This is a genomic window from Steroidobacter cummioxidans, from assembly GCF_003104955.1.
Genome location: NZ_LSRW01000084.1, coordinates 1 through 56,887 on the forward strand (window position 1 = coordinate 1; position 56,887 = coordinate 56,887).

General features: G+C 62.5%; 55 protein-coding genes and 1 pseudogene. 25 read left to right on the top strand and 31 right to left on the bottom strand.

Annotated features, from left to right (window positions below; translation table 11 throughout):
- Window positions 1–319 precede the first annotated feature (319 nt).
- The gene (locus D0550_RS29220) at window positions 320–2,392 is read right to left on the bottom strand and encodes a thioredoxin domain-containing protein (protein ID WP_116812728.1); all 2,073 of its coding nucleotides are present in this window, start codon (window positions 2,390–2,392) and stop codon (window positions 320–322) included.
- Window positions 2,393–2,410: 18 nt separating this feature from the next.
- Here D0550_RS29220 and D0550_RS29225 point away from each other — a divergent pair, with 18 nt between their 5' ends.
- The 8 genes from D0550_RS29225 to D0550_RS29260 are packed head-to-tail and all read left to right on the top strand — an operon-like array spanning window position 2,411 to window position 8,556.
- Entirely contained in the window at window positions 2,411–3,634 is a 1,224-nt protein-coding gene (locus D0550_RS29225) for a class I SAM-dependent rRNA methyltransferase (protein WP_116812729.1), read from the top strand.
- 49 nt (window positions 3,635–3,683) lie between these two features.
- Window positions 3,684–4,571 carry a prolipoprotein diacylglyceryl transferase gene (gene lgt / locus D0550_RS29230; RefSeq protein WP_116812730.1) on the top strand — a complete coding sequence of 296 codons (888 nt, stop codon included), beginning with the start codon at window positions 3,684–3,686 and terminating at the stop codon, window positions 4,569–4,571.
- Window positions 4,568–5,362, top strand: a complete 795-nt coding sequence (gene thyA / locus D0550_RS29235) for a thymidylate synthase (protein WP_116812731.1) — start codon at window positions 4,568–4,570, stop codon at window positions 5,360–5,362. Before lgt ends, thyA begins: the two co-directional genes overlap by 4 nt.
- Before the next feature lie 13 nt (window positions 5,363–5,375).
- Window positions 5,376–6,011, top strand: a complete 636-nt coding sequence (locus D0550_RS29240; protein WP_116812732.1) for an SET domain-containing protein — start codon at window positions 5,376–5,378, stop codon at window positions 6,009–6,011.
- Between the two features lie 9 nt (window positions 6,012–6,020).
- Entirely contained in the window at window positions 6,021–6,509 is a 489-nt protein-coding gene (gene folA, locus D0550_RS29245; RefSeq protein WP_116812733.1) for a type 3 dihydrofolate reductase, read from the top strand.
- The gene (locus D0550_RS29250; RefSeq protein WP_116812734.1) at window positions 6,506–6,877 is read left to right on the top strand and encodes a YkgJ family cysteine cluster protein; all 372 of its coding nucleotides are present in this window, start codon (window positions 6,506–6,508) and stop codon (window positions 6,875–6,877) included. The genes folA and D0550_RS29250 overlap by 4 nt, the downstream gene beginning before the upstream one ends.
- 14 nt (window positions 6,878–6,891) lie before the next feature.
- The gene (gene rluF, locus D0550_RS29255) at window positions 6,892–7,593 is read left to right on the top strand and encodes a 23S rRNA pseudouridine(2604) synthase RluF (protein WP_116812735.1); all 702 of its coding nucleotides are present in this window, start codon (window positions 6,892–6,894) and stop codon (window positions 7,591–7,593) included.
- A gap of 48 nt (window positions 7,594–7,641) precedes the next feature.
- Window positions 7,642–8,556 (top strand): GGDEF domain-containing protein, encoded by a 915-nt coding sequence (locus tag D0550_RS29260; protein WP_116812736.1) that lies wholly within the window; start codon window positions 7,642–7,644, stop codon window positions 8,554–8,556.
- Between the two features lie 125 nt (window positions 8,557–8,681).
- Here the strand turns inward: D0550_RS29260 and D0550_RS29265 are convergent, their stop codons facing one another.
- From D0550_RS29265 to D0550_RS37260, 11 genes and pseudogenes are all read right to left on the bottom strand, one after another.
- Window positions 8,682–9,242 carry an ORF6N domain-containing protein gene (locus D0550_RS29265; RefSeq protein ID WP_116812737.1) on the bottom strand — a complete coding sequence of 187 codons (561 nt, stop codon included), beginning with the start codon at window positions 9,240–9,242 and terminating at the stop codon, window positions 8,682–8,684.
- Window positions 9,243–9,432: 190 nt separating this feature from the next.
- Window positions 9,433–11,253: a glutamine--fructose-6-phosphate transaminase (isomerizing) gene (glmS, locus tag D0550_RS29270; RefSeq protein ID WP_116812738.1), complete on the bottom strand. Its 1,821-nt coding sequence runs from the start codon at window positions 11,251–11,253 to the stop codon at window positions 9,433–9,435.
- A 15-nt stretch (window positions 11,254–11,268) separates the two neighbouring features.
- Window positions 11,269–11,583, bottom strand: coding sequence for a hypothetical protein (locus D0550_RS29275; RefSeq protein ID WP_206606606.1), 315 nt, complete (start codon window positions 11,581–11,583; stop codon window positions 11,269–11,271).
- Window positions 11,584–11,641: 58 nt separating this feature from the next.
- Window positions 11,642–12,346, bottom strand: coding sequence for a class I SAM-dependent methyltransferase (locus tag D0550_RS29280; RefSeq protein WP_206606607.1), 705 nt, complete (start codon window positions 12,344–12,346; stop codon window positions 11,642–11,644).
- Window positions 12,343–12,738, bottom strand: a complete 396-nt coding sequence (locus tag D0550_RS35715) for a hypothetical protein (RefSeq protein WP_206606608.1) — start codon at window positions 12,736–12,738, stop codon at window positions 12,343–12,345. The genes D0550_RS29280 and D0550_RS35715 overlap by 4 nt, the downstream gene beginning before the upstream one ends.
- 185 nt (window positions 12,739–12,923) lie before the next feature.
- The gene (gene bcsZ / locus D0550_RS29285; RefSeq protein ID WP_116812740.1) at window positions 12,924–14,036 is read right to left on the bottom strand and encodes a cellulose synthase complex periplasmic endoglucanase BcsZ; all 1,113 of its coding nucleotides are present in this window, start codon (window positions 14,034–14,036) and stop codon (window positions 12,924–12,926) included.
- A gap of 175 nt (window positions 14,037–14,211) precedes the next feature.
- The gene (locus D0550_RS29290; RefSeq protein WP_116812741.1) at window positions 14,212–15,057 is read right to left on the bottom strand and encodes a PhzF family phenazine biosynthesis protein; all 846 of its coding nucleotides are present in this window, start codon (window positions 15,055–15,057) and stop codon (window positions 14,212–14,214) included.
- 96 nt (window positions 15,058–15,153) lie between these two features.
- A complete protein-coding gene (locus tag D0550_RS29295) occupies window positions 15,154–16,518 on the bottom strand; it encodes an FAD-dependent oxidoreductase (protein WP_116812742.1) in 1,365 nt (454 codons plus the stop codon).
- Entirely contained in the window at window positions 16,515–17,789 is a 1,275-nt protein-coding gene (kynU, locus tag D0550_RS29300) for a kynureninase (RefSeq protein WP_116812743.1), read from the bottom strand. Before kynU ends, D0550_RS29295 begins: the two co-directional genes overlap by 4 nt.
- Window positions 17,786–18,718, bottom strand: coding sequence for a cyclase family protein (locus tag D0550_RS35720; protein ID WP_414717354.1), 933 nt, complete (start codon window positions 18,716–18,718; stop codon window positions 17,786–17,788). Before D0550_RS35720 ends, kynU begins: the two co-directional genes overlap by 4 nt.
- Window positions 18,612–19,129 (bottom strand): annotated as a pseudogene (locus tag D0550_RS37260) (3-hydroxyanthranilate 3,4-dioxygenase). Before D0550_RS37260 ends, D0550_RS35720 begins: the two are co-directional and overlap by 107 nt.
- A 120-nt stretch (window positions 19,130–19,249) precedes the next feature.
- Between D0550_RS37260 and D0550_RS29315 the strand changes: the two are divergent.
- Complete coding sequence (locus D0550_RS29315; protein WP_153067411.1) at window positions 19,250–19,921, top strand: hypothetical protein; 672 nt, start codon at window positions 19,250–19,252, stop codon at window positions 19,919–19,921.
- A 19-nt stretch (window positions 19,922–19,940) separates the two neighbouring features.
- On the opposite strand, the gene D0550_RS29320 is transcribed toward D0550_RS29315, so the two are convergent.
- The 7 genes from D0550_RS29320 to D0550_RS29350 all read right to left on the bottom strand — a co-directional run bounded on the left by D0550_RS29320 (window position 19,941) and on the right by D0550_RS29350 (window position 27,277).
- Window positions 19,941–20,786: a symmetrical bis(5'-nucleosyl)-tetraphosphatase gene (locus tag D0550_RS29320; RefSeq protein ID WP_116812746.1), complete on the bottom strand. Its 846-nt coding sequence runs from the start codon at window positions 20,784–20,786 to the stop codon at window positions 19,941–19,943.
- 13 nt (window positions 20,787–20,799) lie between these two features.
- On the bottom strand, window positions 20,800–21,246 hold the full coding sequence (gene apaG, locus D0550_RS29325) for a Co2+/Mg2+ efflux protein ApaG (protein WP_116812747.1): 447 nt from the start codon (window positions 21,244–21,246) through the stop codon (window positions 20,800–20,802).
- An 82-nt stretch (window positions 21,247–21,328) separates the two neighbouring features.
- Complete coding sequence (locus D0550_RS29330; protein WP_116812748.1) at window positions 21,329–21,760, bottom strand: universal stress protein; 432 nt, start codon at window positions 21,758–21,760, stop codon at window positions 21,329–21,331.
- Between the two features lie 33 nt (window positions 21,761–21,793).
- Window positions 21,794–22,573 (bottom strand): 16S rRNA (adenine(1518)-N(6)/adenine(1519)-N(6))-dimethyltransferase RsmA, encoded by a 780-nt coding sequence (gene rsmA / locus D0550_RS29335; protein WP_116812749.1) that lies wholly within the window; start codon window positions 22,571–22,573, stop codon window positions 21,794–21,796.
- The gene (gene pdxA, locus D0550_RS29340) at window positions 22,530–23,564 is read right to left on the bottom strand and encodes a 4-hydroxythreonine-4-phosphate dehydrogenase PdxA (protein WP_116812750.1); all 1,035 of its coding nucleotides are present in this window, start codon (window positions 23,562–23,564) and stop codon (window positions 22,530–22,532) included. Before pdxA ends, rsmA begins: the two co-directional genes overlap by 44 nt.
- Entirely contained in the window at window positions 23,561–24,898 is a 1,338-nt protein-coding gene (locus D0550_RS29345; RefSeq protein WP_116812751.1) for a peptidylprolyl isomerase, read from the bottom strand. The genes pdxA and D0550_RS29345 overlap by 4 nt, the downstream gene beginning before the upstream one ends.
- Window positions 24,899–24,943: 45 nt before the next feature.
- Entirely contained in the window at window positions 24,944–27,277 is a 2,334-nt protein-coding gene (locus D0550_RS29350; protein ID WP_161966121.1) for an LPS-assembly protein LptD, read from the bottom strand.
- A 131-nt stretch (window positions 27,278–27,408) separates the two neighbouring features.
- Here D0550_RS29350 and D0550_RS29355 point away from each other — a divergent pair, with 131 nt between their 5' ends.
- Together D0550_RS29355 and murU are read left to right on the top strand one after the other, a co-directional pair.
- Complete coding sequence (locus D0550_RS29355; protein ID WP_206606610.1) at window positions 27,409–28,467, top strand: aminoglycoside phosphotransferase family protein; 1,059 nt, start codon at window positions 27,409–27,411, stop codon at window positions 28,465–28,467.
- Window positions 28,468–28,477: 10 nt separating this feature from the next.
- Window positions 28,478–29,155: an N-acetylmuramate alpha-1-phosphate uridylyltransferase MurU gene (gene murU, locus D0550_RS29360; protein WP_116812753.1), complete on the top strand. Its 678-nt coding sequence runs from the start codon at window positions 28,478–28,480 to the stop codon at window positions 29,153–29,155.
- Here the strand turns inward: murU and D0550_RS29365 are convergent.
- Window positions 29,152–29,832 carry a Fe2+-dependent dioxygenase gene (locus tag D0550_RS29365; RefSeq protein ID WP_116812754.1) on the bottom strand — a complete coding sequence of 227 codons (681 nt, stop codon included), beginning with the start codon at window positions 29,830–29,832 and terminating at the stop codon, window positions 29,152–29,154. The two genes, murU and D0550_RS29365, sit on opposite strands and share 4 nt — an antisense overlap.
- A gap of 23 nt (window positions 29,833–29,855) precedes the next feature.
- Window positions 29,856–32,156: a catecholate siderophore receptor Fiu gene (locus tag D0550_RS29370; RefSeq protein WP_116812755.1), complete on the bottom strand. Its 2,301-nt coding sequence runs from the start codon at window positions 32,154–32,156 to the stop codon at window positions 29,856–29,858.
- 212 nt (window positions 32,157–32,368) lie between these two features.
- Between D0550_RS29370 and D0550_RS29375 the strand changes: the two genes are divergently transcribed.
- From D0550_RS29375 to D0550_RS29415, 9 genes are all read left to right on the top strand, one after another.
- The gene (locus tag D0550_RS29375; RefSeq protein WP_116812756.1) at window positions 32,369–32,989 is read left to right on the top strand and encodes an energy transducer TonB; all 621 of its coding nucleotides are present in this window, start codon (window positions 32,369–32,371) and stop codon (window positions 32,987–32,989) included.
- Between the two features lie 501 nt (window positions 32,990–33,490).
- Window positions 33,491–34,138 carry an energy transducer TonB gene (locus tag D0550_RS29380; protein ID WP_116812757.1) on the top strand — a complete coding sequence of 216 codons (648 nt, stop codon included), beginning with the start codon at window positions 33,491–33,493 and terminating at the stop codon, window positions 34,136–34,138.
- A gap of 108 nt (window positions 34,139–34,246) precedes the next feature.
- Window positions 34,247–35,002: a MotA/TolQ/ExbB proton channel family protein gene (locus D0550_RS29385; RefSeq protein WP_116812758.1), complete on the top strand. Its 756-nt coding sequence runs from the start codon at window positions 34,247–34,249 to the stop codon at window positions 35,000–35,002.
- A gap of 66 nt (window positions 35,003–35,068) precedes the next feature.
- Window positions 35,069–35,512, top strand: a complete 444-nt coding sequence (locus D0550_RS29390) for an ExbD/TolR family protein (protein WP_241520960.1) — start codon at window positions 35,069–35,071, stop codon at window positions 35,510–35,512.
- 30 nt (window positions 35,513–35,542) lie between these two features.
- Window positions 35,543–35,971 (top strand): ExbD/TolR family protein, encoded by a 429-nt coding sequence (locus D0550_RS29395; protein ID WP_116812760.1) that lies wholly within the window; start codon window positions 35,543–35,545, stop codon window positions 35,969–35,971.
- Between the two features lie 292 nt (window positions 35,972–36,263).
- Complete coding sequence (locus tag D0550_RS29400) at window positions 36,264–37,517, top strand: tetratricopeptide repeat protein (protein WP_116812761.1); 1,254 nt, start codon at window positions 36,264–36,266, stop codon at window positions 37,515–37,517.
- A gap of 110 nt (window positions 37,518–37,627) precedes the next feature.
- Window positions 37,628–38,635, top strand: coding sequence for a lipoyl synthase (gene lipA / locus D0550_RS29405; RefSeq protein ID WP_116812783.1), 1,008 nt, complete (start codon window positions 37,628–37,630; stop codon window positions 38,633–38,635).
- Window positions 38,635–39,258: a lipoyl(octanoyl) transferase LipB gene (gene lipB / locus D0550_RS29410; RefSeq protein WP_116812762.1), complete on the top strand. Its 624-nt coding sequence runs from the start codon at window positions 38,635–38,637 to the stop codon at window positions 39,256–39,258. The genes lipA and lipB overlap by 1 nt, the downstream gene beginning before the upstream one ends.
- A 25-nt stretch (window positions 39,259–39,283) precedes the next feature.
- Window positions 39,284–40,267, top strand: a complete 984-nt coding sequence (locus tag D0550_RS29415; RefSeq protein ID WP_116812763.1) for an NADPH:quinone oxidoreductase family protein — start codon at window positions 39,284–39,286, stop codon at window positions 40,265–40,267.
- 9 nt (window positions 40,268–40,276) lie between these two features.
- Here the strand turns inward: D0550_RS29415 and D0550_RS29420 are convergent, their stop codons facing one another.
- From D0550_RS29420 to D0550_RS29465, 10 genes are all read right to left on the bottom strand, one after another.
- The gene (locus D0550_RS29420) at window positions 40,277–40,555 is read right to left on the bottom strand and encodes a YbeD family protein (protein WP_116812764.1); all 279 of its coding nucleotides are present in this window, start codon (window positions 40,553–40,555) and stop codon (window positions 40,277–40,279) included.
- Between the two features lie 45 nt (window positions 40,556–40,600).
- A complete protein-coding gene (locus D0550_RS29425) occupies window positions 40,601–41,488 on the bottom strand; it encodes a D-amino acid aminotransferase (RefSeq protein WP_116812765.1) in 888 nt (295 codons plus the stop codon).
- Between the two features lie 10 nt (window positions 41,489–41,498).
- The gene (locus tag D0550_RS29430) at window positions 41,499–42,734 is read right to left on the bottom strand and encodes a D-alanyl-D-alanine carboxypeptidase family protein (RefSeq protein ID WP_116812766.1); all 1,236 of its coding nucleotides are present in this window, start codon (window positions 42,732–42,734) and stop codon (window positions 41,499–41,501) included.
- A gap of 122 nt (window positions 42,735–42,856) precedes the next feature.
- A complete protein-coding gene (locus D0550_RS29435) occupies window positions 42,857–43,678 on the bottom strand; it encodes a septal ring lytic transglycosylase RlpA family protein (protein WP_116812767.1) in 822 nt (273 codons plus the stop codon).
- Window positions 43,675–44,652, bottom strand: a complete 978-nt coding sequence (mltB, locus tag D0550_RS29440) for a lytic murein transglycosylase B (RefSeq protein WP_206606611.1) — start codon at window positions 44,650–44,652, stop codon at window positions 43,675–43,677. Before mltB ends, D0550_RS29435 begins: the two co-directional genes overlap by 4 nt.
- Before the next feature lie 2 nt (window positions 44,653–44,654).
- The gene (rodA, locus tag D0550_RS29445; RefSeq protein WP_116812768.1) at window positions 44,655–45,797 is read right to left on the bottom strand and encodes a rod shape-determining protein RodA; all 1,143 of its coding nucleotides are present in this window, start codon (window positions 45,795–45,797) and stop codon (window positions 44,655–44,657) included.
- Window positions 45,794–47,752 (bottom strand): penicillin-binding protein 2, encoded by a 1,959-nt coding sequence (gene mrdA / locus D0550_RS29450; RefSeq protein ID WP_116812769.1) that lies wholly within the window; start codon window positions 47,750–47,752, stop codon window positions 45,794–45,796. Before mrdA ends, rodA begins: the two co-directional genes overlap by 4 nt.
- Before the next feature lie 43 nt (window positions 47,753–47,795).
- A complete protein-coding gene (gene mreD / locus D0550_RS29455; RefSeq protein ID WP_161966122.1) occupies window positions 47,796–48,275 on the bottom strand; it encodes a rod shape-determining protein MreD in 480 nt (159 codons plus the stop codon).
- 40 nt (window positions 48,276–48,315) lie between these two features.
- On the bottom strand, window positions 48,316–49,293 hold the full coding sequence (gene mreC / locus D0550_RS29460) for a rod shape-determining protein MreC (protein WP_116812771.1): 978 nt from the start codon (window positions 49,291–49,293) through the stop codon (window positions 48,316–48,318).
- Between the two features lie 43 nt (window positions 49,294–49,336).
- On the bottom strand, window positions 49,337–50,380 hold the full coding sequence (locus D0550_RS29465) for a rod shape-determining protein (protein ID WP_116812772.1): 1,044 nt from the start codon (window positions 50,378–50,380) through the stop codon (window positions 49,337–49,339).
- Window positions 50,381–50,617: 237 nt separating this feature from the next.
- Between D0550_RS29465 and gatC the strand changes: the two genes are divergently transcribed.
- The 5 genes from gatC to D0550_RS29490 all read left to right on the top strand — a co-directional run bounded on the left by gatC (window position 50,618) and on the right by D0550_RS29490 (window position 56,873).
- The gene (gatC, locus tag D0550_RS29470; RefSeq protein ID WP_116812773.1) at window positions 50,618–50,908 is read left to right on the top strand and encodes an Asp-tRNA(Asn)/Glu-tRNA(Gln) amidotransferase subunit GatC; all 291 of its coding nucleotides are present in this window, start codon (window positions 50,618–50,620) and stop codon (window positions 50,906–50,908) included.
- 20 nt (window positions 50,909–50,928) lie between these two features.
- On the top strand, window positions 50,929–52,383 hold the full coding sequence (gene gatA / locus D0550_RS29475) for an Asp-tRNA(Asn)/Glu-tRNA(Gln) amidotransferase subunit GatA (RefSeq protein WP_116812785.1): 1,455 nt from the start codon (window positions 50,929–50,931) through the stop codon (window positions 52,381–52,383).
- Window positions 52,383–53,834 carry an Asp-tRNA(Asn)/Glu-tRNA(Gln) amidotransferase subunit GatB gene (gatB, locus tag D0550_RS29480; protein WP_116812774.1) on the top strand — a complete coding sequence of 484 codons (1,452 nt, stop codon included), beginning with the start codon at window positions 52,383–52,385 and terminating at the stop codon, window positions 53,832–53,834. Before gatA ends, gatB begins: the two co-directional genes overlap by 1 nt.
- Window positions 53,835–53,898: 64 nt before the next feature.
- A complete protein-coding gene (gene hslO / locus D0550_RS29485) occupies window positions 53,899–54,873 on the top strand; it encodes an Hsp33 family molecular chaperone HslO (RefSeq protein WP_206606612.1) in 975 nt (324 codons plus the stop codon).
- Window positions 54,874–55,016: 143 nt separating this feature from the next.
- Entirely contained in the window at window positions 55,017–56,873 is a 1,857-nt protein-coding gene (locus D0550_RS29490) for a hypothetical protein (RefSeq protein WP_153067412.1), read from the top strand.
- Window positions 56,874–56,887: the final 14 nt, after the last annotated feature.

Here is a 56,887-nt window from a genome sequence, read left to right on the forward strand (position 1 = left end):
AAAGAAAAGAAATAACCCAGGGCCTGTGAACACGCATTTGGTGGGCTGCGACGAGCTATTGGGGTTCAGGGCTAGGCGGGACGACCGCCGTGTACTCTCTGTACACAAGGGAGGAGCAACGACGTCCTGAACCCCAATAGCTCGTCCCATCTAAGGATATTTATTCATTGAATGGGTTGCGCCTCCCAAGTCTGACGTAAAACATGGGCCTGCCGCTGCGTTACAAAGCTTGCCCCCGTAGGGGGGCTGCGCTTTGCGCCTTGCCGCAGGCGATTGCAGGCGCAACGCAGCCCATCAAATGCGTGTTCACAGGCCCTAGTTAGCCCCGGGTCAGCGCCACCAGCGAAGACAGCGAGCGCACCGGCGCCGAACACGTCATGCCGCGACACACATACGCTGCCGTTTCGGGCAGAGCTTTCTTATCTGCGATTGCGGGCGGCAGATTCGAGGCGTCCGCTGCAATAGCGAACACCAAGCGTCTGGGCGCATAGACCTTCGCGAGCTCATCGCGCCAGCTCTCGGCCTCGGTGCGGTCGCCGCGCACAATGACGATCTCGGGCGGTTCCAGATGTTCCTCGAGCGCGACCAGCAGGGCAGTGTGGGCGTGCGGATAGTGCTGCAAGGCGGGCCAGGCGGCGCGTAACGTTTTCGCAGCTGCATCGAGATAGCGCGTCTCGCCCAGCAAAAGACCCAGCCGGGTGAGTGCCTGTGCGGCAATGGCATTGCCTGCAGGCACAGCTTCATCACTGAACGAGCGCGAGCGGTGCATCAGCTGCTCGTGGTCGTCGGCCGTGAAATAGAAGCCACCGGACTCGCGATCCTCGAAATGCGTCAGCAGCGCTTCGGCCAGCGCAGTTGCGAAGGTCAGGTCCTCGCTGCGCCAGCGCGTTTGCAGCAGCTCCAAAACGCCGTCAAGCAGGAACGCGTAGTCGTCGAGATAAGCGGCGAAGCGAGCGCGACCATCCTTGTACGTCGCGAGCAAACGGCCGTCGCGCCAGCATTGCTGACGAATGAAATCGACAGCTCGCGCGGCGGCATCGGCCAGATCGGATCGACGCAACGCGCGGGCCGCGACAGCGAGGCCGCCGATCGCGAGACCGTTCCATGACGTGAGCACTTTCTCATCGCGCCCCGGCCAGACTCGGTGATTGCGCACGTCCAGCAGGGCGCGACGCGCACGCTGCAGGCGCTGAGTGACTGCGGCGGGCTCGATGCCCAACTCGGCGCCGATGTCCTCTTCGGCACGAAACACGTGCAGATGCCAGTCCTGGCCTTCGAAGTTCGCGGCGCGGTCGAGTCCGAAGTGTCGCGCGAAGACGGCATAGTCATCGGCATCGAGCAGGCGCGACACTTCCTCTGGCTGCCATACGTAAAACTTACCTTCGTGACCTTCGGAGTCGGCGTCGAGCGCCGACCAGTAACCGCCTTCGGGCGACTGCATGTCACGAATAATCCAGTCGGCCGTCTCGCTTGCGATACGACTGAACAGGGGCTCGCCTGTCGCCAGCGCGGCGTGCGCATAAACGCGCAGCAGCTGGCCGTTGTCGTACAGCATTTTTTCGAAGTGCGGGATCATCCAATACGCATCGACGCTGTAGCGGGCGAAGCCGCCGCCCAATTGATCGTAGATGCCGCCATCGGCCATGCGCTTGAGCGTCAGCGTGGCCATATAAAGCGAATGCAGATCGGGCTCTTCGGCGCCCGCCGTGGCACGCCACTGGCGTAACAGGAACTCGATGTTGGTTGGATGCGGAAATTTCGGCGCGCCGCCAAAGCCGCCAAATTCCGGATCGAATGCACCCGCAAGCTGCTCACGTGCAGCGTGTGCCGGCGCCAGTGTCAGAGGCGTGTCGCCCGACGCGGGCGGGGTGTGCAGCTGATCGAACGCTTGTTGTAGAGCGCTGCTTTGTTGGGCGATGTCGCCGCCGCGCTCGCGATAGAATGCGGCCACTCGTTGCAACAAATCGGTGAAGGCGGGCAGGCCGTGGCGCGCTTCCTTGGGGAAGTAAGTGCCGCCGAAGAAGGGGCGCTGATCCATGGGAGATAGAAACATCGTCAGCGGCCAGCCGCCGCCGCGCTGGGTCAGCATCTGCTGCGCGATCTGGTAGATGCGGTCGAGGTCGGGCCGCTCCTCGCGATCCACCTTGATGTTCACGAACAGCTCGTTCATCACCGCGGCGCTGGCCGGATCCTCGAAGGACTCGTGCGCCATGACGTGGCACCAATGGCAGGCGGAGTAACCGATCGACAGCAGGATCGGCTTGTTCTCGCGCCTGGCCAGCTCGAGCGCCTCGGCGCCCCAGGGGTGCCAGTCCACGGGATTGGCGGCGTGTTGCAGCAGGTAGGGGCTCGTCTCGTGTGCGAGACGGTTGCGATGTGATGATTCGTGCATAGAATGCGCCCACTTTAAATGAACACCGTCACCAACACACCGATCACTACGCCCGCCGAGCTGCCCGAGTTGCGCTTGAAGCGGGGTGAGGACCGTCGTCTAGCCGCTGGCCACCTGTGGGTGTTTTCCAACGAGGTGGACACCGCGCGCACGCCGCTGACGGCTTTTCAGCCGGGCGCGCTGTGCCGGGTCGTCTCCGATCGCGACAAATTCATGGGCTACGCCTATGTGAATCCGCACTCGCTGATCAGCGCGCGAATCCTGGGGCGCAGCGCCCAGCATGCGCCGGACAAGTCGTTGCTCGTGCATCGCCTGCAGGTGGCGCAGTCGTTGCGCCGTTCGCTCTACGACAAACCGTTTTATCGACTGGTGTACGGCGAATCCGATGCGTTGCCGGGCCTGGTGCTGGATAGATTCGGCGACGTGGTCGTCGGGCAGATCGCGACGGCGGGCATGGAGGCATTGCGTCCGCAGATCGAAGCGGCGGTGAAAAAGGTCATCAATCCTGCAGCGCTGGTGTGGAAGAACGATGCCGGCGTGCGCGATCTCGAAGGCCTGCCGCACTATGTCGAAACCGTGTTCGGCGAGGCGCCTGAGTCCGTGGTCGTCGAGGAGGGCGGGGTCGGCTTCCAGGTGCCGCTCAGCGGCGGCCAGAAAACCGGCTGGTTCTTCGATCAGGCGGCGAATCGGCTGGCCTTGCGCAAATACGTCGGTGGCGCGCGCGTACTCGATGTTTTCAGCTATCTGGGCGCCTGGGGATTGGGCGCACTCAAGGCGGGCGCGACCGAGGTCACCTGCGTGGATTCGTCGGCCTCGGCCCTGGATCAGTTGCAGGCGAGTGCCGCCGCCAACGGCCTGAAGCCATCGGCGATCAAGGGCGACGCGTTCGACGTGATGGAGCGGCTCCATGGCGAGGGCCGCCGGTTCGACGTGGTGGTGATCGATCCGCCGGCGTTCATCAAGCGCAAGAAAGATGTGCCCAAGGGTGAGGCCGCGTACAAGCGGCTCAATCAGCTCGCCATGCAGTTGCTGGACAAAGACGGCATCCTGGTGTCGTGCTCCTGCTCCTATCATCTGGAGCCGGACCACCTGGTGGGCGCGATTCAGCGGGGAGCGCGTCATCTCGGTCGCTTTGCCCAGCTGGTGGAAGTCGGTGGCCAGGCCCCCGATCATCCGATCCATCCGGCCATTCCGGAGACGCGCTACCTGAAGGCGTATTTCTGCCGGGTCGTGACCGACTAACAAGCTGTCGGGCGGGCCGAGTCAGGGCATTGGTATACTCGCACCGATCATGATTCCCTACCCCGCGATCGACCCGATCATCTTCTCGGTGGGCCCGCTGGCCGTGCGCTGGTACGGGCTCATGTATGTCATTGGCTTTGCGGCCGCGTGGTGGCTGGCCCGACGCCGGGCGGCGCGCGCCGACTCGACCTGGCAACCGGCCGATGTCGACGATTTGATCTTTTTCGCCGCCATCGGCGTGATTCTCGGCGGCCGGCTGGGTTGGATCCTGTTCTACGGCGGCGAACAGGTGGTGGCGGATCCGCTTACCATCATCCGCATCTGGGAAGGCGGCATGTCGTTCCATGGCGGCTTGATCGGCGTGATCCTGGCGGTGGTGGTGTTTGCCCGCCAGCGTCAGCGCCGCTTTGCAGACGTGCTCGACTTCCTCGCGCCCCTGCCCGGCATCGGCATCTTCGCCGGCCGCATCGGCAACTTCATCAATGGCGAGTTATGGGGCAAGCCCACCACCGTGCCCTGGGGCTTTACCGTCGATCCCGCGCCGCTCTATCCCGTCCAGGCGGCCGAGGCCTCGCGCTTGTGCCAGCGCTTCGGCCTCGATCCCTGCGTGCTGCATGTCCATGCATCGCAGCTCTACGAAGGTCTGCTCGAAGGGCTGCTATTGTTCGTCGTGCTGTGGCTGTTCACGCGCACGCCGCGTCCGCGGCTGGCACCTTCGGGCTTGTTCCTGATCGTGTACGGCGTGTGCCGTTTCGCTGTGGAGTTCGTGCGCGTGCCCGATGAGAATCGCGGCTACCTGCTGTTCAACTGGGTCACCATGGGTCAGATCCTGTCGCTACCGATGATCGTCTTCGGCGTCATCCTGATGGCGTGGGCGTATCGCAGCCAGCAGGCGAGCGGCAACTACGGCACCAAGCAGCTCGCGACCGCGTCATGATCCAGTACCTGCAGATGCTCCGGCACGTCCGGGAGCACGGTCTGCGCAAGACCGATCGCACCGGCACCGGCACGCTGTCGGTCTTCGGCTATCAGGCGCGCTTCGACCTGAGCCAGGGGTTTCCGCTGGTCACGACCAAGAAGCTGCATCTGAAGTCCATCATTTACGAGTTGCTGTGGTTCCTGAAGGGCGACACCAACGTCAAATACCTGCACGACCACGGCGTGTCGATCTGGGATGAGTGGGCCGATGAGAACGGCGAGCTCGGCCCGATCTACGGCAAGCAGTGGCGCTCGTGGCCGGGGCCGGACGGCAAGACCATCGACCAGATCAGCCGCACTGTCGACCTGATCCGTCGCAATCCCGATTCCCGTCGCATCATCGTCAACGCCTGGAACGTGGGCGAGCTGGAGCAGATGTCGCTCACGCCCTGCCACGCCTTGTTCCAGTTCTGGGTGGGTGACGGCAAGCTGTCGTGCCAGTTGTATCAACGCAGCGCCGATGTGTTCCTCGGTGTGCCGTTCAATATCGCCTCGTATGCGTTGCTGACGCACATGTTCGCGCAGCAGTGCGATCTGGAGCCGGGCGAATTCATCTGGACCGGCGGCGACACCCATCTGTATCTGAATCATCTGGAGCAGGCCGACGAGCAGTTGCGTCGCGAGCCGTTCCCGATGCCGAAGCTCGTCATCAAGCGCAAGCCGCCGTCGATTTTCGAGTACGAGTACGAAGATTTTCAGATCGTCGAATACCAGGCTCATCCTTCAATCAAAGCGCCCATCGCTGTCTGATCAAATTAGATTAATGGCCACGAAGAACCGTCGCACCGAGTCGCGCACTCGCGTCTCAGGCAAATCCACCCGCAGCTCGCAAAAGCAAAAGAAGTCGGTGCGCAAAGCGCGTCGGCCGTTGCCGAAGAAGCAGGCGGTGTCGCTGGCGAACTCGCCCCTGGTCGAAGCCCGCAATTCGACCATCCATGGTCGGGGCGTATATGCGATCGCTCCGATCAAGAAGGGCGCGCGCATCCTCGAGTATCTCGGCGAGCGCATCTCCCATGGCGAGGCGGACTCGCGTTATGAGGAGAAGGGCGAGGACGACGGCCATACCTTCCTGTTCATCGCCAGCAATCGCACCGTGATCGATGCGGGCGTGAACGGCAATGACGCGCGCTTCATCAATCACAGCTGCAATCCCAATTGCGAGACCGTGATCGAGAACAGCCGCGTGTTCATCGACGCGATTCGCAGCATCAAGCCGGGTGAAGAGCTGGGCTACGATTATCAGCTCACCTGGGAGAGCACCGACGATCCGGCCGAGCTGGCGCTGTACGCCTGCCGTTGCGGCGCGAAGAAATGCCGCGGCACCATGCTCGACAAGGAGCCGCTCGACAAGAAAAAGGTCGATAAGAAAAAGGCCAAGAAAAAAGCCAAGCAGCGCTGAGATCGACCGATGCTCTCGATCATCGTCGCGGTGGCCGACAACGGCGTCATCGGCAGCGGGAATCAGTTGCCGTGGCGGCTGCCCGACGATCTGAAGCGCTTCAAGGCGCTCAGTCTGGGCAAGCCGATCGTGATGGGACGCAAGACGTTCGATTCGATCGGCCGGCCGCTGCCGGGGCGCTTGAACGTCGTGATCTCTCGTCAGCCGGGCTTGGAAATTCCTGGCTGCACCGTGGTGACGTCGATCGAGGAAGCCATCGCGGCGGCGCAGCCGGCTCCGGAGATCGTGATCGTCGGCGGTGCCGATATCTACCGACAAGTTCTGCCACAGGTTCAGGTCATCCATCTCACACGCGTGCATGCCAGCGTCGACGGCGATGTGGTGTTTCCCAAGCTGGAGGATCGGCAGTGGCGCGAGGTCGCGAAGGAGTATCATCCCGCCGACGAGCGCCACGCCCACGCCTTCACTTTCAGCACGCTAGAGCGAGTCGTCCCATGACCAAGCTGCGTTACGACTGTGCCACCTGTCCCGGCTATTGTTGCAGTCACTCGCGCATTGCCGTGAGCGAGCACGATATCGCGCGCCTCGCCAAACACTCCGGCTTGTCGCACGCCGAGGCCAAACGGAAGTTCACCTACAACTACAAGACCAAGGAAGTGGACGAGCAGATCCTGCGGCATCAGAAAGATCACATCTACAAGACCATCTGTCGTTTCTTCGATACGGATGAGCGTCGCTGCACGGTGTATGAAGCGCGACCCAATGTCTGTCGCAAGTATCCGTACGGCAATCGTTGCGGCTATCACGAGTTCCTGAAATTCGAGCGCGAGCATCAGGGCGACGACGAGTTCATACCTTCGGCGTGATGTGTTGATTTGAAGTGCGGTTGAACAAGTACATCAGCGAGACGGGGCTGTGCTCGCGGCGCGAGGCTGACGTTCGCATCGAGGCGGGGCGGGTCACCATCAACGGCGTGGTTGCCACGCTCGGCACTCAGGTCAAGGAAGGCGATGTGGTCTGCGTCGACGGCCAGGCGGTCAGCGGCGAGCAGAAGCACGTCTATATCGCGCTCAACAAGCCGGTCGGCGTCATCTGCACGACCGACCGCGAGATTCCCGGAAACATCACCGACTTCGTCAACTATCGCGAGCGGATCTTTCCCATCGGCCGCCTGGACAAGGAGTCCGAGGGACTGATTCTGTTGACCAATAACGGTGACATCGTCAACGAGATCCTGCGGGTCGAGAACGCCCACGAAAAGGAATATGTCGTAACCGTCGACCGGCCGGTTACTGAGATCTTTCTCAATGGCATGGCGAGCGGGGTGCGGATCCTCGGCACGGTCACGCGGCCCTGCAAGATCACACGCGTCGCGCCGGCCACGTTCCGGATCGTCCTGACCCAGGGCTTGAACCGCCAGATCCGGCGCATGTGCTCGTTCTTCGGCTACAAAGTGTTGCGGCTACAACGCGTGCGGATCATCAATTTGACATTGGATGGGATCAAAGTGGGGCAATGGCGCGAGCTGAAGGACAGCGAAGTGCGCGGTCTGCTCCCTCATAAGCCTGGATTCAACTTTTAAACGCCGCCGGTCGGCTCGCCCGCCGGTTCATCTGGACGTTTCCTCTCGGTGCACAGTATCTTGCGCGCCGTGGACCACGATTACGACGTACAAACCCGGGTCACGGGGCTCGATGAGCTGCGCGTCAGGCGGCCCGGTGAGGCGTGCCTGGTGGTCATTCATGCGCCCGTGCAGGCCGATCTGGGCCGGCGTTATGTCCTGGACAAGTCCGAGACCAGCGTCGGGCGCGGACGGGACAATGATATTGTCCTACCGAGCGACTGCGTCTCCCGCCGGCATGCCCGTCTCGAACAGCGGGGCGGCAATCTGTTCGTCGTCGACCTGGTGTCCACCAACGGCACTTTCATCAATGATGACGTTCATAGCGTCCGCGAGCGCCAGCTGGAGCGGGGCGATCGCCTGAAGATCGGCGACACCATTTTCAAATATCTGTCCGGCTCGGATATCGAGCTGCAGTATCACGAGATCATCCATCGCATGGCCGTGACCGACGGCCTGACCGATCTGGCCAATCGCAAGCGGCTGGACTCGCTGTTGGAAGAGGAGATCCCCCGCGCCCGCCGCCATGGCCGCGAGCTGTCGGTGCTCATGCTCGACATCGATCATTTCAAGAGCATCAACGATACGCACGGTCATCTCACTGGCGACTCGGTGCTGCGCGGCCTTGCCGGCATCCTGCAGCGACGGCTGCGCCCCTCCGATCGGCTGGGTCGCTACGGCGGCGAGGAGTTCTGCATCATCCTGCCCGAGACATCGCTTCACAACGCCGCCAAGATCGGCGAAGAGCTGCGTTCGCTGATCGAAGCTCACGCGTTTGTTGCCGAGGACAAGAACATCCGCGTCACGATTTCCGTCGGTGCCGGCTCGCTGCAAGAGGGCATGTCGCTCGTCGACTTATATAGAACCGCGGACGAGATGCTCTACAAGGCGAAGCGGAGTGGAAGAAACAAGGTCTGTCACTGAGGTGTCTCGTTTTTTGATGTTGCATTTTGCAACATCAAAACTCGCCGGCTCATGTATCGTGGCGCGCGTCGCTCTCGCAACTCTCGTTTACATCGCTGCATGCGGACGCGGCGGTGAGACATTTGTCAGCTCCAGTCGGCGGTGAACTTGATGCCGCGGCGCTTGGGCTCTGGCGGCTTCATCAGCTGGCGAATGGCTTTGAGCATCTCGGAGATCACCTCGTCTTGCTTGGCGAACTTGCGCGCTATGTGCCCGTCCAGTTCATTGAGCCGTCTGGCTAGCTCCTTGTTTGAGGTCAATAGATCGCGCAGGTGTACAAAAGCGCGCACGACATAGATGCTCATCTCTACTGCTCGTTCGCTGCTCAGAACGGTGGCCGCCATGATGGCGCCGTGCTCCGTAAAAGCCAGCGGTGGCTTGCGTCGGCCGCCACGGCCAGGCTTTGATGTTGCATTTTGCAACATCAAAGCGGCGTGTTCCTCGGCGCTGAGCTGAAACATGAAATCTCCGGGAAAGCGTCTGAGGTTGCGGCGTACCTGCTGGTTCAAACGCGCCGTCGTCACGCCATAAAGTGCGGCCAATTCGACGTCGAGTAGGACGCGCTGGCGGCGCAGAATGATGATCGATCGTGCGATGTGTTCGACCGGCGCTGGCGCGGCGGCCCTCGGCTTCCTCGTGCCCTGCATCTCGATTGTTCCTGTGGCTGCGGCGGATGTGTGCAGCAGCCTGTAGTCCGACGCTCGCCAGGGCGTGTCGATTAATTGTGGTTTTCGCCAGAAATCAGCTCACTTCCTGGGGAATCGATGAGGTAGAAGGTGCTGCGTTCCGCGCTGCGGCGGTGACTTCCATGGGTCACAAATGGTGACCGGAGCGTCGTCACTCCACCGTTACGGACTTCGCCAGATTCCGCGGCTGGTCGATATTCCGATCTTTGGCCAGTGCGACGTGATAGGCGAGCAGCTGCAAGGGAATGTTCAACAGCAGCGGGTCGAGCTCGGGCTCGGATTTCGGCACCTCGATGCTGCCATTGACTGCGACGGGCAAAGCATCGCCGCGGTGGGTGATGGCGTAGATCGGGCCGCTGCGGGCCCGGATTTCTTCGAGGGTGGATGCGTTTTTCGCGAACAAATCGTCCCGCGGCATGATGACCACGGTCGGTGTTTCCGGGCTGATGAGCGCGAGCGGCCCGTGCTTCAGCTCGGAGGCGGGATAGGCTTCGGCATGGATGTAGCTGATCTCTTTCAGCTTCAGCGCGCCTTCCATTGCGACGGGATAGCCGGAGGCGCGGCCGACGAAATACGCGCTCTCGTGCGCGGCCAGTTCCTTCGCCAATTTTGCGATATGCGGTTCCATCGCAAGGATCTCCTCGACCTGGGACGGCAGCGCTTCCAGCGCCTTGAGCAGTCGCGAGCCGTGGGCGGTCGACATGTCGCGAATGCGGCCGAGATGAATGGCGAGCAGCGCAAACGCGACGGCGGTGGAGGTAAAAGTCTTGGTCGAAACGACCGCGATCTCGGGGCCGGAGTGCAAATAGATACCGCGGCCGCATTCGCGCGCGATCGTGCTGCCGACGACATTGACGATACCCAGCACCCGGCCGCCTTTGCGTTTCACTTCCTGGACCGCGGCAAGCGTGTCGAACGTTTCTCCGGACTGGCTGACGGCGATGTACAGCGTGTCCTGTTCGATTACCGGATTGCGATAACGAAACTCGGAGGCGGGCTCCGCATGCGCGGGCACGCGAGCCAGTTGTTCGATCAGATGCGCGCCGAAGCAGCCGGCGATGTACGCCGAGCCGCAACCCAGAATTTTCACGCGGCGGATTTCCAGCAGCTCTCGCGCCGCCATTTCCAGGCCGCCGATATGGGTTGTCTGAAAACGCGTGTCGAGTCGTCCACTCAAGGTGCGACGAATCGATTCGGGTTGCTCGGCGATCTCCTTGCGCATGAAGTGCGAGTAACCTTCCTTGTCGAACGACTCATCGGTGAAAGGAATCGTCGAAGGTTTCTTGGCGGTGGCGCCGCCATCGAGCGTCGACGTTTCGAAGCCATCGGCACGCACGACGGCGACTTCGCCGTCATCCAGATGCACGACGCTCTGCGTGTGTCGGACGAGTGCGGCGGGATCGGAGGCAACGAACATTTCGCGTTCGCCGATGCCGAGTACGACCGGGCTGCCATTGCGTGCGACGACGATTGTTTCAGGCCGCTCGGCGTCGATGACGGCCAGTCCATAGGTGCCAGTTACGAGACGCAGCGCGCCGCGGACGCGGCCTTCGAGGTTGTCGCCGGGCATGGCCGCGATGAGATGCGCCAGGACTTCCGAATCCGTCTCCGACCGGAACGTCACTCCGCTCGCTTGCAGCTTGGAGCGCAGTTGTCCGGCATTTTCGACGATGCCGTTGTGAACGATGGCGAAACGTTCGCTGGCGTCGGTGTGTGGGTGTGCATTTCGATCGCTCGGCTCGCCATGCGTCGCCCAGCGCGTATGAGCGATGCCGGTCGTGCCTTTCAATCGTTCCGGCAGCGAGCGTTCGAGGTCACGCACTTTGCCTTTGCTCTTGAAGATCGTGAGCTTCTCGTTGCGAGCACATGCGATGCCTGCCGAGTCGTAACCGCGATATTCCAGCCGGCGCAGGCCTTCAACGAGGATGGGCGCTGCCTCGCGCTTGCCGATGTAACCGACGATGCCACACATGAGGAAACCTTCCGTTCAACCGTAAATGATCCTGCGGATCTGTCGCTCGCTGTAGTCGGGCGCGCGAAAGCGCCGTACCGTCAGTTCAGCGCTGAGCTGCAGATAGATCGCTCGGTTCGACAGGCCTTGGGCTTGCAGGGCGAGGTGGCGGCGGCGGATGAAGTCCTCAGGCATCTCGCTCATGAAAGCCAGTACTTCGTTGACCAGCCGCGCCGCTTCCTGGGGTGTCAGGCGGCTGGAGCGGGCCAGGTAGTCCACCAGCTCTCCCATGTCGTCCTGCGCTCCGTTCGAATCCGATGCGGAGGTGAAGTTTGCCGGCTCAGGGGTCATTTCCCAACAATCCTGCCCGAAATCGGGCAGGAATGCTGTGGCTTTTTGGCCGATGGGGCTATTTCTGGAACAGGACCAGGTGCTGGAGGGGCAGGGTGCGGATGGTTTTCTGGTAGCGGAACCCGGCTGCGGTGAGCTCGCGAATGATCTGGCGCTCGGTCATCTTGTGGACTGGCTTGATCATCACAGCCGGGTCCTCGGCGCGATACTCGATGAGCGCCACCCGGCCGCCCGGCTTGAGCGCCTCGCGCACTTTGGTCATCACTTCGAACGGATACTCGAGCTCGTGATACACGTCGACCATGAACAACAGGTCGATGCTGTTCGGTTCGAGATTCGGATCGCTCGGCGTGCTGAGCACCGTTGTGACGTTCTTCATGCCATCGCGTTTGGCACGGTCAGCTATCAGTCTCAGCATGCGAGGCTCGACATCGATTGCGAGCACATTGCCTCGCTCGCCCACGAGCGGAGCAATTCGAAAGCTGTAATAACCGGAGCCGGCTCCGAGGTCGGCGATGGTCTGGCCGGGTTTGATTTCCAGCGCATCGACGGTCAGCTGCGGACGCTCTTCGCGCTCTCGCTCCGCTCGTTCGAGCCAGGGCACGCCGCCAGGGCCCATGACATGCGCGATCTCGCGGCCGAGATAGAATTTGCCGATGCCGTCGGGATCGTGCTCGGCGCGCGTTTCGTACTGCGCAGGAGCGGCGGCGCAAGCGAGGCTGCCGCTGAATAGCAGCAGGGCGGCGAGCAGCGAACGTATCAAGTGTCGTTGCGGCTCAGATAGAAATAGATATAGCTGGTGACAAACAGCACGCAGACGCTGCACGTGAAGACGATGCCCCAGCCCGCGGCGATGATGGCGAACACGTCGACCGAGTCGGCGGCGCTGGCGGCCTGCGCGGTGGCGGAAAGAGAGCCGAAACCCGCTGTGATGGCGAACGTGGTGACGCAACTGAACATCCATTTCATCAGATAGCCCGGCAGATAGATTCGCATACTGCGGTTGTGGCGGTAAGCGGCCGCGCGCGTCATGTGATCGCCGCGACTGGCATCCTTGAACAGCCAGAACGGCCACAAATAGCGAAACAGCACCAGTGACAACGGCATGTCGTCGTAATGCGAGGCGACAGCTGCACCAGAAGAGCGCGAGGTCATCGTGAATTACCCGGGCGTCAGGTGTGGGAGCGCGCGATGGCTGCTCTTGTCCACGGTATCGAGGGATAGATGTCCCGAGACCATGGATGGTTCCCATCCAGGGGTGCGAGCTTTGAAATTCCAGCATGGTGCGGCACTACGCGCTGCCCCGAAACGGCGCGGTCTGCAGGAGCGGGCAGCGACCGCTAGTGCGGTCGATCCGATGCTGGAGTCCAGCGCACGTTCAGCAAGCCCGAGCGATTGAAACGGTAGCGCTGCTCCAGCCAGCCGAGACCGAACAGCGTCAATGCATCGCTGTAATAGCTTTGATTGTTTTGTAACGAGCCGTCGGCGGCGCGCTGGCGATGCGTTTGTAATGCAGCAGTCATCCTGGCGTTGGCCAGCATGGGCAACAGTGCCGCCGAAAAACCGGGTGGACCATCGCCGCGCATCTCGAGCGTTTGAGTGTCGATGACTTCGACCGGAGCGGCGCGCTTGGCGGCGCTCTCCAGAATGGGTTTCAGTGCATTCAGGATCGGATCACGCGCAGGATCGGAAGCCGGCAGCATGCCGGCCCAAAGATAAACACGGATCGCATCGTAACTGCCCGCGGCCCGACTGCGACGATCGGGGATGAATCCGTTGTGTGTGTGTTCGATCCAGTCGGCCGCGAATCCGTTGGGCGCCGAGCCGAGAATGATCTGCTCGGAAGAGTGAATGATTTCGTCCCAGAGCGGGTCTTGGGTTTGCCTCGCCAGGCCCCGGAGCACAGACAGCGGTAGATGGCTTGCATTCAGGCGCCCGCTGTCGCCGGTAACAAAGCCATGCGGCCCGGGCAGTAGCGCCGTTCCGAGCCCAGGCACAGTCTCCACCTCCTGCTGCAGAATGTTTTCAGCGATCATCGCGCCGAGGTTGGAGTAGCGTTGTTCATTCCACAGGCGCGCTGCTTCGCCGAGCGTGTAGGCAATCCACAGATCGGCATCGGTCGCGGAACTGCTGTCGAGCACGCGCCATGCACCGTCGTCGGCGCGGCCCCATTTGCAGGCCGGCAGTATTCTTTCCAGCTGGCTGCCGCAGAGGTTGTTGTGGGTCCAGCGCAGGATGCGGTCGAAGGCCTCGCGATCGTTGCTGACCAGCGCGAAGAACAATGCGTACGACTGGCCTGCCGAGGTGGTGATCTGGGCCTCGGTGCTGGCGTCGACGATCCGGCCGTCGTGACTCAGGTACAGCAGCTTGAAGCGTTGCCAGGCCGGCCAGGCCTCGCACTTCACTCCCGCGCCCAGGGCGCTGTCAGCAAGTAACGCTGACGTGCTCAGCATGAGCACCCCCTGGAGCGGCAAGGATCGGTACGTAAGGCTTGCCGAAGGGCGAAAAACCGGTCTGTTTTAGTACGCGTTATTACTGATCCGTAGGCAGGCATCTACGCTCCAGGCGCTACCGAGACTCATTCGGCATGACCTTAGGGTTCGCGCAGGCGATTGCCAATCAGGAGCTTTACAAATTCAGCGTGCCGCGTGCGATTTCGACCACGTCGCCGCTGACGAAGATGCGCCGCTGCAAGTCCACATTTAATAGGAGTGTCGACGGGCGGGCGACGTACTCACCTTGTGATATTTGCAACTGACAGGGCAGGGGCTGGTGAGTGGCAAGCCACCAGCCGCCGAAGTTGGCGGTCGCCGAGCCGGTCGCGGGATCCTCGATGATGGCGGACCCATCCGGGAAGAAGAAACGCGCCAGCGTGCGCCCGCCGCTCGGCGGGGCGAAGATGTACGCCATGCTGTGGCCATCCTCGCTGGTCACGGCGCCGAACAAATCGGGCCGGGGGTTGGCGCGCCGGACTGCGGCCTCGCTGGTCAATGGAATGACCAGTTGTTCTTTGCCTGCCTTGACCCAAAGCGGTTGCTCGCCAATGTCGCCGACTTCGAGTCCGAGCATGGCTGCCAGTGCATCACGCGATGCTTCGCAGGCTCGCCAGGTGGGTTGATTCGCTTGCAACGTCCAGCGATTGCCTTGGGCCGCGACTGGAATGATGCCGGCCTGCATTTCCAGCTGCAGCCGATCGCCGCCCAGGCCCAGCGCACGACACACGAATGCGGTGCCGAGCGTGGGATGACCGGCGAACGGCATTTCATAACTGGGCGTGAAGATGCGGACGTGCGCGTTGGCCGAGTTCGAGCGCTGAATAAACGTCGTTTCAGATAAATTGAACTGACGAGCCAGCGCCTGCATGGTCTCGGTGTTCAGACCGCTGGCATCCTCGAACACACACAACGGATTGCCGGTGAGCGTGCCGCCGTTGAACGTGAACACGTTGACGATGCGGAAATTCAAAGTGCGCATGACACAAGCCTCGGATTGATGCGCTGTTGTAAGCGCAGCGGGCTCGCAGGTAAATGCACAGTCCAGCGTGCGCACGCCGGCACAGATCGCGAGCGCTCAGTCTGGCAGTGGCGGCAACTTCGCCTCGATGAGGCGCGCGGCAGCGTCATAGTCCACTGCGGCGAGCGTGTCGGCTTGCTGGGTCAGCGCAGATAAGATTTCGTTTTGAATGCGACCGCGCTCATAAGCGACGGCGTACGGAATGTCGTCGTGAAACATGACCATCGAATAGCGCGGCACGAAGCGCGTCGGATGGCGACGCTCCAGCTCGAGCGACAGCGCCTTGTGCAAATGGAACTTCGGATCGCGCACGGTATCGCGCATTTCCAGATAGTTCTCGATGGCCATGTCGGCGATGGCATTGGTGTTCGGTCGACGCAGTGTCTCGAACTCGCCAAAGCTGCCCGTCCAATCGTCACTACCGGTCAGCAGGGCATCGAGCTCGCGGCAATCCTCGAAACAACAGTTCATGCCCTGGCCGTGAAACGGCGTGATGGCATGCGCGGCATCGCCCATGAGCAACAAGCGATCTTCGAAGGACCATTGCTGGCAGCGCACCGTGCCCATGATGCCGGTCGGGTGCTGGAAGAACTCCGCTGCCAGGTCCGGCATCAGCTGTTTCACGTCGGGAAAATGGCTGCCGAAGAATGTTTCGATGCTGGCGGGCGTGGTCAGCGTCTCGAAGCTATCCGGTCCATTGAGCGGCAGGAACAGCGTGACGGTGAAGCTGCCATCGATGTTTGGCAATGCGATGAGCATGAAACCGCCACGCGGCCAGATGTGCAGCGCATGCTTGTCGATGCGCGGCCGGCCATCTGGAAACGGCGGCAGAGTGAGCTCTTTGTAGCCGTGCTTGAGTAAGTCTTCAGTGCAAGCGATGCCGAGTCGATCCACCAGCGTCCGCCGCAATATCGAGCCGGCGCCGTCGGTGGCGAACACGCGCTCCATGGCAACGTCGTGCGGCTGGCCGTCGGGATTCTGGAAGTTGATCTGCCTGCGTGTGAAATCCGCGCCGATGGCGGGATGCCGAAAGAGCAATTCCACCCCGGCCTTTTCGGCGGCGTCGAGCAGAATGCAGTTCAAGCCGGGCCGGGACACGGAATAAATGACTTCTTCGGGCCGCTGGCCGTAAGGAACAAAGGTCAGCGCGCCCGTCGGGTCATGCAGCATGCGGCCCGGCATCGGCACCAGCGCGGGTGTCACTCGCTCCATCACGCCCGCCAGTTCCAATGCGCGGATGCCGCGGGCGGCGAGGGCGAGATTGATGGAACGGCCGGCATCGACGGCGACGCGTCGCATGTCGTCCTGGCGCTCATATAGCCGCACGCGGTGACCGCGGCGCGCCAGGATGATCGAGAGCAGAGTGCCCGCGAGTCCCGCGCCAACGACGGTTACGGATTCGCTACGTCTGCCATCACTCATTGCAGAGCCTGCTCCAGCGCGGCGACGAATTGCCACACATCCAGGAACGAATTGTAGAGCGGCACGGGGGCAACGCGAATGATGTCGGGCTCGCGCCAGTCGCAGAAGACACCTTGTGCCGTGAGCGCATGGTTCACCGCCCGGGCCTCGGCGGCTGAGCGATGCAAGCGAATGGACAGCTGACAGCCGCGCGACTCGGGATCGGCGGGGGTCGTGATCGTCAGCGACTTGGACAGCCGCGCGTCGAGCAACGCTTGCAGGTAGGCCGTCAAGCGCAGGGACTTTGCGCGCAACTCGTCCATGCCCGCCTTGTCGAACAGCGCCAGCGAGGCCAGCAACGGTGCAGTCGCGAGAATCGGCGGATTCGACAGCTGCCAGCCTTCCGCGCCCGGGATGGGCTGAAACGTGGACGGCATCTGAAACCGGCTCTGCTTGTCGTGACCCCACCAGCCTGCGAAACGGGGCAGATCCGGCGAGCGCGCATGCCGCTCGTGCACGAAACATCCGCCGATCGCGCCCGGTCCGGCGTTCAGATATTTGTAACTGCACCACATCGCGAAATCGACATCCCAGTCGTGCAGCCGCAGCGGCACGTTGCCGATGGCATGTGCGAGATCGAAGCCGACGATGCATCCCTGGCGTCGCGCACAGCGCGTGATCGCTTCGATGTCGAAGCGCTGACCGGTCAAGTACTGCACGCCCGGCAACATCACCGTGGCGATGCGCTGACCTTCACGCTCGATCAGCGCGCAAATATCTTCGGTACGAAGCACGTCTTCGCCCGGGCGCGGCGCGATCTCGATCAGTGCGGTCTTCGGATCGAAGCCGTGATACTGGATCTGCGAAGCGACGGCGTACTGATCCGACGGGAACGCGTGCTGCTCGATCAGGATGGCTTCTCGGCCGGGCCGCGGACGATAGAAACTGGTGAACATCAGGTGCAGGTTCACCGTCAGCGAATTCATAGCGACCACTTCGATGGGCTGCGCGCCGGTCAGCCTCGCTAACGAATTCGTCAGCTGCTCGTGATAGGGCAACCAGGGGCGCGACGATGAGAAATGGCCTTCCACCGCAAGCTCGGCCCAATGCTTCAATTCCTCATCGAGCAGTCTCCCGACGCCTCTCGGCTGCAAGCCGAGCGAGTGGCCGCACAGATAGATGCTGTCACCGCCATGCTCGCGCTGTGGGATGAAAAACTCGGCGCGCAGCGGCGCCAGTGAATCTGCGGCATCCTGCTGGGCGGCGAAGGAGCGCTCGACGGAAACGTTCATGCGGGTGTCAGGGGTAACAAAATCGGCCGGCTCGGCGCGGCGTCGATGACAAAGGGAGCGACCTGCAGGTTCAGCAGGTAGGGACCATCGGCGACGGTGTCGTCGATGTATGCCATTTCGGTAATGGTGGCGTGCTGACGTGTGACAGTCGCTGTAGACGTGCTGCCCGCCGGCATGCCCCAGAAAACTCTGTGAGCGGCCAGCTTGCCGCCGTCCTGCGCACGATCGATCGACGGCAGGTCCACGACCAAAGTGTCGATGCCCTGCTCGACGATGTGATGCATGGCTTCGAGGCTGAAATACGGTGGCATCGGGCCCGCGTCGTAGTTGCACGCGAGCTTGGAAGAATCGTTGGGCAACGTCCTCACGACCAATGCCTGATAGTCGCGCAACGAGGCGCTGCCGATGGCTTTCAGCAGCGCTGCCAGCGAGACGACACGATCGCCGGGAATGTCGGCGCAGGGCTCGGGCGTTGCAGAGATGAGCAACGCGGCGCTGAAATGCCGGATCGCAAGATCACGCACGCTCAGGCGTTCCTGAGTGATGTGACCGACACATTCGGTATGCGTGCCGTTGCAATGAGGTGTCAGCGTATGCACGGAACAGTTGCAGCTGCCGCCCTGTCGCACGTCTCCGACGAACGAGCCGGCGGCGATCGGTTGAGCGCTGGCGGCCGCTGCGCCGAAAAAAGTCGGCTGAGCTTCGTTGAAGCGCAGCGGGATGGAAATGTCTCGACCACTGCTCGAAACTTGCCAGCGTCGACCGGCAATCTCGACAGCGAGCGTACTGGAAGCAGCAGGATCACGCATCGAACGCAATAGATCAGCGCTTGTGCGCGACCGCGCCGCAGGCTTGGCAGGTGCGCATCTCCAGCGAGTTGTAAAAGCGCTCGAACACCGGCGGCAGCTGCTGCTCGATGTCGCTGACATGTAAATATTCGGCATGCAGCGGATAGGAGCAAATGCTCGCAAGAACNNCCAGAGGAAGCCATCCTGCTCCTCCGGTCGCCGCTTGCGCTCGATCACCAGCCCGACCGTGTTTGCATAACGCTGCGGAGAGTGCGGGACGCGCGCGGGCAGCAGCAGGATCTCGCCTTCGCGGATCGGAATATCGACGCGGGCGCCGTCCTGCATGGTGCGCAGAGTCATGTCGCCCTCGAGCTGATAGAAGAATTCTTCGCCCGGGTCCTCGTGATAATCGGTGCGCGAATTGGGGCCGCCGACCACCATGATGATGAATTCGGACTCGCGGAACACCAGCCGGTTGTTGACCGGCGGTTTCAGGTATTCGCGGTGCTTGTCGATCCAGTCGCGAAAATTGAAGGCTTTGAGCGGGCTCATGCTTGGGTTCTCCGCGGGTGGCCAGTATACCTGCTGTGGCCGGAGCGCACAGGCGGGGCTGGCTTGCGTCCGGAGCGGTCACAGACCATGCTTGTGAGCCATTGCGGAGGACCACCGCTCATGAGGCGTCAATCGGTAACTTCAGCGTCGCTATTGTGGCTGACGCTGCTATTCAGCCTGCCTGGGCTCGCGGCCGAGGATCAGGCGGCCGAGCCGCAAGGCCAGGCGGCGGCCTCTGCCGATCCGGTGCAGGCCATCTGGAAGCAGCAGGAAATCACCTTCTATTTCCAGAGCTTCACCACGTTCTATTCCTGCACTGGGCTGGAAGGAAAGCTCGAGCGCATCATGCGCGAACTCGGCGTGCATGCGCGGGTCAAGGTTCGTTCGGCGGATTGCCCGTATTCGGTGGCGCGCATGCCGCGCGTCGTGATGCAGGTGGTCAGTCCGGTCGAGGCCACGCCCGAAGCATTGGCCGATCGCGACAAGAACAAGAGTGTGCGCGAGCTGGCCCAGCGCGTCCGAGGCAAGAAGAGCGAAAGCCCGCTCGACAGTCTGGAGCAATTCCCGGCGCAGTGGCGTCGTGTGTCGATGACGCGCGGGCGTCTGGATCTGCAGCCCGGCGATTGCGAGCTGATCGACGAGCTGCGGAAGAAAGTGCTGCCCAAGCTCGCGGTGCGCACGGTGCAGGATGACGTGCTGTGCTCGCCGAATCAGCTGTCGTTGGGCCAGCCTCGCCTGGAAGTCGAGGCGCTGGTGGAACTTCCCAAGCCCGACGCAGTGAAAGCCAAGTAGCCGGGGACTCGTCGCGGCGTTATTCGCTGCCGACGCTCAGCCCTGACGACGAGCAGGGCACGAACACCGGCGCGGGCGGGAATCGATCGAGGCGCACGGCGCAGAGCTTTTCGCCCCACACGCAGCCCGTGTCGATTGCGAGCACGCTATCGGCATCGTAGTAGCCCAGCGCCGACCAGTGACCGCATACGACGCGGACATCGCGCGAGCGGCGGTCGGGTACCTGGAACCAAGGCATCAGATGCTTGGGTGCGTCCTTCACCTCGCCCTTGAACTTCAAATCCAGCCGGCCATCGGCGCGACAGAAGCGCAGGCGCGTGAGGCAATTGGTGATGAAACGCAGGCGCTCGAAGCCCTGCAAATCGTCCGACCAGCGATCGGGCTGGTCGCCGTACATGTGAGCGAACAATTCGCGGCAGCTGTGCTCATCACGCAATGTTTCTTCGAGCTCGCGCGCGCAGGCCTGCGCCAGCGACAGATCCCACTGCGGCGGCAGCCCCGCATGAACCATCGTGTAACCGAGCGCGTCATCGTGATGAAGCATCGGGCGATGGCGTAGCCAGTGCAGCAGCTCATCGCGATCGGGGGCGGCGAGCACTTGCTGAAGCGTGTCTTTCGATTTGACCGGCTCGGTGGGCGACAGGGCCAGCGCGAGCAAATGCAAATCGTGATTGCCAAGCACGCTGATGGCTGAGCTGCCCAGCGCTTTGACTCGCCGTAACACGTCCAGCGAGCGCGGGCCGCGATTGACCAGGTCGCCAACCAGCCAGAGTGTGTCGCGTGAGGGGGAGAAACTCAGCCGGGTCAGCAGCTGCGAGAATTCTTCGTCACAACCCTGAATATCGCCGATGGCGTAAACGGCCATGCGGACGTTCGCTCTAGTGCAGCAGCCCTGGCATGGCCAAGGTGAACGGGGCGATCGGCGCATCGAAGTGCGCGCCGTCGTCGGCCAGCATTTGATAGCTGCCCTGCATGGCGCCCACCGGCGTTTCGAGCACGGCGCCGCTGGAATAACGGAAGCCCTGGCCCGGCAACAGATACGGCTGCTCGCCGACCACACCTTCACCGCGCACTTCCTTCACTTTGCCGTTGGCGTCGGTGATCACCCAATGACGCGTCAGCAGGCGCGCCGGCACCTGGCCTTCGTTGCGAATGGTGATGGTGTAGGAAAAGGCATAGTGGCCCTCGTCCGGCTTGGACTGCTCGCCCACATAGTTGGCGCTCACGTCGACGCGAATCTTATGGAGCGCATCGGACGCGGGCAGGGCATCGCGGTCCGGATGGCTGGCGGAGGCGCGACCTTTGGGGGGCGTGGTATCTGTCATATCCGGTGACTGGCTAAAGCCGCAACGATTCTAGCAGTCTCGCGGGCCGAGCTTGCCGGAAAAAGCGCGAATCTTATGTCTGCTAGTGCAGGCGTACCGCCAGCACATCGCAGGGGGCCGCGTGCAGGATCGTGTCTTCAGTGAAGTTGAGCAGGATGGCCAGGCCATGACGCTCGCGGCTGCCGAGCACGATGAGATCGCTTTTCAGACGCTGGGCGGTGCGGATGATCTCCGACTTGATACCACCGGTCTCGACCAGCTGCCGGCTGCTCGACAGCGACAGTCGTTGCGCCAGTTCGGCGAGCCGCAACTTGGCGCGGTCGACCAGCTCGCCCTCGATCTGCACCGTCGGCAGCAGCGCCTCGCCCATGGGCTCGACCGGCACGTATTCGACCACGTGCAGCAGCGTAATTTCGGATTGATAGCAGGCGGCGATGGCCTTGGCGCGTTCGCCGATGATCTGACTGTCGTCGGACAGGTCGACCACCAACAGAATGTTTTTGTAGTCGCTCATTGCAGTCCCCTCGAGTGCGTCAGCTGCAATCGATTATAGGAGCTTGGCGGCCAGTCGGCTGCTCAGGGCAACGAATTCAGCGGGCGACAGCACCTCGGCCCGCAGACCCGGATCGATTCCCACCGCCGCGATGTCAGCGGCATCCAGGAAAGGTTTGAGCGAATTGCGCAGCGTTTTGCGGCGCTGGGAAAACGCCGCCCCGACCACGGTGGCGAAATGTCTGGGATCGCCGATCGGCATGGGTTGTTCATGCGGTGTCAGTCGCACCACGGTGGAGATCACCTTCGGCGGCGGCCGGAAGGCGCCCGGACCGATATCGAACAGCGGCTCGACACGCACCCAGGGCGCCAGCATGACTGTAAGCCGGCCGTAGTGCTCCGACCCCGGCGCCGCGGCCATACGGTCGACCACCTCTTTTTGCAGCATGAAGTGCATGTCGAGAATGCGCTCGCGCTGTTCGATCAGGTGAAACAGCAGCGGCGTGGAGATGTTGTAGGGCAGGTTGCCGACCACTCTGAGTCGCTCGCCTTCATATATATGAGCGAACGTGAACTGCAGGACATCGGCGGAATGGATGTGCAGCCGCGGATCGTTCTGTGTGATCTCGTGCAAATGGCGAATCGCGTCGCGGTCGATCTCGACCGCATGCAACTCGTTCAGGCGGGCCAGCAACGGAACCGTGAGCGCGCCGAGGCCGGGCCCGATCTCGACCATGCGATCCTGCGGCTGAGGCGCGATCGCGGCGACGATCCGCCCGATCACGCCGGGGTCATGTAGGAAGTGCTGGCCGAATCGTTTGCGGGGTTGGTGCATGGGTCATTCGCAGTGCCATCTGCATCGCCGCGGCCAGGCTGCTGGAGTCGGCCTGGCCGGTGCCAGCCAACGCCAGTGCAGTGCCGTGATCCACGGACGTGCGCACGATGGGCAGGCCGAGCGTGATGTTCACACAATCGCCGAAACCGGCATATTTGATGACCGGCAGGCCTTGATCGTGAAACATCGCCAGCACGGCGTCGGCTTGTTGGAGCATATGGGGAGTGAAAGCTGTGTCCGCGGGCGCCGGCCCGATGAGGTGTAAACCTTCGCTGCGCAGTCGCTGCAGCGTCGGCTCGATCACTTCGATTTCCTCGCGGCCCAGGTGGCCCGACTCGCCGGCATGAGGATTCAAGCCGCAGACGAGAATGCGCGGCTTGGCGAGGTCGAAGCGGGTGCGCAGATCGTGATCGAGGATGCGAATGACACGGGTCAGTGTCTCATCGGTGATCGCGGCGCTCACTTCGAGAAGCGGCAGATGCGTGGTGGCCAGTGCAACACGCAAGGTCTGCGTTGCCAGCATCATCACTGGATAGGAACCGCCGGTACGCTCGGCGAGATATTCGGTATGCCCCGAAAACGGCACGCCCGCGTCGTTGATGACGCTTTTCTGGACTGGAGCCGTGACCATCGCGTCGAACTCGCCGGTGAGGCAGCCTTGCGCGGCAGCGTCGAGCAGTTTCAGCACGTAGCGTGCGTTTGCAACGTTCAGCTTGCCAGCCTCGACGGCTGCGGCGGTCGGAACGTGCAACACGCGCAACGTGCCGGGCTGATGAGCCGGGACGACGGTGCTGCTGACGTAGGGCAGTAATTGGATGCTGAGTCGCAGTTGCTGTGCGCGTTGCTTCAGCAGCTCGATATCGGCGGCAACGACGACATCGCAAGGCCAGTCGCGCGCGGCGGTGGCGAGACACAGATCGGGCCCGATGCCGGCCGGCTCACCCGAAGTAATGATGAGCCGCGGTATGCGCGCCCGGGCCGGCGCGGTCACATCCTGTATTCCACGAACGCTTCGTCGCGCAGGCGACGCAGCCACAGCTCGGTTTCTTCCTCGGCCTTGGACTCACGCAATTCGGCGAACGCGCGCTGACGGCGCAGATCGTCGGTCGAGTCGTGTTGACGGCGGCCGAGCAGCTGCACGATGTGCCAGCCGTACTGAGTCTTGAACGGCTTGGAGATCTCGTTCTCGCTCAACGCGTCGATTTGTTTCTCGAAGTCGGGCACGAAGCTGCCGCGACCAGCCCAGCCCAGATCGCCGCCGTCGGCAGCCGAGCCTGGATCCTGCGAGGTCACGGCGGCGATCGCGGCGAAATCTTCCTTGCCGTCGATCACTCGCGTGCGAATGTTGGTGAGCTTCTGCTCGATGGTCTGATCGTCCTCGAGCTCGTTGGTCCGCAGCAGGATGTGACGAGCGTGCACCTGCGCCACCACCGACTGCTGTACGCCGCCGCGCACTTCATTCAGGCGGAACAGATGAAAGCCGCTGGGCGTGCGGATGGGCTGCGAGGTCTGGCCGGGCCTCATCTTGGAGATGTTGTCCGCCAGGATGGAGGGCAGCTGAGTGCCACGGCGCCAGCCGAGCGCGCCGCCTTCGATGTTGGTGCTGCTGTCCGAGTAGGTGACCGCGAGCTGCGCGAAGTCATCGCCGCTGGTCGCCTTGTCGAACACTTCCTTGGCGCGCTTCTCGCGCGCTTCGATCTGCTCGGGCGAGGCGCTCACGGGCACGGAAATCAGGATGTGCGAAACGTTGTATTCGGCGTTCTTGTCGGGCGCGGCCTGCTGACGAGCCATGAACTGATCCAGCTCGCGCGGCGACACGTTGATGCGGGCGATCACGTCGCGCTGGCGCAGCAGCTGCAGAGTCATCTGCCGACGGATCTCATCACGGAATGTGCGGTAGTCGATGCCCTGCTGGGCGAGGGCCTGGGGCAGATCCGAGAAGCCGATGTTGTTGCGCTTGGCCACGTCGTCGAGCGCGCCGTTCAGCATTTCCTCGGAAACCTGCAGGCCGAGCTTGTTGGCCCGCTGCATCTGGATTTCCTCGACCACCAGGCGCTCGAGAATCTGCTGACGCAGGACGTTGCGCGGCGGCAGCTCGGTGCTTTGCTGACGCAGACGTGCGGTGATTTCCTCGGTCTGCTCCTCCAGCTGGGAGCTCAGCACCACGCCGTCATTGACCACGGCGGCAATGCGATCCAGCAGGACGCCGCTGCCGGACAGCTCGCGGGTCTGGGCCAGGGCGCCGCCCGCCAGGCCGAGCAGGCTCAGGCCAAGCAGACAGCCACGGATCGCGCTAGTAACTTTGGAGGCAGGGTGGAGTTTCATGCGTAACCAGGGTTGAGCCACTGGGGCGGCCTCTGAAGTGAGGCGTCATTCATCCTTGGGAGGATCGATGGAGTATCCCCGAATCGACCGTTCCAGAAAAGTATTCGCGCCCACTCCGACACTCGATAGCCCGTTAAGTTCAAGCTGGAACAGGAAACTGGTGTCCAGATCGCCGCTGCGGTCGCTCACGTAACGCCGCGCCACGACACGGAATCGCCAGCAGCAGGAGCGGTATTCCAGACCGGCGAACTGGTCGATCACGCCCTTTTCGTTCACGCCGACACCGGTGGGGGGCTGGTTGGGGTTCACCGGAGGGGTGGTGTCCTCGATGGCGTTGCCTTCGAGCGAATACACCATGCGGGCATACAGGCTCCATTGCTTGCTGACCGGCCAGGCGACCGAGCCGTCGACCTGTTCGAGGCGGTTGCGCCGGAAGCGGTACCCGAGATTCATGACGCGGTCGTAGCTAGGTCGGTATTGCAGCTGCAGCTGGCCGCGCTCGGAGCGAGTCTGGCTCGGGTCCCATTGGATGGCGCCACGGATGTTCCAATTCCCGTACGCGCGCAGATCGAGCTCGGCGACGATGTCAGAGGTGCTGGTGCTGTTCGGCACTTCGCCCGGCAACGTCACGCGCGGCGGCTCGAAGTAATAAGCCTGGCCGACGGTCGCGGCGATGTATTGCTCGCCGGTGTCCGCATCCAGCCAGCGCGAGGTGAAGCCGATCGCCAGCTGATTGGCATCGCCGAGGCGATCCGCGCCGACATAACGATTGGTGCGAAACAGCTGCACCAGGTTCAGATCGGGGATCTCGGTGTCGAACACCGGCAGATCGTTCTGGTTGCGATAGGGAACATACAAATACATGAAGCGCGGCTCGATCGTGCTCAGCCGCTGATTGCGCGAGCCGAACAGGCGCTCGAATACCATGCCGCCATCGACACTCAGGATCGGTGCCGAGCGCGTGAACGTGTCTTCGCTGTCGTTGCTGGCGCCGTCGCTGAGGTTGTAGCGCGTGTAGCGCCAGCTCGCCGCAGGCTCGATATAAAGACCCGCGCCCCGCAGCGGCATGCGGACTTCCGGCGCGAAGTCGGTGCGCCAGCCGGTGGTCAGGCCCTCGACGTTGTGGCGGAAATTGACCAGCTCGAAATCCATGCCGTAGGTGAGGCCGAACGGCTGCTCGGGAAAATTCGCCCGCACCGCGAGCTGCGGCAACATGGTGTACGGGCGTTCCGACGGCGGGATCAGTGGCACGCCTTGAGTGACGGCGTCGATGGTCTGGAAGTTCTGTGCGTTCAGAATGGCCAGCCAGCGATCGTCCAGGTAGGTGAGGTGGGCGGAGCGGTTCAGATAGGTGACGCTGGTGCCCTCGGGGCCCATGCCGAAGTCCTGGAACCATTGATCGTCGCTGACATTGGCCGCATCGACGTTCAAACGCAGCCGACGGGTGAGATCCGTCTGGTCGATGAAGTGCACCAGGCTGCGCTCGGAGCCGTATTCGCGATCGTCGGGCAGATACTGCACATCGATCTGGCCCGGGCCGCTGCTCTTGAGGTAACGAAACTCGCTGTCGAGCTTCAGGCCACGCTTGCTGAAGTAGGTCGGCGTGAAGGTCGCGTCATAATTCGGAGCGATGTTCCAGTACCACGGCACCGACAGCGAATAGCCGCTGCGTGAGGAGGTGCCGATGGTCGGAAACAGCAGGCCCGACTTGCGCTCGTTGCCGACCGGAAAGGAAATGAACGGCGTGTAGAACAGCGGCACGCCTTTGAAGTCCAGACGCACGCCGCGGCCGATACCGAGGCCCGCCTGCTGACTGATGTCGATGTCGGATGCGGTCAGCTTCCAATCCTCGTTGCCGAGCGGACAGGTCGTGTACACGACGTTGTCGAGCGACAGCTTGCCCTCGGTAGTCGCCCGGATACGATCGGCCGCGCCCCGCGCATTACGATCCGCGAGCTCGAACTGAGCGCCTTCGAACACCGCGCTGCCTCGACGATCGATGTGCGCGCTTTGGCCTCGCACTGTGACCTGGCCGTCGCTGTACTCGACGCCCTCGTCGACGTTGAAACTTTCGTCCTGTGGATTGTAAGTGGCGTCGCGGGTATGGATGCGACGCTCGCCCTGGCGGATCTCGACCTTGCCGGTGAGCTTGAGCTCGCCGTCGCGCGTGCCTTCGGCGCCGTCGGATTCGAACTCGATATCTTCGGGTAGCGGCGCCGGCGGCTTGGCCTGGCCGCGTCGGCGGGTCGCGGTGGTTTCGGTGTTCGGCGCCGGGCACTTGGGTGCCTGGTTGTCGGCCGCCGGCGCAGAAGCATTTGCAGGGTTCGCCTCACGCTCGGCAGCGTATGCCGTGCCCGAGACCGACGCTGCGGCCAGCACTGCCGCGATTGCGATTGAAAGGCTTGTTAGTGGTGTCGCAGTTCGGTGCATCGGGGGGCGATTATAATGAGCGCCGTTCTTCGCAGGCCGTCTATTTACGTTCCACCTTCTTTTTTGGAGCAGCGATCCGCGTGTCGTCACTTTCACCCGATGGTTCTGCATCACCCGACTTACGGCTGCAACAGCTCGAGCAATGGCTCGCCGGACTGTTCGGCGCGCGCGATTTCGTGGTGACGACGGCTTCCGCCGACGCCAGCTTTCGTCGCTATTTCCGTGTTTCGCGCCAGGGCCAGACCTGGATTGCCATGGACGCGCCGCCAGGCAAGGAGGACATGGGTCCTTACATCCGCGTCGCGGCCATGCTGGTGGACGTGGGGGTCAATGCGCCGCAGGTGCTGCATCGGGATGAGCCCCAGGGGTTCCTGCTCAACACCGATCTGGGCTCGCGAACCTATCTGAACGAACTGGACGCGGGCGGCGATGCCGAGCGGTTGTATCGCGAGGCGATCGATGCACTGGTCGCCATTCAAGCGCGGGCCGGTCAACACGCCGCGCAGCTGCCGCCTTATGACGACGCGCTCCTGCGTCGTGAGATGGGGCTGTTTCCTGAATGGTTCTGCGGCAAGCATCTCGGTCTGCAGTTGAGCGAGGCCGAGGTCGCCGGCATCGCCAGGACGTTCGATACATTGGTCGCCGCAGCCCTGCAGCAGCCGCGAGTGTTCGTCCATCGCGACTATCACTCGCGCAATCTCATGGTCACCGATGGCGTGAGCCACGACCGGGGCGGGCACGGCGCCAATCCCGGCATTCTGGATTTTCAGGATGCGGTGCTGGGGCCGATCACCTACGACCTGGTGTCACTGTTGCGAGATAGCTATGTAGCTTGGCCGAGCGAGCGAGTGCATGCCTGGATCGAATATTTCCGGGATAGGGCGCAGCGTAGTGGGCTCGACGTCGGTGCCACCCCGGCGCAGTTCCAGCGTTGGTTCGATCTGATGGGCGTGCAGCGTCAGCTCAAAGTGCTCGGCATTTTTGCGCGGCTGTATCACCGCGACGGCAAGGCGGGTTACTTGAAGGATCTGCCGCGCACGCTGAGTTATGTCCGCCAGGTGATCGAGAACTACGGCGATCTGGAGTTCCTCACCGGCTTCATCGAACGGCGCATCGTGCCGGCGATGGCGAAGCTTTAGGACAGCCCCCATGCGCGCGATGATTCTTGCGGCCGGACGAGGTGAGCGCATGCGTCCGCTTACCGACCGCACGCCCAAGCCGCTGTTGACCATAGCCGGCAAGCCGATGATCCAGTATCACATCGAGGCGCTGGCCGCCGCGGGGATGCGCGAGATCGTCATCAATCTCGCCTGGCTCGGCCAGCAGATCCGCACGTCGCTCGGCGACGGCTCGCAATTCGGCGTGCGCCTACATTACAGCGACGAAGGCGACGCCGCTTTGGAAACCGGCGGCGGTGTGTTCGAGGCGTTGCCGTTGCTTGCAGGCCCATCGGGCACCGACCCGTTCGTAGTCGTTAGCGGCGACGTGTGGACCGAGTATCCGATCGGCGACGTCGCGAAAAAGCTTTCGACCGCCGACGTGGCGCACTTCGTCGTCGTGCCCAATCCTGACTTTCACGCGCGCGGCGATTTCGGTCTTGCCGATGGAAGGCTCACCGACAGTGGCGAACGCTACACGTATGCGAACATCGGCGTGCTGCGTCCGGAGTTCTTTTCCGGCTGTCAGCGTGGCAAGTTTCCGCTCGCGCCGCTGATGTTTGCCTGGATCCGCAAGAACCGGGTGAGTGGCGAGCTGTATCGCGGTGTGTGGCACAACGTCGGCACGCCCCAACAGCTGCAGCAGATCGATCGGGAGCGGTCAGCTTAGAGCTGCGTCCACATCCGTAGCAGATTGTGGTAATGCCCGGAGAGCGCGACGCTCTGATCCGATTCGCCGAAGCGGCGTCGCACATCTTGAATGGTGGTATCGAGCTGGAACAACAGCTCGCGGTGACGATCGTCGGGCACCATGCTCTGCGTCCAGAAGAACGAACAGGTGCGCTGCCCGCGAGTCACGGGATTGACCCGATGCAGGCTGCCGGAGCGATACAGAATCAAATCGCCCGCCGGCAATTTGATGCTCTGCTCGCCGTGCGTGCCCAGAATCACCAGCTCGCCGCCGTCGTACTCGGACGGCTCGCTGAGAAACAACGTGGAAGACAAATCGGTGCGCAGAAAATATGACGTGCCGGGAATGCCGCGCACCGCGCCGTCGATGTGCACGCCATAGTGCTCGCCGCCTTCGTAACGATTGAACAGCGGCGGCACGGTGCGCAACGGCAGTGCCGCCGAGAAGAATAGCGAATTGCGAGAGAGCGCCGTCAGGATCATCTCACCCAGACGGCGCGCCACCGGCGAGTGCTCGGCGAGCTGGCGATTGTTCTTCACCAGCGCGCCTTGCTCGCCGACGGTCGCCTTACCGTCGATCCATTCCGCTGCGTCGAGGGCACGCCGAGCTTCGTTCACCTGCTCGGCGCTGAGGAGCCTGGGGATGCGAACGATCATGCGGCGTGCACTCGATTGGGACCTTAGAAGTCGACGCTGAAGCTCAGCAAAGCCGAGCGCGGCGCGCCGGGCGAGTAGCGCGACCCGCCATTGTTGAGGCTTGCCACGTACAACTCGTCGGCCAGATTGTAGCCATTGAGCTGCACTGTCAGGTGCTCGCCGATGACATAGGAGAGCATGGCGTCGACCACCCAGTAGTCCGGTGCTTGCGGCGTGTTGGGCGGCGTCGCGCCGGGCACGCTGTTGTTGTTGATTTGACGGAACACCGTGTCTACGTAGCGCACGCCGGCGCCGAGCGTCAGGCCGAATGGCAACTGATAGGTGGTCCAGCTGGTGAACGTGAGCTCGGGCGACCAGTTGATCTGCGCGCCGTTCTGGGTCGCGGTGCCTTCGAGAACTTCCGTCTTCAGCTTGGCGATGCCCGCGCTGATCTGCCAGGCATCGGTGAGCCGACCGACCACACCCAGCTCGATGCCTTGCACGCGCTTCTTGCCGAGTTGCTGGATCGCCGACGGATCGGTTGGATCGTTCTGCACCAGATCGTTCTTGTTCTCGCTACGGAACAGCGCGCCGGTGATTGCGAACGCGCCATCGTTGAGGTCCCACTTGGTGCCGAGCTCGACATTGCTCGACTTCTGCGGATCGACGTTGGGATTGTTGACCGCGTTGTTACCGGTGGTCGCCGTGCTCAAGGTGAAGTTGGCGCCACCGGGAGGCTGCTGCGAGGTGGCGTACGACAGGTAGACGCTGCCGTTTGGCCGTGGCTTGTACAGCACGCCCACCTTGTACGCGAACAGGGAATCGGAGGACTCGAGCTGGGTCGGCACGAGTGTGCCCACCGGCAGCGTCGGATGAGTGGTCGCGGTGGACAGCGATGCGCTTTCGAACTGGGTCGTGTAGTCGTCGAGGCGGATGCCGCCCGTGACTTCCCAACGTTCCGCGAACGAGATGGTATCGAACAGATAAGCGCCGACGGTCGTCGTGTCGCCCTTGGTGTAAACGCCGTTACGCACCAGGTCGAGGCCGGTGATGGGATCGCGCGGATTCGGGTGGTAGAGACTCGCCAGATTCGCGCTCGCCGCCGAGCCGGCCGGTGCCATGGTGCCCTGGCCGATATAAGTCGGGTTGAACTGCTTCTCGTAAATGAACTCCAGACCGCTGGTCAGCGAATGCTCCAGCGTGCCGGTCTGGAACGTCGCCGTCAGGTTGGTCTGATTGGTCAGCACCGTGTTTTCCTGGAACTTGGCCTGGCGCGAGCGCGACACAGTCCATGCGCCGGGATTCGGATCGGTCGCCGTAATCGCGTTCACTCCGGTGAGCAGATAGAACTGCTCGGACTTGCCGTAACGCGAGGTGTTGCGCAGGTGCAGGTTGTCATTGAAGTCGTGCTCGACCCGCGCGGTGAACATCGTGCCTTTGACGTCGTCGAAATCGCTGAGCGCACCATAGAAGTTGTCGCGATCCGCTTTCGCCGGCCGCAGCCCCGCATTGGCGCCGCCTGGCGCGAAGGCCGCGTTGAAGAAGCCATCCAGGCCGATGGTCGGCAGGCCGCCGTCGGGCCGGTTGTCCTGTTTCGTATGCAGCAGATAGAAGTAAGCGCGCGTGTTGCCGTTGAGGCCGAGCGCGAGCGAAGGGGCAATGGCCCAGCTGTTCCTCTCCACGTGATCGCGGCCGTCGACACCGCCATCCTGAACCATGGCGTTCAGACGGAACGCGGTGCCGGCGCCTTCGAAGTAGTGATTCAGGTCGCCGGTGACACGGCTGTTCTCGGCGGTGCCGTAGCTGATCGTGCTGCGCGAGAAGTTATCCGTCACCGGCACCTTGGTCGCCATGTTGATGTAGCCGGAAGCGGCGCCGCGGCCGTTATCGGGCCCCGACGGACCCTTGGCGACTTCCACCTGCTCGGTGTTGAAGGTGTCGCGCGAGATGGTGCCGAGGTCGCGGATACCGTCGATGAAGATGCTGCCCTGGGTATCGAAACCACGCATGAAGATCGAATCGCCGGTCGCGGTGTTGCCGTTCTCGCCCAGCAAGAAGGTCACGCCCGGGGTATTCCGCAGCGCCTGGCTGAGCGTCGTGCTCTGCTGCTGCCGGAGGATCTCACTGCTTATGACGGCGATCGTTTGCGGGGTATCGAGCAACGGTTGAGTGAATTTGGGCGAACTCACCGTATCGACCTTGAGGGTTTCCTCGCTGCCCTCGACCTGAATCTTTCGCATCTGCTGCGGTTTGTCCTCAGCAGCATGCAGCTGCGGGGCCGCTGCCTGTAGCACAGTGAAAACGGTGGCCGCGAGCGTGGAGCGGCGTTTGAAGATGTCGCGCATGACCGGAGGTCTCCCTTATTGAAAGGTAGTGGCTTCTGGCTGGCGACTGACGGCGCCTGAAGGAGGGCCGGGTTGGCGGGCTGCTGGTTTTTGTGGGAGCGGACTTTAGGTGAGAAGGGTTCTCATTTGCAACCGAGGGACTACCAGGGCATCATCGCAGCTGTTCCCCGTGATCCTTCGCTGAGCAAACTTTCGAGCCCGAGAAGAGCGCCGTGTTCGCTGCAGATCATTCGCAACGCCTGTGTGTCGCCACCACCATCGTCGCCGTGCATGCGATCGGGCTGTATGTGGCACTCACATTCGCGCCTCGGATTCAGCAGGCTGTTGCGCAAGTGCCGCTGACCGCAGTCTTCGTATCGCAGCCTGAACCAACCCCTCAGCGTGAGCTTCCTCAGGTCAGCGTGGTAACGCCGCAACCGATTTCGCAGATGCCCGATCTGCCGCTGATCGAGATTCCGAGCGAGGCCCCGCCATCGCCACGAGCGATCACTGTCTCGGTCCAGGCACCGCCTCCGGCTGCCCCGCAAGCCGACCGGAGCACACCCAAGTTGGTGTCGACGGTTGAATATGTCCGCGAGCCTTCACCCCGATATCCACCTCAGTCACGGCGCTTGAGAGAACAGGGCGTGGTCGTGTTGAGAGTGGTGATCGATGAGCACGGCGAGGCGAGCAGTATCGAAATAGAAACGTCCAGCGGCCATGCGCGACTGGACGATGCGGCCCGCGATGCCGTGTTACGTGCGGCCTTCCGGCCCTACGTGGAAGACGGCGAGCCAAGGCGCGCGCTGGTGCTGATACCCATCGAATTCGCTTTAAATCGCGGCTCGGCGTAACTATTCGTTGCGCGCGTTGTCTGTAAATGTTGTCCTAACGACGAATGTGACAGCGGCCAACGCTGGTTCATCAGCGAGTGGAACAATCGACTACGGTAATCGTTGCCAATACGTCCAGTGCCATTCTGACCTCTGTATGCACAGTAGTGCTGCAACGCCTTCGGAAGTCGGCACGTGAATGGTGCGCAGGGGATTTGGGGGCGCGTTTCTTATCAGCAAAGTTAGTTTCCAGGTAGGTAGATTCTGTTTCGGAGTGCTTGCCTTCCTCGCAGAAACTTTATACCTTGCCCGCCGTTTCTGCGGTCTGTAGGACAACGCGTCAATACGGAATTTACGGACTTAATTCCGGCCATCCCGGAGGGGACGCGCACGCGAAGGCCGGCAGAAACGGGGGTTGTATGCCGAATGAGCATACGCATCGAACGACCACTAACGGTTGCGCACTAATCATGCGGGGTTGAGCCTTGAGCCCCGTATCTTATTTTTGTTGAGCTGCAAAGCATGCCCTACGCACCAGCCACGGACACGTCGTTTTTCACCCGCCGCGGTCTCGTCCTCGCAGTCATTGTTGGATTGCATGTCGGGATGTTCTGGCTGCTGAACTCCGGTCTTTCCCATCAGATCATCGATGTCGTGCTCGGCCCGATCGAGACCCGCATGATCGAAGAGGCGCCGAAGCAGGACGAGCCGCCGCCGCCGCCGCCGCCGAAGATCGAAACGCCGCCGCCGTTCGTGCCGCCGCCGGAGATCGACATCTCGATCACGCCGGACGCGCCGCCGACCAACGCGATTCAGCAGACCACCAACGTCCGGCCGACCGCGCCGCCGCCGGTGGCCGCGCCGCCAGCGCCGGCTCCGGTTCAGCGCACCGCGCCGAAGTCGGATACGCGCCGTCCGCTGACGCAGCCTGAATATCCACCTTCTTCGCGCCGTGCTGGCGAAGCGGGCACGGTCATCCTCGAGGTCTATGTGCTCGAGAACGGCCGGGTCGGCGAGGCCAAAGTCAAGCAGTCGAGCGGTTTCCCCCGCCTGGACGAAGCGGCGGTTCGCGAAGTGAAGCGGTCCTGGCGCCTGGTGCCCGGTACCGAGAATGGCAAACCGGTTCCGATGTGGGGGCAGTTCGCCGTCACATTCAAACTCACGGACTGAGGCGCGGGCTACGCGTGACATAAGGGCCTGCTACGAGCGGGCCCAGTAGACGGCAAGACTCCACCCACTGATTCAGGTCATTGATTTAATCGTAGAGGACATCGTTCCATGGCTCCGAACACCGAAAACGTCGAAAACCCCTTCGGCCTACAAGCACTCTGGGAGCAGGGTGGGGTCGTTGCGCACGGCACGCTGATCATCATGGTGATCTTGTCGCTTGCCTCCTGGTACATCATTCTCACCAAGGCATGGGACCAGCGCCGCCTGTTCAAGCAGTACAAGGAAGTCGAAAAGGGCTTCTGGACTGCCGGCAACATCCGTGACGGCGCCGCCAAGCTCACTGGCAAGGACAACGCGTTCCGCATGATGGTGGAAGACGGTCTGCGCGCCGCCCAGCATCACGAAGGTCGCCTGACCGACCAGATCCCGCTGCACGAGTGGATCACCGCGTCGCTGTACCGCACGGTCGATTCCATCACCAAGCGTCTGAACACCGGCCTGTCGATCCTGGCCACCACCGGCTCGACCGCGCCCTTCGTCGGTCTGTTCGGTACGGTGTGGGGTATCTACAACGCGCTGATCCAGATCTCCCTCGCCGGTCAGGCCTCGCTCGACAAGACCGCCGGTCCGATCGGTGAAGCGCTGATCATGACCGCCATCGGTCTGTTCGTCGCCGTGCCGGCCGTGTGGGGCTACAACTGGCTCCTGGGCCGTAACAAGGACATCATCGAGAAGCTGCGTTACTTCGCCTCGGACCTGCACGCCTACCTGGTGAGCGGCGCCCGCGTCGAAACCGGCCCGCTCCCGGCCGCTGCTGGCCGCGCTCCGGCCGCTGCCCCCGCCGCTGCGGTGACCCGTAAGTAATGTGAACGGCCCCGGGTCCACCTGATCACTCAGGTGCCGGGGCCTTCTCTATCGGAGCACGTTGATATGAGTTCATTTGAAGGCATGTTTGCTCCGGCTTCGTCGGACGCCGACGAGAAGGCCATGTCCGAGATCAACACGACGCCGCTGGTCGACGTCATGTTGGTGCTGCTGATCGTGTTCATGATCACCATCCCGGTGATCACGCATACCGTCCCGGTGGAGTTGCCCAAGGTCCGCAACGAGGCGACCAAGACCGCGCCGGAAAACATCACTATCGCGGTGAACAAGGATGGCCAGATTTTCTGGAGCCAGTCCCTGATCCCGGATACGTCAGCGCTGCTCGAGCGTCTGAAGGCCGCAGCTGTGCAGCATCCGCAGCCCGAAGTGCACGTTCGTGCCGACCAGGCCACGCGCTACGAGTACGTGGGCCGGGTGATTCTGACCGCGCAACGCGCCGGTATTCAGAAGGTCGGATTCATCACTGAGCCGGGCGCCAGCTCGCGCTAATCGCCGCGCTACTTAGAAGAGGTATTTGCCATGGCAATGAGTGTAGGCGGCGGTGGGGCAGACGAACCCATGATGGATATCAACACGACGCCGTTGATCGACGTCATGTTGGTGCTGCTGATCATGTTCATCATCACCCTGCCGGTGATGACGCACGCGGTGAAGCTGGACATGCCCCAGTCCAAGTCCAATCCACCGCCCACCGATGTGATTCAGGAGCCGATCCGCGTCGACATCGATTGGGACGGCAGCGTAGTGTGGAACGGCTCGCTGGTGCAGCTGGATCAGCTGGAAGGTTACTTCCGCGCTGAAGCAGCCAAGAACCCGCAGCCGGAACTGCACGTGCGTCCGGAGCGTCGCGCGAATTACGATACGGTGGCCAAGGTGCTGGCATTGGCCCAGCGCAATGGCATGCAGCGCATCGGCTTCGTTGGTAACGAACAGTTCATGGGCGAATAACTGAAAAACCCAGGAGCTGTTCAGCCCGGGTTCATCCCGGGGTGAGCGATGCCGTCGAATTGAAGCTCTTTGTGGCGGCGGGAGTCGAAACAATTCCCGCCGCCGACCGTTTGTAGTCGACGACTCACACAATTTCTGTAGCTTTACGGCCGTAGGGATGCGGTGGCCAGCGAATTTATGGCCGGGTCCATGGTCATAAAGACGAATGGTTGCACAGCACCGTCTCGAACGATTGAACGAATGAGTAGCTGTGGGTCGATTCGCGCCCTTTTGTTATAGATCGGGAAACCATATGACTCGAGTACGTAGTATTGCCGTCGCGATTTCTCTGGCCTTGGGAGCTGTGGTTCCCGCGGTGACTTTGCTGGCCCCCGCGGCGCAGGCCGCCGAGCAGCAGAACAAGATCACCACCAAGGCCGTCGCCGTTCCGCTCAAGGCCGCCCAAGAGGCGATGCAGAAGAAGCAGTGGGACACGGCCCTCACCGAGATCAAGAAGGCCGCCGCGGTCGACAAGAAGACCCCGTTCGAGGCCTACCAGATCGATGAATTCATGGGCTTCGTGCTGATTCAGCAGAAGAAGTTCGGTGAAGCCGCGCCGGTGTTCGAGCGCATGCTGAACTCCGGGCTGATGCCGCCCGAGCAGGTCGACGAGCGCACCAAGACCGTCGCCCAGCTGTACTTCCAGATGAAGGATTACAACAAGGCCGCGCAGTGGTCCAAGAAGTGGCTGGACAAGCACCCGAACACCGAGGACATGGGCATCCTGCTGGGTCAGTCGCAGTACTTGCTGAACGACTACAAGAACGCCGCCGATACCATGAAGAACGTGGTCAACAATGCCGTGAAGGCTGGCCGCAAGCCCGACGAGAACTGGATCCAGATCGTCATGAGCTCGTACTTCAAGATGCAGCCGCAGGACAAGAACGGCATCGGCGACGCGCTCAAGATCATGGTCCGTTACTATCCGAAAGCCGAATACTGGGAAAACCTGCTCGACATCTATCGCCGCAAGGAGAGCGGTGACCGCATCGCGCTCGGCTATTACCGCCTGATGAACGACGTGGGCATCCTCAAAGACAAGGGCGACTTCGTCGAAATGGCGCAGCTGTCGATCGATGCTGGCGTCCCTGGCGAAGCGCAGGCTGCCATGCAGAAGGGCATGGACACGGGCGTGCTGAAGGTCGCCGACAAGACCGAGCAGGGCCGTTATGACCGCCTGATGACCAGCGCCACCAAGCAGTCCGATCTGGACCGCAAGACCCTGGCTCAGCAGCAGACCGAAGCCGATAAGGCCGGCACGGGCCAGATCCTGGTCGGCCTCGGCCAGGCGTACCTGAGCTACGGCGAGACCGATAAGGCCATTGCCGCGCTGGAGAAGGGCATCGCCAAGGGTGGCGTGACCGATGCCGACGAGGCTCAGATCAGCCTCGGCATGGCTTACCTGAAGAAGGGTCAGAAGGACCAGGCTCGCGAGGCTTTCAAGAAGGCCGGCGGCAAGTTCAAGGACCTGGGCGAGTTGTGGGTCATTCGCACCCAGACTGCCTGAACGGTCAGCTGACGTAATGTCAAAAAGGCCCGGCCAAAAGCCGGGCCTTTTCGTTTTCAGCTAGAATTCGGGCCGCGAGCCCCCATGTCGCGTCCGTGAGCGAGCCCGAAGTGAGCGAATTCAAAGGCATCCCCATCGTCCGTAGCGGCGACAAGTACCGCACGCCGCAGGGCTTCAGTGCGATCAAGGACGGCATCAAGGCGTCCTCCCAGGCGGCTCCCATCGAGTTTGGCCGCAAGCCCACCTGGCTGCGTGCCCCGATGCCTGCCGGCCGGGCCTTCGACTCGGTCAAGAGCACCGTGAAAGAACACCGGCTCGCCACCGTCTGTGAAGAGGCCAAGTGCCCGAACATCGGGGAGTGCTGGAACGCCGGCACTGCCACCATCATGCTCATGGGTGCAGTTTGCACCCGTACCTGCCGCTTCTGTTCGGTCGATACCGGCAATCCGCATGGCTGGCTGGATGCCGAAGAGCCGGCCAACAGCGCCCGCACCGTGCAGCTGATGAAGCTCAAGTACGTCGTGTTGACCTCGGTCAATCGCGACGATCTGGCCGACGGCGGCGCGGCGCATTTCGCTGCGTGCGTGCGTGAGATCAAACGTCTCAATCCGAGCACCGCCGTGGAAGCGTTGACGCCGGATTTCCAGGGCGTGCTGGCCGATGTCGAAACGGTGGTCTCGAGCGGCCTCGAAGTGTTCGCACAGAACGTCGAGACCGTGCGTCGCCTGACACATCCGGTGCGTGATCCGCGCGCCAGCTACGAACAAACATTGGCAGTGCTCGGGCACGCCAAGCGGTTCCGTCCCGACGTGCTGACCAAGACCAGCTTGATGCTCGGCCTCGGCGAGACCGACGAAGAGATCGAGACTGCGATGGATGACATGCGCGCGGTCGGCGTCGACATTCTCACGCTTGGCCAGTATCTGCGCCCGACCCCAAATCATCTCGCCATCGAGCGCTGGGTCACGCCCGCCGAGTTCGAGCGTTACCGCGAATGGGCGCTGGCGAAAGGCTTCCTCGAGTGTGTGTCCGGTCCGCTGGTGCGATCGAGCTATCGCGCCGAGCGTGCGCTGGAAAGAAACAACGCGGGATTGAAGCCAGCCGTCGGCAATCCGTAATGCAACCTGAGTTGCGTTGGCTGGGGCGCGTCGAGTACGAGCCCACCTGGCGCGCGATGCAAACGTTCACCAACGAACGCGACGCCAGCACGCCCGACCAGATCTGGTTTCTCGAACATCCGCCGGTATTCACGCTCGGCATGAATGCCGCGCCGGAGCATCTGCTCGCGCCCGGCGACATTCCCGTTGTGCAGATCGATCGCGGCGGCCAGGTGACGTACCACGGGCCGGGACAGCTGGTGGTCTATCCGTTGCTCGATGTGAGAAGAGCGGGGCTCGGCGTGCGACAAATGGTGATGGCGTTGGAGAACGCGATCATCGATCTGCTCGCATCGTGGAACATCGAAGCAGTCGCGAAGCGCGACGCTCCCGGCGTGTATGTAAAGGGACGCAAAGTTGCCAGCATCGGGCTGCGGATCCGCCGCGGCAGCAGCTATCATGGCCTGGCGTTCAATGTTGCGATGGATTTGCAGCCATTCCAGCGCATCAATCCCTGCGGCTATCGTGGCCTGGAAGTCACCGATCTGCGCTCGCTGGGCGTGAACGCAAGTGTGCAGGAAGTTGCGGATGCACTATCGCCGCGACTGCTTGCATCGTTGCAGCTGACGCCGAGCGTCGGCTAGCGAACCAACATGCGAAGGTTCCGTCATGCGCGCAGTCGTCCTCAGCAGCTATGGGCCGCCTCCTGATCTTTCCGTAAAAGAGATTCCCGCACCGGCCTTGCAGCCGGGACACGTTCGCATCCGCGTGCACGCAGTGGGCTTCGGCTTTCCTGACGCGCTGATGGTCGCGGGCAAATATCAAGTCAAGCCGCAAGTGCCGTTCACGCCCGGGACTGAAGTTGCCGGTGTGATTACCGAAGTCGCAGCCGACGTCACAGAGTTCAAACCGGGCGCGAGAGTGCTGGCGATGGTGGGACAGGGCGGTCTCGCTGAAGAGTGCATTGCGCCTTCACATGCACTGATTCCGTTGCCTGCATCGATGAGCATGGCTGCGGCCGCGGGCTTTCTCGTCAACTACGGCACGACGTATCACGCACTGGTGCAGCGAGCAAACATTCAGCCCGGCGAAACATTGCTGGTGTTGGGCGCGGCCGGCGGCGTTGGTTTGACCGCGATCGAAATCGGCAAAGCGTTGGGTGCTCGCGTGCTGGCGGCGGCGAGCACGCCGGAGAAGTTGGAACTGGCGAAGCGTCATGGCGCGGACGCGGTGTTCAACTACACGCAGGACACGATCAAAGCGAAAGTGATGGAGTTCACCGGCGATCGTGGTATCGATGTCGCATACGATCCGGTGGCGGCGGACTTCGCCGAGCAGGTCGTGCGCTCGATGGCCTGGAACGGCCGTTACCTGGTGATCGGCTTCGCCGGCGGCAAGATTCCGGCGATCCCGATGAATCTGCCGCTGCTCAAAGGCTGTTCGCTCGTGGGTGTCTTCTGGGGCGCCCACACGCGCAAGGAGCCGGCGCTGCACGCGTCCAATCTGCAGGCGCTGTTCGAGTTGTTCGAGAGCGGCAAGATCAAGCCGCATGTCACGGAGCTGGAGGGATTGGAGCGCTTCACGGCAGCGCTCGATGTCTTGAATACGCGGCGCTCGACGGGGAAGGTGGTGATCCGCGTCGCGGCGGATTGAGCGCTCGCGTTATAGCACCACCATCACTCGCTCGTGCGCGGTGAGCTCGCGGTACAAATCATCCAGCTGTTGTTTGCTCTGCGCCGTAAACGTGCACGTCAAGCTCAGGTAGCTGCCGCTGCTGCTGGGGCGCTCTTCGATGTTGCCGGGCTCGATCGGACCGGCGTGCTTCTGCACGATGCCCAGCACGATGCTGCGAAAGTCGTCGGTACGGCGGCCCATGACTTTCAGGGGAAAGTCACAGGGGAACTCGAACAGGGTGTCAGGCGGAGTGCTGGTGTCGCTCATAGGAGGTCGATATGCGGCCAGGGCGGCGCCAAGTCAAGCCGCAATTCACCGCCCAGGCGTGTCGGCTGGCGTGTCAGCCAGTTGCTGGCGCAGCTGGAGGAAAGAATCCGCCATGCGCAGCCATGCCGGGCCCGGGCGCCCCGAGCCGATCGGTGCGCCATCGACGCGCGTTACGGGTAGCACGTCGCGGGTCGCGGCGGAGATCCAGACCTCATCCGCGGCTCGCAATTCTTCGAGCGCGATACTCCGAATCTCGATGGGCATGACATTGGTCGCAAGCGACAACGCCGCGTCGCGAGTCGTGCCCGGCAGAATGCGATGACTGTTCGGGGGCGTAATCAGCACACCGCCCTTCACGATGAACACGCTGCTCGACGAGCCTTCCAGCACCTGGCCATCGCGCACGATGAGTGCCTCGCTGGCGCCTGCGTCTGCGGCTTGCTGTTTCATCAGCACGTTGGCGAGCAGCGAGGTGCTCTTGATGTCACATCGGCCCCAGCGAAAATCTTCCAGCGTGATCGCAGACAAGCCAGTCGCACGCTGCTCATCGGTAAAGACGGGCATGGGCGAAGCCATGACGAACACAGTGGGTTTGACCACAGCGGGGAACGCGTGATTGCGGCCATACTCCATGCCGCGGCTCACCTGCACGTAAATGTATGAATCGCTGCCGCCGCCGTTGAGTGCGATCAGCTGATCGAGAATCCCGCGCCACTGTTCGTGCGTGTGTGGATTCTCCAGGCGGATCTCACGCAGGCTGCGGGCCAGGCGATCGAAGTGCTCCCGGAATAGAAACATCCGGCCGCCGAACACCGGCAGCACTTCGTAGACGCTGTCGCCGAACAGGAAACCGCGGTCGAGTGGCGAGATTCGGGCATCGCGCAGTGCTAAGTACTCGCCGTTGAGATAGCACTGCGGCAATGGGTCGGGCATGGGAGTTGCGTCAGTTCATCCAGAGTTTCACGTTGTCGACCAGTCGGCCAAAGATACCAGCCTGCGGCACTTCGGTGGTCGGATGCAGCGGGTACGTGCCAATGACCTTGTCACCCAAGGTAATGCGCAGCTGGCCGGCAGCATTGCCGGGCGACAGCGGTGCAAGCAATGGATCCGGTACATCGGCAGCGGCGGACAGCAGCTTTTCCTGGCCACGAGGAATGGTGACGTAGACGTCGTCGACGACGCTGAGCGGTACTTCATTCGCTTCACCCTTCCAGACCTTGACCGTCATCACTGGCGACTTGTTCGCGTACAGCGGACGTGTCTGATAGAAATTGAAGCCATAGTTGAGCAGTGCGGAGCTGGCATCTTCACGCGCACGCACCGTCGGCGAGCCCAGCACGACCGACACGAGACGCATGCTGTCACGGCGCGCGGAGGAGACGAGGCAGTAACCGGCCGATCCGGTGTGACCGGTCTTCAGACCGTCGACGCTCGGATCGCGGTCCAGCAGACCGTTACGATTCGGCTGCGTGATCTTGTTCCAGGTGAACTGGCGCTGCGAATAAAACTTGTAGTAGTCCGGATACTCCTTGATCAGCGCACGCGACAGGACGGCGATGTCGCGAGCCGTCGTGTAGTGCTCGGGGCTGGGCATGCCCGGGCTGTTCTGGAAGTGCGTGCTCGTCATGCCGAGCTGCTGCGCATATTGATTCATCAGATCGACGAACACCGGCTCGCTACCGGCGACGTGCTCGGCGAGCGCCACGGTCGCATCGTTGCCCGACTGCACGATCATGCCTTGAATCAGATTCTCCACGCTGACCTGCGTGCCCACGTCGACGAACATGCGCGAGCCATCCTGCGAGCGCGCGTAGGCGCTGATCGTCACCATGTCCGTCATTTTGATGCGGCCATCCTTGAGCGCATGAAACACCGCATAAGCCGACATCAGCTTGGTGAGGCTGGCGGGCTCCAGGCGCTCGTTCTCATTGCTGGCGGCGAGTGTCTGGCCGCTGGCGTAATCCAGCAGGATGAAACCGCGAGCCTGCACTTGCGGCGGCGCTGGGATCGGCGGCGGCATGAGGCCAGGGGCGGTGGTGCCTGCTGTGGCATCGGACAGCGGCGCCGCGACGGCCCGCTCGATGGCCGGTGCGTTGGAATCTGAACAAGCGGCCAGCGACAATGCGAGCGCCAGCGGTGCGGTGAGTTTCAGCAGGGGGACGGGCTTGCTTGCAGGCATGGTGACGTTCGAGCGGAGGGCGAGGCGGGGCGGATTCTACCCATCGCGTCGCTCGAAAAGCAGGCGAATTGTGGCAATCGCGTGCCCCAGCGATCGCGGGGCACGGCGCGCGCGCTTATAAATTAATTGGCGGCGAGGCGCGCGTCGGGGAAGCCCAGCATGCGCAGCCGCTTCACCACTTTATCGAATTCATTGACGCTCGGAATCGGACCGACGTGCACGCGGTACAGCGTCTTGCCTTCTACCTGAGCCTGACGCACGAAGGCGTTGTCGATCCCCTTGGAATGCAGCTGCCCGAGCAGCTTGGAGGCGTTGGCTTCGGTGGCGAACGCGCCTGCCTGAACATACAAATCCGACGTGGCGGCCGGTGCTGGTGGCGGCGCGTTTTTTTCCATCGGCGTGAGCGCGCGCACTTCGACGAATACCGTGCCAGCCTTGAGCATGTCGAGCTTGGCGGCCGCGGTGTAAGAAAGGTCGATGATGCGACCTTCCTTGAAGGGGCCGCGATCGTTCAGCCGCACGACCACGTGTTTGCCATTGCTCAGGTTGGTGACTTGAACATAGGCCGGCAGCGGCAGCGTCTTGTGAGCTCCGGTCATTGCGTACATGTCGTAACGCTCGCCGTTGGAGGTGCTGGCGGCATGGAAGCCCGGGCCGTACCACGAGGCCACGCCGCGCTCGACATAGCCGTCGGCGCTGTTGAGCACGAAGTAGCGTTTGCCGAGTACGTCGTAGAACGCTGGATTGCCACGAGCCGATTTCGGCTCGGCGCGAGGCACGGGATCAGGAATGCTGTCTATATCCGCCGGAATGGGCGAGGGCGACGGCAGCGGCGGATGTTTGGGCGGCTGGATCACGGACGGCGTCGAGCAGCCGGCGACGACCAATGCCAATGTGAGAGGGAGCCAGTTCGATGTCGAGGATCGCCACGCTCGCGTCCTCATCTTTCGGTATCCCTCATAAAGTTCTGAATGGCCTCGCCCAGGTCATGTACAGCCATGGCATACATCGGACTGCGGTTGTACCGAGTGATCACATAGAAGTTGTTGAAGCCGACGCGGTACAGCGGGCCGTCCTTGCCCTGGCCGACGACCAGCATGGCAGGAGTGCCCGGCGGCAGCTCGGTCTCGAACTTCACGCCCTTGTCGCGCAATGATTGCACGGTCTCGTTCAAAGCCAACTTGATGTCGAATCGCGACAGGTCGGGGTCCTTCAGGGTCGCATCGACGACCACCTGCTGGCCGTTCACCCAGCCGTGCTGCACCAGGTAGTTGGCGATCGAGCCGACCACGTCGTCCCAGCTGTGCCACAGATCGCGATGGCCGTCGCCATCGCCGTCTACCGCCCATCTGCGATAGCTGGAGGAGATGAACTGAGCCGCCCCCATGGCGCCTGCATACGAGCCCAGCGCGGTCGCTGGATCGACTTTCTCCTCGCGCGACAGCAACAGGAATTCCCGCAGCTCGCCGAGGAAGAACTCGCCACGCGGCGGATAATCGAAGCCCAGTGTCACCAGCGCATCGAGCACTTTGTAGCGCCCGGTGATGCGTCCGAAGGAAGTCTCGACGCCGAGGATGCCGACGACGATATCCGCCAGCTGCGGGTCGGGGATCTGCTTGAGCTTCTCGCCGTGGCCGAGCCAGAAGTCGGCGCCTTGATTGATGCGCCTTTCGGTGAGGAAACGATCGCGATATTCATGCCACGGCACGACGCGCTCGGCGGGCCGGCTGATGGCATCGAGAATCGGTTGTTTGGTCTCGGCACTCTTCAGCAGCGCCTCGAGCTTGGCTTTCTCGAAGCCGTGCTCGCGGGTCATGGTGTCGATGAAGGTGCGGACTTCAGGGCGCTTGGTGTCGAAGGCCAGCGCAGGCAACGCGACAGCGGACAGGAGCAGGGGCGTCAGGGACAGCAGATTCAATCTCAACGGCTCACCAATTTCCGCTTCGCGCACAAGGACATGAGAATACCGAAACCGGCCATGAGGGTCACCATCGCAGTACCGCCGTAGCTGACGAAAGGCAGCGGCACACCCACCACTGGCAGCAGGCCGGTGACCATGCCGGTATTGACGAAAACATACACGCAGAACGTCAGCGCCAGGCTGCCCGAGGCGAGCCGCGAGAACGTGTCGTGTGCAGTCGCGGCCAGATACAGAGCGCGACCGATGACGAACATGAACAACAGAATGATGGTTACGAGGCCGATCAGGCCCCATTCCTCGCCGACCACGGCGAAAATGAAATCCGTCGAGCGCTCCGGCAGGAATTCCAGCTGCGCCTGGCTGCCGTTGAGATAGCCCTTGCCGAACACGCCGCCCGAGCCGATCGCGATCTGCGACTGGATGATGTGATAGCCCGAGCCGAGCGGATCGTTTTGCGGATCGAGGAAGGTGAGCACTCGTTGCTTTTGATAGTCGTGTAGCAAGAAATGCCACGCGCCGATGGCCACGGGGACCAACAGACTGACCACGGACAGAATGTATTTGATCTGCAGGCCAGCCAGCAGCACGACCATGCCGCCGCCGGCGGCGACCAGCAGCGACGTGCCCAGGTCGGGTTGCTCGGCAATGATCAAGGTCGGAATGCCGATGCCGAGCGCCAGCACCAGCAGCGTGGGGAAACTCGGCGGCAGGGGACGCTCATGCAGAAACCACGCACAGGCCAGTGGCACGGCGAGCTTCATGATTTCGGAAGGCTGGAAGCGCACGAAGCCGAGATCGAGCCAGCGCTGCGCGCCCATCGCAATATCGCCCTGGATCATCACCGCGAGCAGCAGCAGCAGCCCGGTCACCCAGGCGACCGGCGCGGCATTGCGGATGATCCGCGGCGGCACCTGAGCGAGCATGATCATCGCGATCAGACCGAGCGCGAAGCGCATCAGCTGCGCTTCGAGCATATCCAGACTGCTGCCCGAGGCGCTGAACAGCACGATGCTGCCGATCGCACCGACCATACACAGCGCGATGAACAGTGGGCCGTCCAGATGCAGCGCCAGCAGCAGCTGTGCGGTGCCGGTCAATGTGCGCTGAGTGCGCGAGGTATCGACCGCGTCCAGGCTGCTCATTCGGTCTCTCCTCGACGCGGTGTCGCGACTGGCGGCGCCGGCTTGCGTTTCGCGTCCTGCTCCGCCAGCTGCTCGGGCGTCAGCAGATAAGTATCCAGAATGCGACGTGCGATCGGTGCGGCGAACGCCGAGCCGCCGCCCGGAGCGTTTTCGACCACCACTGCGACCGCGATGCGCGGCTCTTCAACGGGTGCGAAGGCAATGAACAACGCGTGGTCACGCAGATGCTCCGCGAGGTCGCCGGCTTTCCGCATTTTTTCGTTGGCCGCGACCGTGAACACCTGCGCCGTGCCGCTCTTGCCCGCGATCTTGTACATCGCGTTGGCAGTCGCGCCACGCGCGGTACCGTAGGACGCGTTGGCGACGTCGAACATACCGCCGACTGCGACATCCCAAGCCGCTGGATCGTTGACATGCGGAGAGGGCAGTTGCGACGGCGGCAGTTCCTCGACCTGACCCGTCGTCACATTGCGAATGGCGCGCACCAATCGTGGCTTGAAGCGCTGACCCCGGCCGGCGATGGTCGCAGTGGCATGGGCCAGCTGCAGCGGGGTCGCGTTCATGTAGCCCTGGCCGATACCGATACTGATGGTATCGCCGGGGAACCACATCTGCGCCTCCTTGCGGCGGAACGCTTTTTTCTTCCAGTCCGTCGACGGCAGCAGGCCGATCTTCTCGCCTGGAATATCGATGCCGGTAATGGCGCCCATGCCGAACTGCGTCAGGTAGTTGTGGATGCGATCCACGCCCATCTGATTGGCGATGTCATAGAAGTACACGTCGCACGAAGTCGCGATCGCCTTGCGCATGTCCACGTGGCCGTGGCCGCCGGGCTTCCAGTCGCGCCACGGTCTGCTCACGCCGGGCATACGATAGGCGCCACGACAGAAAACGCTGTTCGCGGGGGTGACCACGCCATATTCGAGCGCAGCCATGGCCATCATCGGCTTCACCGTCGAGCCCGGCGGATACACACCGCGAATCACGCGGTCGAACATGGGTCGATCCGGATCTTCGGTCAGCGCCAGGTATTCGGGTCGCGTCAGGCCGCGAGCAAACATGTTCGGATCGAACGCGGGCGTGCTGACGAAGGCGATGATGTCGCCATTGGCCGGATCGATCGCCACCGCCGAGGCGCGCTGGCCCCGCAACGCCTCTTCCGCCGCCCGCTGCACCCGCATGTCGATGGTCAGGATCAGATCGTTGCCGGCGACCGGCTCCTTGCGATCGAGCTTGGCCGCTTCGTTACCGATGCGCTCGACACTGCGTCCCTGGGCATTCACCAGCAGTTGCTGGAAGCCTGCTCGGCCGTGCAGCTGACTTTCATAGGCGTATTCGACGCCGTTCTTGCCGGTGAGCGTGGTGCCGGCATAGTCGTCCAGGTTCAGACGTTTCTTGTCGTCTTCACTGATCGCGCCGACGTAGCCGAGGGCATGCACGCTGCTTTCGGCGAGCGGGTAGTAGCGCGTCAGACGCGGGCGAATCTCGACGCCCGGAAACTGATGGCGGCGCGCCGCGAACCGTGCCAGCTCGAGCTCAGTGAGCTGCAACTTGATCGGCACCGCATCGAAGCTGCGACGGCCCCGCAGATCGCGCTTGATGGCCGGAATGTTGTCCTGGTCGATCAGGCCGATCTCGGCGATGCCATGCAGGGTCGCATCGATGTCGGCGACCTGCTCCTTGGTCAATTCCAATTGATAGGACGGCGCGTTGGTGGCGAGCGGCAGACCGTTGCGATCCAGGATCAGGCCGCGATTCGGCGGAATCGGCTCGATGCGGATCCGGTTACCTTGCGACAGCGCGGCGAAGTAGTCGTACTTGACCACCTGCAGCCACACCAGGCGCGAAATCACCAGCCCCATGGCGATGACCATGAACACCGCCGCGATGACCGCCCGCTGCTCGAACAGCTGGCTTTCGGCGTGATGATCTTTGATGCGGACGGAGCGAGGCATGCGCTAGGGCCTGTGAAGACTCATTTGGGACCGGCGCGAGGCGCTACCGGTTCCTCCGATTCCAGGTATCCAGGGTTGCGACCAGGATGGGCCACAGGATCGCGCCGCTGATCACCGGCAGCCAGCGCATCCAGGTCGTGACCGGCTGACCGATGATGCCATCGAGCCAGAACACGATGAATTGATACAGCGCCAGAAATGCAAACACGGTGAGCGTCTGCTGGGACAGCGGAAAGATACGGATACGCAGCTGAAACTTGTGCGTCAGATACGCAACGACCAGAAAGGCCAGCGCGTGTTGCCCGAGGATGATGCCCTTGAGCACGTCGATGGCGAGCCCGCAGAACCAGGCGAACAACAGACCGGAGATGCGCGGCGCGCTCAGTGACCAGTAAATCACCAGCAACAACAGCAGATCGGGCCGCGCCGCGTTGATCGGCTCGGGCAATGGCAACACCGCGAAAATGATCGCCAGGATCACCGTGAAGGTGACGCGCAGGCGACTGATACGACCGTCACTCACGATGGTTCGTCCGGGCCCTGGCTGAGGAGGAGGGCGTCATTTAATCCTGGGGCGGTTGTGGCTGCGGCTGAGCGGCTGGCGCGGGCGCAGGCGTCGCAGTAGCTGTGTCGGCTGCAGGCTTCGATTCTGTAGCCGCCGGCTTGGCGGGCTTGTCCGCGGGCGGCTCGACCGGCGCGGGCGTATCCGCCCACAGCAGCAGCACTTCGCGATCGCGATCGAGCTGGGCCAGCGGCCTGGCTTCCACCAGCGCGAACGTATCGGCCGGATTGCGCTCCACTTTGCTGACTCGGGCGACCGGATATCCGGCCGGAAAAATGCCATCGAGGCCCGAGGACACCAGCAGGTCGTCGGCCTTCACATCCGATTCCACCGTCATGTACGGCAGGCTGAGCTTGCTCAGATCGCCCGCGCCGACCGCGATGGAGCGGATGCCATTGCGGTTCACCTGCACCGGGATGGCGTGCCCGGAGTCGCTGATCAGGATGATCGTCGAGGAGTATTTGTCCACCTGAACGACCTGACCGAAGATGCCGAACGCGTCCAGCACCGGCTGATTCTTGAACACGCCGTCGTCGGTGCCCTTGTTGATTCGCACCCGGTGACGGAATGGATCGACATCGACCCGCATGATCTCGGCGATCATGGTCCGGCCGCCGACGCCGGCCGAGGCTTCGCGCACGGCCCGCAGCCGGACGTTCTCCTCACGCAGGGAATCGAACTGCAGCAGTTTGACGCGGGCTTCGTTCAGCTCTTTGGAGAGGTCGGCGTTTTCGGTGCGCAGGCGCTCGCGGTCGGCGAAGCTGCCGGTCAGCCAGTCCCAGGCCTGGCCGGGCGTCTGCACGACGGCATAAACCGGCGAGGCCGCGGCGCCCAGCCATTCGCGCACGGTTTCCAGATAGTTGCCGCGATGGTCGAGCATCATGATGCCGACCGAGACCAGGCCGAGAAAAAACAACCCGGCGCCGAGCGGCGGGCCTCGGCCAATGATGTTCCGGCTATCGGAGCTCAGCGTGACCATTTAGTTATGCGCAGGCGAACCCTCTGTCAGTTCGCCGGAAGGGCTATTCCAGATTGAATAGCGCGGGGCCGTGCTCGTCGATCAGCTCCAGCATGCGGCCGCCGCCGCGGGCCACGCAGGTGAGCGGATCTTCGGAGACCACCACCGGCAGGCCGGTTTCTTCCATCAGCAGCTTGTCGATGTCACGCAGCAGTGCGCCACCGCCGGTGAGCACGATGCCGCGCTCGGCCACGTCCGCGCCCAGCTCGGGCGGCGTCTGCTCGAGCGCGACCTTCACCGCGCCGACGATGCCGGCCAGCGGTTCCTGCAACGCTTCGAGGATTTCGTTCGAATTGAGTGTGAAGCTGCGCGGCACGCCTTCGGAAAGGTTGCGGCCCTTCACGGAAATCTCGTTGACCTGCTGGCCAGGATAGGCCGAGCCGATCTCGATCTTGATCTTCTCGGCGGTGGCTTCGCCGATCAGGATGCCGTAGTTACGGCGTACGTAATTGATGATGGCGTCATCGAAGCGGTCGCCGCCGATGCGCACCGACGATGCGTACACGATGCCGTTGAGCGAAATGACCGCGACTTCGGAAGTGCCGCCACCGATGTCGAGCACCATCGAGCCGCGGGCTTCGTGCACCGGCAGACCGGCGCCGACTGCGGCGGCCATCGGCTCTTCGATCAGTCGCACCCAGCGGGCGCCGGCGCCTTCGGCCGACTCCTGAATGGCGCGACGTTCCACTTGCGTGGAGCCGTACGGCACGCAGATCAGCACGCGTGGGCTGGGACGCATCAGACGATTACCGTGCACCTTCTCGATGAAGTACTGCAGCATCTTCTCGGTGACGGTGAAGTCGGCGATTACGCCGTCTTTCATCGGGCGGATGGCGGTGATGTGGCCGGGCGTGCGACCCAGCATGTTCTTCGCTTCCTGACCGACGGCTTCGATTTTCTTGCCGGCGCGACCCGGCTCTTCACGGATCGCGACTACCGAAGGCTCGTTCAGCACGATGCCTTTGCCGCGCACGTAAATGAGGGTATTCGCAGTCCCCAGATCGATCGACAGGTCGTTGGAAAAATACCCGCGGAGGTTTTTGAACATGGTTGTTGTGCGTCGAGCGACGGGTCGAGGCGCGAGGGAAGGGGGGCAAAAAAGTTGCGGTACTCTAGCAACGGGTTTCACATAGCACAAGCTTTCAGGTGTATGATTAGCCCGCATTTTTCCAGGGATTTTTGCGGTCTTTTCGGCTCCTCATTGCGCCTCCGCCTGATGCTGCGGTGGGTGTGGGGTCTCACTGATGCAAATTCTTTCCAGATATTCCAGCGGAAACTTTCGGCCATGAGTCTTACCGATCACGATGTGAAAAACATCGCGCACCTGGCGCGCCTCGCGCTTACCGAGGAACAGTTGCCGGTGTACGTGGACAGCCTGTCGAAGATCTTCGACTTCGTTGCGCAGCTCAACGCCGCGGATACCGCGTCGGTCGAGCCGATGGCGCATCCGCTCGCCGATCAGGTGCAGCGCATGCGGCCGGATGAAGTGCTGGACAACGACCAGCACGCCAAATATCAGCGCAACGCCCCGCGCGTCGAAGCGGATCTGTATCTCGTGCCCAAAGTCATTGAATAAGCGACCGACCCATGACTGAACTGCATCATCTGACCTTGGCCGAGCTGAACGAGGGATTGCGGGCGCGCCGCTTTTCCAGTGTCGAGCTCACCAAGCATTTTCTGGCGCGAATCGAGCGCTTGAACCCGACGCTGAATGCGTTGATTACCGTAACTGCCGAGCAGGCGCTGGTCGCGGCGCACCGCGCCGACGAGCAGCTGGCCTCGGGAGAGGCCGGTGCGCTGGCCGGCATGCCGCTGGTTCACAAAGATATCTTCTGCACCGACGGTGTATTGACCACCTGCGGCTCGCGCATGCTGTCCAACTTCGTCGCGCCTTACGACGCCACCATCGTCGAGAAGCTGTCGCAATCTGGCGTCGTCATGCTGGGCAAAGCGAACATGGATGAGTTCGCGATGGGCTCCTCCAACGAGACCAGCTTCTACGGGCCGGTGAAGAACCCGTGGGACCTGAAGAAAGTGCCGGGCGGCTCGTCGGGCGGCTCGGCCGCGGCGGTGGCCGCTCGACTCGCGCCGGTGGCAACCGCCACTGACACGGGTGGCTCGATTCGCCAGCCCGCCGCCCTCACCGGGTTGACCGGGTTGAAACCCACTTATGGGCGCGTATCTCGCTACGGGATGATCGCATTCGCTTCCAGCCTCGATCAGGCCGGCACGTTGACCTACACCGCCAAAGATGCGGCGCTGGTATTGCGTGACATGGCGGGTTTCGATCCGCGCGATTCGACGAGCGTCGACACGCCAGTGCCCGACTACGTCGCGGCCCTCGATCAGCCGCTTGCCGGCTTGAAGATCGGCCTGCTCAAGGAGTTCTTCGAAGGCGGCCTGGAAGAATCCACTGCCAAGCTGATCCGCGAGGCGCTGCAGGTGTACGAGCGGCTCGGCGCGAAGCTCGTCGAAGTGAGCTTGCCGAACCTGCCGCTGTCGGTGCCCACCTATTATGTGGTCGCGCCGGCGGAGTGCTCGTCGAACCTGTCGCGCTTCGACGGCGTGCGTTTCGGTTATCGCTGTGAGAATCCCAAGGACCTGGTCGACTTGTACAAGCGCTCGCGAGGCGAGGGCTTCGGGGCCGAGGTCAAGCGTCGCATCATGACCGGTACGTATGTGCTCTCGGCCGGTTACTACGATGCGTATTACCTGCGCGCGCAGAAGATTCGCCGTTTGATCACCGACGATTTCGCGCGTGCCTTCCAGCAAGTGGACGTGTTGATGGGTCCTACCTCGCCGACGCCGGCGTTCGACATCGGCGCCAAGGTCGACGATCCCATCACCATGTACTTGAACGACATCTACACCATCGGTGCCAATCTCGCGGGCCTGCCGGCCCTGTCGATTCCTTGCGGTGCCGTGGGTGGTCTTCCGGTCGGATTGCAGATCATCGGTCCGCACTTCGCCGAGGCCAAATTGCTCAACGTCGCGCACGGCTATCAGAACGAAACGCTGTGGCACCGGGACATTCCTAAAGGTTACGAATGATGAGCTGGGAAACCGTCATCGGTTTGGAAATTCACGCGCAGCTGGCAACGCGCAGCAAGATCTTTTCCAGTGCCGCCACCGCGTTCGGCGCCGCGCCGAACGCACAAGCGAACCTGGTCGATCTGGGCTATCCCGGCGTGCTGCCGGTGTTGAATCGCGAAGCAGTGCGCATGGCTGTGAAGTTCGGTCTCGCGGTCGGCGCGCAGATCTCGCCGCGTTCCATCTTCGCGCGCAAGAATTACTTCTATCCCGACCTGCCGAAGGGCTATCAGATCAGTCAGTACGAGAAGCCGGTGGTCGAGAAGGGCACGATGCAGATCCTGCTCGAGGACGGCACGGTCAAGGTCGTCGGCATCACGCGCGCGCATCTCGAAGAGGACGCGGGCAAGTCGCTGCACGAAGACTTTCAGGGCGCCTCGGGCATCGACTTGAATCGCGCCGGCACGCCGCTGCTGGAAATCGTTTCCGAGCCCGACATGCGCTCGGCCAAGGAAGCGGTCGCGTATCTGAAGAAGATCCATACGCTGGTGCGCTATCTGGAGATCTGCGACGGCAACATGCAGGAAGGCTCGTTCCGCTGCGATGCCAACGTCTCGGTGCGCCCGGTGGGCCAGGAGAAGTTCGGCACGCGTTGCGAGATCAAGAACCTGAACTCGTTCCGTTACATCGAAAAGGCCATCAACTACGAAGTGGCGCGCCAGATCGAAGTGATCGAGTCCGGCGGCAAGATCGTGCAGGAGACCCGTCTGTTCGATCCGGACAAGGGCGAGACGCGCTCGCTGCGCTCCAAGGAAGAGGCCAACGACTATCGTTACTTCCCGGATCCGGACCTGCTGCCGGTGGTGATCGAGCGGGATTTCATCGAGAGCGTGCGCACCACGCTGCCGGAGTTGCCGGATCAGAAGGCGGCGCGCTACATCGAGAAGTTCGGTCTGTCCGCGTACGACGCCGGTGTGCTGACCGCAAGCCGCGAGATGGGCGATTACTACGAAGGCGTGCTCGCCGCGCTGAAGTCGAAGAATCTCGAAGGCAACGAGAAGCTCGCCGCCAACTGGACGATGGGCGAGCTGTCGGCGGCGCTCAACAAGGATGGCGTCGAGATCACGCAGACGCGCATCAACGCGGAGCGGCTCGCGGGCTTGTTGGCGCGCATTGCCGACGAGACCATCTCGGGCAAGATCGCCAAGGAAGTGTTCGAGGCGATGTGGGCCGAGGGTCAGGATGCCGACGCCATCATCGAAGCCAAGGGGCTGAAGCAAATCACTGACACGGGCGCCATCGAAAAGACCATCGACGAGGTCATGGCGGCCAATCCCAAGCAGCTGGCCGACTATCGCTCCGGCAAGGACAAGCTGTTCGGCTTCTTTGTCGGTCAGGTGATGAAGGTCACCGGCGGCAAGGCCAACCCGGCCCAGGTCAACGATTTGTTGAAGAGGAAGCTGGCGGGTTGAATGGGCGAATTGGGGCGCAACTGGCCCTGTTGAAAAAGCAGCTCGCGGGCTAATGTAACGGCGGATGAGTAACATCATCCGCCTTCCTGTCACCCCGGCCGTTACACCTCTCATGCACGATCGCGATTGCCTGCACAGATTCCTGTTCGAGCACTATCCGATTCGCGGCCACATCGTCCATCTGGACGCATCGTGGCGCGCGTTGCTGGAGCATCGCGAGTATCCGTCGGTCATTCGTGACACGCTGGGCGAGGCGGTTGCCGCTTCGGTGCTGCTGGCGGCCACGTTGAAGTTCGAGGGCACGCTGAGCCTGCAGCTCAAGGGGCAGGGGCCCATGCATCTGATGCTGGCCCAATGCTCGGATACATTGGGCGTGCGAGCGGTGGCGCGCTACAAGGAAGCCGAGTATCGACCCGATCTGGCGTCGCTGTCCGGCGAGGGCAGCCTCACGGTCACGGTCGAGAACGAAGACTTGTCGCAGCGCTATCAAGGCATCGTGCCGCTGGATGGCGAGCGGCTGTCAGGTTGCCTGCGCAACTATTTCGAGACGTCCGAGCAGCTGCCGACGAGATTGTGGCTGCATGCGGATGAGAACGGCGCGTCGGGGTTGCTGTTGCAGCGATTGTCGGGTGACTCGGTGAAGTCGCGCATTGCCGGTTCGCGCGCGCACGAAATGAATCGAGCCGAGGTCGATGACGCGTGGAATCGAGTGCAATTGCTCGGTGACACGTTGAAGCCGGAAGAGCTGCAGACGCTGAGCGATCGAAACATCCTGCGTCGTTTGTTCGCCGAAGACGATGTGCGGTTGTTCGAATCGGCGCCGGTGTTCTTCAGGTGCCGCTGCTCTCGCGAGCGGGTCGTCGGCATGCTCAAAGCGCTGGGACCGGAAGAAGTGCGCTCGGTGCTGGCGGAGCAGGGGCACGTCGAAGTGCGTTGTGACTTCTGCAACAGAGCGTATCGGTTCGATTCGGTCGACATCGAGCAGCTGTTCGCCGGTGCGGCCACGCCGACCACCGACGCGCCTGATCGGCGGCACTGATCGTTTTCGTGAAGACGGTCACACTCGCTGGCGTCAAGAACAATCGGTCTCTCGCATCGCGGCAACAACCTTCAGGTTGCGTCACATAACGTTGCACCGCGCTTACGGACAATGTCTGGTCAGTTTCATGATCAGAGATCGAAGTGCGTATATCCGGTGCTTGGTTCGCGTGTCTGGTGGCGGTGGGGCTGGGGGGTTGTAACGACGATTCCAGTATTGCGGCCCGGCTCGGCAACACGATCGACGGGCTTTCTCGAACGGTCGGCGGCGTCGTCGCCGGTCTGTCAGGAACCGTCGAACTGCAGAACGGCACCGAAGTCATCGCTGTTTCGACCAACGGTGCATTCTCTTTTCCGACGCCCACGCGCGTTGGCGGGCCGTACGCAGTCAGTGTGCGCACTCAACCCGCTGGTGCGACCTGCACAGTAGCGAACGGCAATGGCACCGTCGGCGCGTCGAATGTGACCAATGTCGCTGTCAGCTGCCAACCGAACACGCATCTCGTCGGCGGCTCGGTCACGGGTCTCATTGGCTCGCTGACTCTGATCAACGGCGGCGAAACTTACACGACCAGCACCGACGGTCCGTTCTCGTTTGCTACGCCGATGGCCGAAGGTGCAGCGTATTCGGTCAGCGTCCACAGCCAGCCCGCCGCTCAGACCTGCTCCATCAGCAATGGCTCCGGGACAATGGGCACGGCGGATGTTGCGACGGTCGATGTCGTCTGTTCCGTCAACACGGCCACTGTGGGCGGTTCCGTCTCGGGCCTCATCGGCAGCGTGGTCGTGCAAAACAACGGCGCCGATACTCGCACGATCAGCAGCGATGGCCCGTTCGATTTTGCCACCGCGATGGCGTGGGGCAGTTCCTATAACGTGTCGATTCAATCGCAGCCGGCCGGGCAAACCTGCACGGTCGGCAACGGCGGTGGCATCGTGGGTGCGAGCAACGTGGTGAGCGTGACGATCACTTGTTCGACCAACACGTACACTGTGGGCGGCACGGTGTCCGGTCTCTCCGGCACGGTCGCGCTACAGAACAATGGCGCGGACATGATCGTGATCAGCAGCAACGGCAGCTTCACGTTCTCTACGCCGGTCGCGCAGGGAGGCATTTATAACGCGACGGTGCAGGCGCACCCGGTCGGGCAAACGTGTGTGATCGTCAACGACAGCGGCGTTATGGGCGCGAGCAACGTTACGAACGTGGGCGTAACGTGCGCGTACATTCAGACGACGATCTCCGTCGCGGCGCGCGCGAGCATCCCCGTTGGATCGGGTACTGGCACGCTGCAGGTGACTAACACGGGTTCCGTTATAGCCAGCAACGTTGCGGCGACGCTGCCGTCGGGCTGGACCGCAGTGACCCAGGACGCTTCGGATTGCGTTGCTCTGTCACCGGGCACCTCTTGCAATCTGGTGTTCTCGTCGACGGCGCCCTACATCGCCCAAGGTGGCATCGAGATCGCTGCATCGAACGTTTCGTCGCCGCCGCAAGTGGCGCTGGCCTTTACGATCGGCGGGTTTTCGGTGTTCTCCGTCGATTCGGTCAGCACCGCCACCGTGATCGATTCGGCCTATCGAGGCAGCGGACGTTGGGCATTGGTCCATGCCATGACTGGCGCCGATAGTCTGACTGATGGCGCTGCAAACACTGCTTTACTGTCGAGTGCCGGCTCGCCCGCCGCGGACTCGTGCCTGTCGAGCACGGCTGGCGGCGTCCCTACGGGTACTTGGTATCTGCCCGCGGTCTGTCAGCTGACGAACGCCCTTGGCTTCGCGGGCTGTCCGGCGGGTACGCCGAACATCTACGACAACCTGCTGGTACTGGGATTCAATCCGGCTTACAGCATGCCCAGTCCTATCTGGAGCTCCACGGAGTACGCATTGGCTCCGGACACTTTCGCGTGGGCCGTAACCCCTTACGATGACTGGAATGAGAGCAACCTGGCCAAGAGTTTCAATCAACCGGTGCTGTGCGCTCGCTCGATCGATTACTGAGAGGGGCGCGGCAG

Bases quoted from the DNA above. Each gene is read 5' to 3' on its own strand.
- D0550_RS29345 (WP_116812751.1), bottom strand. From the start codon at position 24,898: ATGAAACTCCACCCTGCCTCCAAAGTTACTAGCGCGATCCGTGGCTGT.
- D0550_RS29295 (WP_116812742.1), bottom strand. From the start codon at position 16,518: ATGAGTGATGGCAGACGTAGCGAATCCGTAACCGTCGTTGGCGCGGGA.
- D0550_RS29250 (WP_116812734.1), top strand. From the start codon at position 6,506: ATGACCAAGCTGCGTTACGACTGTGCCACCTGTCCCGGCTATTGTTGC.
- D0550_RS35720 (WP_414717354.1), bottom strand. From the start codon at position 18,718: ATGTCAGCGACATCGAGCAGCAGCTGCCGCCGGTGTTCGAGCGCTTTT.
- D0550_RS29275 (WP_206606606.1), bottom strand. From the start codon at position 11,583: ATGACCCCTGAGCCGGCAAACTTCACCTCCGCATCGGATTCGAACGGA.
- thyA (WP_116812731.1), top strand. From the start codon at position 4,568: ATGATCCAGTACCTGCAGATGCTCCGGCACGTCCGGGAGCACGGTCTG.
- D0550_RS29380 (WP_116812757.1), top strand. From the start codon at position 33,491: ATGCCCTACGCACCAGCCACGGACACGTCGTTTTTCACCCGCCGCGGT.
- D0550_RS29265 (WP_116812737.1), bottom strand. From the start codon at position 9,242: ATGCAGGGCACGAGGAAGCCGAGGGCCGCCGCGCCAGCGCCGGTCGAA.
- apaG (WP_116812747.1), bottom strand. From the start codon at position 21,246: ATGACAGATACCACGCCCCCCAAAGGTCGCGCCTCCGCCAGCCATCCG.
- D0550_RS29290 (WP_116812741.1), bottom strand. From the start codon at position 15,057: ATGCGCACTTTGAATTTCCGCATCGTCAACGTGTTCACGTTCAACGGC.
- D0550_RS29435 (WP_116812767.1), bottom strand. From the start codon at position 43,678: ATGAGGACGCGAGCGTGGCGATCCTCGACATCGAACTGGCTCCCTCTC.
- D0550_RS29330 (WP_116812748.1), bottom strand. From the start codon at position 21,760: ATGAGCGACTACAAAAACATTCTGTTGGTGGTCGACCTGTCCGACGAC.
- lgt (WP_116812730.1), top strand. From the start codon at position 3,684: ATGATTCCCTACCCCGCGATCGACCCGATCATCTTCTCGGTGGGCCCG.
- D0550_RS29395 (WP_116812760.1), top strand. From the start codon at position 35,543: ATGGCAATGAGTGTAGGCGGCGGTGGGGCAGACGAACCCATGATGGAT.
- D0550_RS29320 (WP_116812746.1), bottom strand. From the start codon at position 20,786: ATGGCCGTTTACGCCATCGGCGATATTCAGGGTTGTGACGAAGAATTC.
- D0550_RS29400 (WP_116812761.1), top strand. From the start codon at position 36,264: ATGACTCGAGTACGTAGTATTGCCGTCGCGATTTCTCTGGCCTTGGGA.
- D0550_RS29365 (WP_116812754.1), bottom strand. From the start codon at position 29,832: ATGATCGTTCGCATCCCCAGGCTCCTCAGCGCCGAGCAGGTGAACGAA.
- gatB (WP_116812774.1), top strand. From the start codon at position 52,383: ATGAGCTGGGAAACCGTCATCGGTTTGGAAATTCACGCGCAGCTGGCA.
- lipB (WP_116812762.1), top strand. From the start codon at position 38,635: ATGCAACCTGAGTTGCGTTGGCTGGGGCGCGTCGAGTACGAGCCCACC.
- D0550_RS29315 (WP_153067411.1), top strand. From the start codon at position 19,250: ATGAGGCGTCAATCGGTAACTTCAGCGTCGCTATTGTGGCTGACGCTG.
- D0550_RS29465 (WP_116812772.1), bottom strand. From the start codon at position 50,380: ATGTTCAAAAACCTCCGCGGGTATTTTTCCAACGACCTGTCGATCGAT.
- glmS (WP_116812738.1), bottom strand. From the start codon at position 11,253: ATGTGTGGCATCGTCGGTTACATCGGCAAGCGCGAGGCAGCGCCCATC.
- rsmA (WP_116812749.1), bottom strand. From the start codon at position 22,573: ATGCACCAACCCCGCAAACGATTCGGCCAGCACTTCCTACATGACCCC.
- kynU (WP_116812743.1), bottom strand. From the start codon at position 17,789: ATGAACGTTTCCGTCGAGCGCTCCTTCGCCGCCCAGCAGGATGCCGCA.
- folA (WP_116812733.1), top strand. From the start codon at position 6,021: ATGCTCTCGATCATCGTCGCGGTGGCCGACAACGGCGTCATCGGCAGC.
- D0550_RS29430 (WP_116812766.1), bottom strand. From the start codon at position 42,734: ATGCCTGCAAGCAAGCCCGTCCCCCTGCTGAAACTCACCGCACCGCTG.
- murU (WP_116812753.1), top strand. From the start codon at position 28,478: ATGCGCGCGATGATTCTTGCGGCCGGACGAGGTGAGCGCATGCGTCCG.
- bcsZ (WP_116812740.1), bottom strand. From the start codon at position 14,036: ATGCTGAGCACGTCAGCGTTACTTGCTGACAGCGCCCTGGGCGCGGGA.
- D0550_RS29240 (WP_116812732.1), top strand. From the start codon at position 5,376: ATGGCCACGAAGAACCGTCGCACCGAGTCGCGCACTCGCGTCTCAGGC.
- D0550_RS29390 (WP_241520960.1), top strand. From the start codon at position 35,069: ATGAGTTCATTTGAAGGCATGTTTGCTCCGGCTTCGTCGGACGCCGAC.
- rodA (WP_116812768.1), bottom strand. From the start codon at position 45,797: ATGAGCAGCCTGGACGCGGTCGATACCTCGCGCACTCAGCGCACATTG.
- D0550_RS29425 (WP_116812765.1), bottom strand. From the start codon at position 41,488: ATGCCCGACCCATTGCCGCAGTGCTATCTCAACGGCGAGTACTTAGCA.
- D0550_RS29385 (WP_116812758.1), top strand. From the start codon at position 34,247: ATGGCTCCGAACACCGAAAACGTCGAAAACCCCTTCGGCCTACAAGCA.
- mrdA (WP_116812769.1), bottom strand. From the start codon at position 47,752: ATGCCTCGCTCCGTCCGCATCAAAGATCATCACGCCGAAAGCCAGCTG.
- D0550_RS29225 (WP_116812729.1), top strand. From the start codon at position 2,411: ATGAACACCGTCACCAACACACCGATCACTACGCCCGCCGAGCTGCCC.
- hslO (WP_206606612.1), top strand. From the start codon at position 53,899: ATGAGTAACATCATCCGCCTTCCTGTCACCCCGGCCGTTACACCTCTC.
- mreC (WP_116812771.1), bottom strand. From the start codon at position 49,293: ATGGTCACGCTGAGCTCCGATAGCCGGAACATCATTGGCCGAGGCCCG.
- D0550_RS29220 (WP_116812728.1), bottom strand. From the start codon at position 2,392: ATGCACGAATCATCACATCGCAACCGTCTCGCACACGAGACGAGCCCC.
- gatC (WP_116812773.1), top strand. From the start codon at position 50,618: ATGAGTCTTACCGATCACGATGTGAAAAACATCGCGCACCTGGCGCGC.
- D0550_RS29415 (WP_116812763.1), top strand. From the start codon at position 39,284: ATGCGCGCAGTCGTCCTCAGCAGCTATGGGCCGCCTCCTGATCTTTCC.
- D0550_RS29420 (WP_116812764.1), bottom strand. From the start codon at position 40,555: ATGAGCGACACCAGCACTCCGCCTGACACCCTGTTCGAGTTCCCCTGT.
- D0550_RS35715 (WP_206606608.1), bottom strand. From the start codon at position 12,738: ATGACCTCGCGCTCTTCTGGTGCAGCTGTCGCCTCGCATTACGACGAC.
- D0550_RS29370 (WP_116812755.1), bottom strand. From the start codon at position 32,156: ATGCGCGACATCTTCAAACGCCGCTCCACGCTCGCGGCCACCGTTTTC.